Raw genomic sequence first — 57,671 nt, forward strand, 5'->3', positions numbered from 1 at the left:
GGACTTTTTCCGCTGTGAATGCCGATTCTTATGATGAGAACGGCAATCTGGTCCCGATCGAATATGCAGGAAAAACCCGCAGTGACCGCCATCAGGAACTGATTGCCTACGGCATTCGTGGTGGTATTGCACAAGCACAGATCGCACATGAAATGCGGAACGGCGAAGGCCGTCTGCACATGAACGTATTGTGGGAAATGGGCGGTGCCGAACCGATCCTTCACGGCGTTCTTGAAGGTGCCAAAGGCCTGATCCACGGGGTAACCTGTGGTGCCGGCATGCCCTACAAGATTGCTCAGATTTCTGCGCAATACGGCGTTCACTATTATCCGATTGTCTCGTCAGCCCGTGCTTTCCGCGCATTGTGGCTGCGGGCCTATAAAAAGACCCCGGAATGGCTGGGTGGCGTGGTTTACGAAGATCCGTGGCGCGCTGGTGGTCATAATGGTCTGTCGAATTCCGAAGATCCGCTTGTGCCCGAGGATCCGTTCCCGCGTGTTGCAGCCCTTCGTGAATTCATGAACTCCGTTGGTCTGAATGATGTTCCGATCATCATGGCAGGCGGTGTCTGGTTCCTGCGTGATTTCGAAGACTGGATCGACAATCCCGAAGTGGCCCCGGTGGCCTTCCAGTTCGGGACTCGTCCGCTTCTGACACAGGAAAGCGAGATTTCCGACGAATGGAAACAGCGCCTGACCAGTCTTAAGAATGGTGACGTGTCGCTGCATAAATTCAGCCCGACTGGTTTCTATAGCTCGGCTGTGCGCAATGCGTTCCTTGAAGATCTGCATCAGCGTTCTGATCGTCAGGTACGCTATTCACGTACCGCCGAGGCGGATCTGCATGTCGGTATTCCGCTGGGCCGTCGTGGTCGTCCGATCTATGTGCGTGAAGACGATGCCGACAAGGTCAAGGCTTGGCTTGAAGCTGGCTATACCGAAGGCATGCCGACCCCGGATGACACCATGGTGTTTGTCACCCCGGAAAGCGCACTGACGATCAAGAAAGACCAGATCGACTGCATGGGGTGCCTGTCACAGTGCCAGTTCTCCAACTGGGAACAGCATGAAGGCACCACTGGCAAACGTGCTGACCCGCGTTCCTTCTGTATCCAGAAGACGCTCCAGAGCATTGCCCATGGCGCCAAAGTCGAAAATGAACTGATGTTTGCCGGTCACAATGCCTACAAGTTTGGCGAAGACCCGTTCTACGCCAACGGCAATATTCCGACTGTGAAGGAACTGGTCGACCGCATCATGACGGGCGATTGATCCTGACGTCAGACCAAATAAAAAAGGGCCGGTTTTTACCGGCCCTTTTTGTTTGTTTTTCGCAGTATTTCATCCCGCGATTATAGTTGATCAAAATCAAAGAACAACGCGTCCGGGTTCTTTAGTCTGTCCCCAGCATTCATTAGGGCCATTATGATTTTGGCCCGACCACGACAAAGGGGCAAAGCTATGGGACATACATCGCGTCCATATACCAACGCGCTTAACCGGCTCAAGGATGCCAATCTGCGTCCGACGCGTCAGCGTCTGGCACTGGCACGTTTGCTGTTTGATGACGGCCATCGTCATGTCACAGCAGAACAGCTGCATTCCGAAGCCATGAGCAACAATATCAAGGTATCGCTGGCAACGGTTTACAACACCCTGCACCAGTTCACCGATGCGCGCCTTCTCAATGAAATCGTGATTGATTCGGGTCGGTCCTATTTCGATACCAACACCGAACCGCATTACCATTTCTATTGCGAAGAAGACGGCATGCTGTCCGACATTCCGGCAGGTGACGTCAAGATCGCCAACATTCCGAACATGCCCAACGGCACGGAACTGGCATCGGTTGATCTGGTATTCCGACTGCGTCGCAACCAGGCGGCGAAGGACGCAGCCTAAGACATCGCGCGGCCGTTATTTGCGCAAGCCTTGCGCAGGTGACAGGCAGATGAAATCTGACACCTGATCAGTGCAATTGCCCCTGCTCTGCTTGACGGTGGCGGATTTCACGACACATAAAGGGCGGCAAGACCACTTGGTTTTGCCGCCTTAATTTTTGCGACTTTGGCTCATACAACAACGCTGTATTGGGCGAACAATAACAAGGAACAGCGCACATGGCGCTTAAGGGAACACGTACCGAGGCAAACCTGCGCGCGGCCTTTGCCGCCGAGGCACAAACCAATCGTCGTTATCTTTACTTTGCCCAGCAGGCCGACATCGAAGGCTATACCGAGGCAGCAGAACTGTTTCGCACGGCGGCCGAGGCCGAAACCGGCCATGCATTCGGCCATCTGGAATTTCTTGAAACGGCTGGCGATCCGTTGACTGGCAAAGAACTGGGCACCACCCGCCTGAACCTTGAAGCGGCCATCGCACAGGAAAAGGACGAGGCCGAAACGGCCTATCCGGAAATGGCCCGTATTGCGCGCGAAGAGGGCTTAGAAGATATCGCTGCATGGTTTGAAAGCCTGGCCCGCGTGGAAGCCGCCCATGCAGATCGTATCGAACGTCTTCTTACCCGGATGGGGAGCAAAACGGACGGTGCATAAAGCTGCTTGATCCCCAAAATGTGATTTGTGATCAGCGTCGAAACGCCGGATTGTGCGCAACCCAAACCCTTAGACTCTAACAGGGAAAATCAGCAATGTTTGTTGTCTCGCTGAACTACAAGGTTCCGCTTGAACAGGTCAATGCGCATATTGACGACCATATCGCGTGGCTAAAGCAGGCCTATGCCAAGGGCATGTTTCTGGCATCCGGGCGCAAGATACCGCGCGATGGCGGGGTTATCCTTGCCAAGGGGGATCGTGCTGCACTGGAAGATGAACTGACCCGCGATCCGTTCCATCAACATGACCTGGCCGATTACCACATCACGGAATTTGATCCGGTGATGGTGGCAGACGGTCTTGAGGCGCTTAAGGGCTGATGGCAAACAAGGGGCCTGTCTTAGCGCCCCGCCGCCCCGCGTGCCTAGCCTTCAATCAGCTCGGGATTGGATGAGTTGTCCTTAAGCGCCACACCCGACAGACCCATCTTGCGCGATTCGACCATCAGATAAGCGATCTTTTTCGCGGCCTTTTCCGGGTTTAATCCCGCCGGGCGAATGTTGGAAACACAGTTGCGATCTGCGTTCGACCGTCCGCGCCTTGGCCCCCAGGTCAGATAGCAGCCAAGCGAATCCGCACTCGAAAGCCCCGGGCGTTCGCCGATCAGCATCACGGTCAGCTTGGTGCCCAGTGCTGCACCAATTTCATCGCCCAGTCCGACACGTGACTGGGTGGCCAGTGTGATCGGGGCGACCGACCAGCTTTCCCCCAAGTGATCAAGGATCAGCTTTAAGGTATTGGCTGCATGGTCATGGGTCGCGCGGGCAGACAAGCCATCGGCCAGAATGAACGCAACGTCATAGTCCCCGGCATGCTTGCCAAGTGCTGTAACAGAGTCTTCGTCCAGCAATCGGCCAAGATCGGGTCGCTGCAAATAGGTCGGTCGATCCGGTGCGGCCGAATGGACATCAAGGATCCTGTGATCAAGCCCATCAAGCTGGTCGCGCACGGAGTTGGGTTCAAAGGCCATATGCACCGAATCCCGGGCGCGTGCATGTGCCATCTGGAATTCAAGCAACCTTTCGGTCGGCAACCCGTCGCCGACCCGGCCAAGGCCGATACGGGCATCTGTGTGGGCACGAAGCGTGTTCCAGGGATCAAGGCCGCTCGGGATTTTCTTGTTGGTCAGATTGCTCATTTAAGCGGCCCCCGACCATGCCAGAAGGTTTTGCGCTGCCTGCCCGTCAAGTTGTGGGCGGGTGCGACCATGCTGATCAAGGATTTCCATCTTGCGCAGCCAGGCGGCAAATTCAGGGGCCGGTTGCAGACCCAGCACAGAACGCAGATACATCGCATCATGGAAGCTTGTGCTTTGGTAATTGAGCATGATGTCATCCGCGCCCGGGACGCCAATGACGAAGTTACAGCCAGCAACTCCCAGCAGGGTCAGCAGGTTGTCCATGTCATCCTGATCGGCCTCGGCATGGTTGGTATAGCAAACATCACACCCCATCGGTACGCCAAGCAACTTGCCACAGAAATGGTCCTCGAGCCCGGCACGGGTGATTTGCTTGCCATCAAACAGATATTCCGGACCGATGAAGCCGACCACCGTATTGACGAGAAGCGGCGAATATTTGCGCGCGACAGCATAGGCACGGGCCTCGACAGTTTGCTGATCAATGCCTTCGTGGGCATCTGCCGAAAGCGCAGCCCCCTGCCCGGTTTCAAAATACATGACATTGTGGCCGACTGTGCCGCGCTTAAGCCCCTTGGCGGCGTCTTCGGCCTCGGCCAGCATGGCCTGGGTGATGCCAAAGCTTTCATTGGCCTTTTGCGTGCCGGCGATGGATTGGAAGACCAGATCAACCGGGGCATTGCGCGCCATCACATCAATTGCCGTGGTGACATGGGCCAAAACGCAGGACTGGGTCGGGATGTCGATCCGTTCGCGAACTTCGTCAATCAGTTTGAGAAGCTCGATCATGGCTTCGGGGCTGTCGGTGGCCGGGTTGATGCCAATCACCGCATCGCCGCTGCCATGCATCAGACCGTCAAGGATCGAGGCCGCAACACCGGCTGGATCATCGGTCGGATGATTGGGTTGCAGACGGACTGATAGATGGCCGGGCAGGCCGATCGTATTGCGAAAGGCCGTGACCACATGGCATTTTTTGGCAACCGCGATCAGGTCCTGATTGCGCATCAGTTTTGATACCGCCGCGACCATTTCCGGCGTCAGCCCGGGGGCCAGATGTTTAAGTGCTTCGGGGGTTGCATCGTCGGTCAGAAGCCAGTTGCGAAAATCACCAACGGTCATCGAGGATACCGGTGCAAAGGCATCTGCATCATGATCATCAATAATCATGCGCGTGACGTCGTCATCCTCGTAAGGGACCAGTGCCTCGCTCAGAAACTGTTTGAGTGGCACATCGGCCAGCGCAAAGCGCGCCGCCACCCGTTCTTCATCCGAGCTTGCCGCAAGCCCCGCCAGCAAATCGCCGGACCGAAGCGGGCTTGCCTTTGCCAACAGGGTTTTCAGGTCGGGAAAGGTAAAGCGTTCAAAACTGAATGGCGCGCCGGTGTGCAAGTTCTGCCTCCTGAAGCATGAAAGACATCGCCAGAGATTTTTGCCCCTGTCCGCAAAGGAAAACAGCGCCAAACATGACGCTGTTGCGATGCATGATCATCATTTGTCCATGGAACCAGAAAATGCCTCAAATGCAAAGTTTTTAATCACAAGGAAAGGCGCGCCTTTCTATTGTGCAGCTTGTGCGACCTCCGTCAGGGTCTTGCGGGCCGTGGCCGTATTGTGCCGACTGTTGGTTTCATCACTCGGGCCGCGCAGGACGATATGCGGATGGCCAAGCGAATTGAGTTCGACATGCCCATCGACCTGATAGACATCGCGCAGAAGGTCACTGTCGATGACATCAGAACACGGACCGAACGCGACCATTTTGCCATTGCGAATGGCCATGGCCTGATCACAATATTGCAGGGCGTGGTTGAGGTCGTGAATGGCGATCAGGACGATGATGTTCTGGCCCTTGGCGACATCACGCATAAAGGACAGGACTTCCATCTGGCGATGCAGATCAAGTGCTGATGTCGGTTCATCCATCAAAAGGATTTTCGGATCACGCACCAGGGTCTGGGCAATCGCGACCAGCTGGCGTTGCCCGCCGCTGAGTTCGCCCAAGTTACGCGCCGCGAGATCGCCAATACGAAGGGCGGCCAGAATATCGTCAATCCGTGCCAGTTCATCTGCCCGCACGCGCAGGCTTGATCCCTGCTTGGCGGCCAGAATGATCGATTCATAGACCGACAGCACCGCGGTTGAGCCGGTATCCTGGGGCATATAACAAATCGTATTGCGTTCCTTGCGGTGTGATCCGAGGTCAACAATACCATCGCCCTTTGCAAGGCCGGCCACCCGGCGAAACAGGCTGGATTTGCCGGCCGCATTCGGACCGATCACGGCAGTGACAGTGCCTGGCTGAATTGTTGGGGTGGTAACGTCAGATACCACCTGCACCTTGCCATAACGGGTTCCGATATTTTCGAGACGCAGCGTTACCATGATTTCCTCCGACTTGCGAAAATCAGCGAGAAGAAGAAGGGTACACCGACAAGGGCGGTAATCACCCCGATGGGCAGGATGGCGCCCGGGATCAGCAGCTTTGACAACACGGACGTTGCCGACAGGATCAGGGCACCACACAGGATCGATGCCGGCAGGAAGAAGCGCTGATCTTCACCCACCAGCATGCGGGCAATATGTGGCCCGACAAGGCCGATGAAGCCGATGGTGCCGACAAAGGAAACCGGAATGGCGGCCAGAAGGCTGACAATCAGCATGGTGCGCAGACGAAGCCCCTGCACATTCACCCCAAAGCTTTCCGCCTTGGCATCACCCAGACGAAGGGCGGTCAGTGCCCATGCCTGACGGGCAAACAGCGGAATGGCGATAACGACCGCGATGGCGGTGACCGCCACCTTGGTCCAGGTTGCCTTGACCAGTGACCCCATCGTCCAGAACACAACGGCCGCAAGGGCCTGTTCACTTGCCAGATACTGCAAAAGGGCCAGAAGCGCATTGAAGGTAAAGACCAGTGCAATGCCAAGCAACACGATGGTTTCAACCGTCACGCCACGCATGCGGCTGAAGAAATGAATGATCAGGGCGGTGCCCATCGCCATGATGAAGGCGTTGAGCGGAATGATGAATTCGACAAAGGCCGGCAGAAGTGCGACCCCCAGCACAAGCGCCAGCGCCGCGCCAAACCCGGCGGCGGCCGAAATGCCCAACGTAAACGGGCTTGCCAGCGGGTTGGCAAGGATGGTCTGCATTTGTGCGCCAGCGGTCGACAGCGCCGCGCCCACGGTCAGCGCCATGAGGGCGACCGGCATGCGGATATCCCAGATCACCACGCGTAACTGATCAGTCGCCGACGAAGGATCAAGCAGGGTGGCGATCACGTCTGATAACGGATAGTTCGCCGGGCCCGTTGCCAGATCGATGGCAAATGAAAGAAACAATGCGCCCGCCATTGCAAGCAGGAGCATGAAACGACGCAGGGAGCGTGCCTTGTAATGCACGCTCCCGGCTTCGATACTGAGTTGGTTGGTCGTCATTAGTTTGTGGCTGTATCGCTGATCGAGATGAAGTAGCCCGGCTGGTAATCCAGCGGCAGGAAGCGTTCGTGCAGTTCCTTGAAGGTTGCTTCCGGATCGATATCGGCAAACAGGTCCGGGTGGAACCATTTTGCCATCTGTTCGATCACCACGAACTGGTACGGGCTGTTATAGAACTGGTGCCAGACAGCATGAATTTCGCCGTTCTCGACCGCCTTGATGCCGGTGAAGGCCGGGCGTTCCATCAAGCCAACCAGTTTGCGGCGTGCTTCAACCATATCGGCATCCGGGCCAAGACCGACCCATGCGCCACCCGGGGAATAGGCTTCCCAGCTGGCACCGGTGCCAACGAACTGATCGGGGTTGGAGGCCACAACCTGTTCCGGGTTGATCGTGCCAAAGGTGCCCGGAATGATGGATGCTGCGATGTTCACGCCGCCAGCCATTTCGACCATGGTGCCGAAGTTCTCGTTGCCAAACGACATGCAGCATTCATCGGAATAACCCGCAGCACGTTCAATGAAGACTTGCGGTTTTTCCGGATTTGCCTTGGCAATGCGATCGGTCACGTTCTTGATGCTGTCAGAACGGAATTTGATGAATTCGGCCGCACGATCTTCCTTGCCGGTCAGTTGGCCAAGGATCTTCATGCTGGTATCGGTGTTTTTCATCGGCGCTTCGCGGAAGTCGATATAGACCAGCGGAATGCCAACAGCAGCCAGTTTTTCGTCAAAACCGCCGTCTTCGGTCGCAGCCTTGGCTTCAAGGTTCATGATCACGACGTCCGGATTGACCGAGATGGCCTGTTCGATGTCAAACGTGCCGTCTTTAATACCGCCAAAGGTCGGAATGTCGTCAATGCGCGGGTATTTCGCAGCATAGATGTCGTAGGTCTGCGGATCAGCCTTTTTAAGGTCATCGCGCCAGCCGACAACGCGCTGGAACGGGTCTTCACTGTCGAGTGTCGCCAGACCATAGATCAGGCGACCTTCGCCCAGAATGACCTTCTGAACTGGTACTTCGACTGTAACTTCACGTCCGGTAACGTCGGTCACCGTGACCGATTCTGCTGCCTGTGCGGTGCCCGTGACCAGCATGGTCAGAGCAGCAAATACACCCAAAAATTTCATTCCCGTTCCCTCAGATTAGGATTGCCTGTCGAGCGATTTATCAGTTATTGAGAATGAAAATCAATCTTTTTCGCAATGATAATGCAAATCATTTGTTTTTATGATTGCGCAATTATCGTTGTGAGATTAACTAGCCCGCAGAAATCCGGGTATTCCGCCAAGAGAGCATCAAGACCATGAACCAGGCCAGCAACTTCAACCTGCGCGAAGAGATCAAGGAATATTGGTCAATGCGTGCAGCCACATTTGACGAGCAGCCCGGCCACGAGATTTTCTCAGAAGCCGAACGCAGTGCGTGGCATACCTTGTTTGAACGTCATTTCGGCAAGGGCGACGGGCGCAAGGCGCTTGATCTGGCAAGCGGCACCGGGGTTATCAGCCATCTGATGCATGATCTTGGATTTAACGTGACCGGCATGGACTGGTCGGAGGCGATGCTTGAAAAGGCGCGCGCCAAATCAAGGCAACGCGGATCAAAAATCACGTTCCTGCTGGGCGATGCCGAGAATACCCTTGAAGCAGACAACAGCTATGACGTGATCGTCACCCGTCATCTGGTCTGGACGCTGGTTGATCCGGCAGCATCCTTTGCCGAATGGTTCCGGGTTCTTAAACCCGGTGGGAAGCTTCTGGTGGTTGATGGTGACTTTGTCTCCCCGACCTGGGCGACGAAATTCAACAAGGCAATGGCAGGCTTTCTTGAAAGTCTGGGTCTGCGCAAACCGGTCGAGGCGATCCCGCAGATGCAGACCCATCAAGATATTCTGGCCCGCGTGCATTTTTCAAACGGGGCGCGGGCAGATGCTGTTGAGGCCATGCTGCGCCAAACCGGGTTCGATCCGATTGCGGTGGATTTCGATCTGAAACGCATTCACAGCGCGCAGAAAAAACACATCAGCTTCGCCAAGGGCCTGGAGCGCGGCGCACAGCATCGCTATGCCATCTGCGCGCAAAAACCGTTGGAAGCCTAGGCTGCTAAAAAAATTGGGTTTTACCGGACCGGCTCGGTCACGACTTCGGTTTTGACCGAATTGGCCAAAAAACAAGCTTCGTGGGCGCGGTGATGCAGCTCATCCTCAAGCGCAACATCAGGGGCAGTGCCACCATAGGTGACCTTTGGCTTTAGGGTGACCTTTGTGATCATGGTCTTGCCATAGACCGTTTCCATGATGCCGGTGGCGTCATCGACATAGGCGTCAATCAAAAGCCCCGCATCGGATGCGAAATGCAGGAAAAACAGCATGTGGCAGCTTGAAAGGGCTGCAACAAAGGCTTCTTCCGGGTCGACATTTTCTGCCAACGAATACGGCAGGGGTACCACATGCGGGGATGAGGATGCCGGGACTTCGACCCCGCCATCAAAGCGCCAGACATGACCACGCGAATATCGGCGATCGGTGAAAACTTCGCTTTCCTTGCGCTTCCAGATCACTTCTGCGCCAAAACTGCTCATGGTGGGGCTCCTTGAACTTCAGGACTGATCAATCGGGATCAGTGTTCCGGCGGTGACGCCGATATGGGTGGTCAAAACCTTGCGCGCGGTCGCAATGTCCCCGGCCTCAAGCGCGGCGAGGATCTTTTGATGTTCTTCATAGAACGCGCTTCGCGGTCGTGACCCCTTGGGCTGCAGGGCGTAGGCACGTTTGGCCTCTCCACGAAATCCATCGATCATCGACAGCAGCCTTTGATTGCCGCATGCGCCGTACAGGGTTGTATGGAATTCCTGATCAAGCGCTGCCAGCATGTCGCGATCTTCTTCTTCAAACAGATCTTCGTTCAGGCGACGCGCCTTACGCAGTGCTGATGGGCTGAGGTTAGGTGCAGACAGCTCAAGTGCGCTGACCTCAAGCGAAATGCGAATCTGACAAAGCTCCTGCACGTCTTTGCTGCGCAGTCCAGTGACGGCAAGACTTCTATCCGGGCGTTTTTCGAGCAAACCGGATTCGTGAAGCCGTTCCAGGGCGTGGCGAATCGGCTGGCGACTTACGCCAAAGCGCGCGGCGAGATTTTCCTGCTTAAGCACCGTGCCGGGGGGCAAGCTACCAGCTTCGATCTCTTCGCGAAGTGCCGTTGTGATCAAGTTTGTATCCATGGATCCAAACTATGATACGTCAGATTTTTCGTCAAGAAAAACAGAGCGCAGTATCACTCTGCGGGGATGGCTTCTGTATGAGCGTCCTGCAGGTCGCAGTGGCTTTGCACAAAGGCGATAATCCGGTCATGTGCGCCGTCGATGTCTTCGTTAACAATGCCGTGACGATCGGATTTCAGCATCTGGACGTTAATGTCGCTGGCATTGGTTGCCAGACGCCGGATCATGGTTGCGCTGGCCGGATCGACGACCTTGTCGCCATCACCCTGCAGGATCAGGGTTGGGCAATCGAGATCCGGCAGGCGCCGCTGCATCTCGGCCACGGTCTGGCGCAACTGATGCAATCCGCCGATCGGAATGTTGCGATAATTGATTTCGGGATGCTCAGATTCGTTGGGCCGGAAACTGAGCAGTTCCTGCGCGGATGGCATCCATCCCATCAGTTTGTTCGCACCATAAAGCAGTGGCACAAACATCAGATTGCGGTTACGGAATTTAAGCGGCGTTCCGGCAAGGACAAGTGCCCGCAGTTTTTCAGGATGATCAGCGGCATGAATGGCCGACAGGGCGCCTCCGGTTGAAAATCCGACAATGATCACCTGATCGCAAAACGGGGCCAGGATTTCATAGCCACGGCGCACGGATGCCAGCCAATCGGTCCATTTGCGTTTTTGCAACTCATGGGGTGATGTGCCGTGCCCGGCAAGACGAACCCCCATCACCGCATGACCCATGGCAGCAAATTTTTCGCCCAGTTCGCGAAGCTCCGCCGGGGATGCCAAAAAGCCATGCACAAGCAATACGCCACAGGCAAACTGCTTTTGTCCGTTGGGCAGCAGCAAATAGGGGCGGCTGTCAGCCGTTGCGGTTTCCTGGGCGTTGATTGCGTCATATTTCGGTTTCTGGAACTTGGTGTGGTTCCACTGCCAAGCCAGAATTTCATCATCAAAACGGCGATGGGCGATGTCGGTGGGGCTTAGGTGGTCGACCTCGATCCGCGCGCGTTCAAGGGCCTGCCAAGCGGCATGGATCGGGGCCATTTCGTTGGCATAGACCATGATCGGGTTGTCCATGCGGATCTGATCAAACGTCGCCTCGGCCTGTAATTTTGGCAGGAAGCAATATTTCTGATCGCGACGTTCAATCAGGCCAAGCTGAACCGCACTATCGATAAAGAAGCGGATTTGCGGACAATTGAGCTCAAAGATACCGACATAGTCGGCGGGATTGCGCATGCCGCGATGCAAATGGACGTTTTCGGCCTGCTGGATATTCTTGATCGCCAGATAAAGTGTTCTGTCAAAGTGGCTTATATCAACTTCGGTTACGCCATCCTCAAGCCACATCATGATCAGGCGCGATGCCAGGTGGCTGACATTGATCGTCAGATTGGAATACATCACCGACATGCAATGATCGCGCAGCGGCTTGATATGTCGGGTGATGGCAAATTGCGGGACGCGTTCGGTGATCTTTTCAAGGGTCTTGGCCGGCTTGAACAGATCATCAATGCAGGTGGCCTGCTCAACCCGCTTGGCAAGCAGCCTGCGGTCCAGCCAATTAAACTGATCGCGCGGATTGACCGGATCGCCCAACCGGATGTCCATATCGGTCTTCTTGAACATCAGGTTGCCTTCGATGATCATTTCCTCGGCCATTTTGGGGCTGAGACCGCCGGTAAACATGTCAGCTGCGCGTGCCAGAAGGTTCTGATCAACGCGCAGCGGATGGAAGGTAATGTTGGCCGGAAACATCAAGGTTGGCTTGGCAAGGCTTGTGCTCAGGTCATCTTCACTGCGTTCCAGAAGGTCGGCCCAACGGCTGAGTTCGTCGGTTTTGCCCCGATCAATCAGGGTTGATAGGCCGATCTTGAAGCCATCAATGCAAAGCCCAAGCAAGGCCGCACCGGTATGGTGGGCGCGTCTGGTATCTGCCGATCTGGAATAGACGCTGTAATCAGGGCGTTTGGGGTGTGGCCGTATGTCGGTCAGAACCCGGCGATCCTTGACCATGCCGCCCTCGGGAAAGACAACGACCTTGCCACCACGCAGGACTTCCTCGGCCAGAAACGGCAACAGGCGTTCATAGTTATTGGGAACCCCGCCAAGCGCCCGGAGATAGCGTGAAAAGGTATTGTCCTGGACAAAAAACTCGCCCGATGCGATCGACCGGCAATAGACCCCGGTTTCGAGCGCGATCAGGTATTGCGGGATAAAGGTTTCAAACCGGGCGAAGTGATTGAACATGAAAATGTCGCCCTGCGACAAATGGTCGCGCGGCCCGTGCATCTTGATGTTGATATCGATATTGGCCCGCAAAGCGGTCATCGCGCGAAGGGTCCATTCGCAGGTCTTCGGATTGATGGCGAACTTTTCACGTTCGATATCGCGGAATGTCTGAACCATGCGTGGAAATATCCCGGCCGGAGGTCTAACCCAGTATAAGGCGTTGGTTTCTTGGACGATTCTATCAGTTTTTTATAACGTGTCGGTTAAGATAGATATGTGTTGCAATCCCCGGTTTTAGAAGGCGTGCAATCTTCGATTTGTCACGAATTGGTGTCAGAACGGCACGTCTTTCGTATAATGAAACATCGGCGTGCTAGTCTGCCCGCTGGTTTCCATCAAATCCGGGCCGGTCATATCCTCTGCCACCCATATGATGACCGCAACCCCGGTTTGTGATCGCCCACCCATGATTGGAGGCCTTGTGCCCGTTCCCGACCCTGCCCCAGATCCATCCAAAGGCTCGGACCAAAACAATCCTGATTCTGTGCTCACCTCTGATCAGGATGGCGGACAAAGATCGATTTTTTCCGATCGGAATTTTGTGCTGTTTCTTGTCGGGCAATGCATCACGACACAAGGATTGTGGATTCAGAAAATCGCCATGTCGTGGCTGGCATGGTCTTTGACCGGATCGGCCTTCTGGACCGGGGTGATTGCCGCGCTTAATTTTGCCCCGGCGTTTTTCCTTGGGCCTATTTTCGGCGTGATGGCCGATCGGGTCGATTTACGGCGTACGGCCATGCTGCTTAATCTTGGGCAGGCGGCGGTATCCTTTCTTTTGATGGGATTGTCCTATGCCGACATGATGACGTTACCGTGGATGGTCGCACTTGCCGGATCGATGGGGATTCTTGGCAGTGCGATGACGCCGATCCGGTTGTCGCTGGTGCCGGTGATTGTACCGCGTGCCTTCATGAACCGCGCGGTCGCCTATGCGGCGATGAATTTCAATATCTCTCGTCTGGTCGGACCTGCGGTTGGTGGGGTGGTGATTGCCACCTGGGGCACAGGGGCGGCCTTTATGATCAACGCGATCAGTTATCTTCCGATGGTGTTTGTCATTTCGGTGGTGACCATTCACATGGAACGCGCGCCCGATGCCAAAAGCCGTCGTATCTGGACATCGCTTGTCGATGGGGCAAATTATGCGCTCAATCATCCGATGATCCGATCGGTCCTTGCGCTGTCCTGCTTTGTCTCGCTGGTCGGGACCGGCATGGTTGAACTGATGCCGGTCTTTGCCGAGGCGGTTTATGACCGCGGGGTTACGGGACTTGGCATGCTGGCATCGAGTGCGGGAATTGGGGCGGTGACATCGACCTTTATCCTGTCGCGGATTTCATCAGATGCCATTGCCTATCAAAGGGTCACGATTATTGGTGCGTTTGCCGCCGCGATTGGCATGACTGGCCTTGGTTTTGCGCCGTGGTACGAGCTTGCTGTGCCGTTGGTCGCCCTGACGGGGGGCGGTCTGACCCTTGTCGGGGTGGGATCACAAACGGCCTTGCAGCTGACGGTTGATAATCGCCTGCGGGGTCGGGTGATGAGTTTCTGGAGTGCGACCAGCTTTGGTGGCATGGCGCTGGGCGGGACGCTTCTTGGCGCGATTTCAGAGGCCGGTGACATTCAGTATACGGCGCGTGGTTCTGGCGTTTTGATCCTGTGTGCGGCCTGTGTCGGGCTTTGGCGGCTTTATCGCATCGGGGCGCTGGCGCGTTCGGGTGCATTGCGGTAAAGGATTGTTAAGGCCTGCCGACCTATGGTGGCTCATTGTGAGAGGATCGGGGATTTCCAGATGCGTTTGCTTGGTATTGTCGGACTGTGTTTGTTGCTTTCGGCGTGTTTTAGCACTGGTAATTCGGCACCACGTGCGTCCGGCCCGATGCCAAGTGACACGGTTCAGACCCTTGCCAGCGTCAATCTGCCGTCCTCACGCCTGAACAGTTTCGCCCCGACCAACAAGTTCCTGCAATGCGTGCCCTATGCCCGCGAAGTATCGGGTATCGAGATTTATGGAGATGCCTGGACATGGTGGGCGCAGGCTGGGCAGAAAAATTTCCAGCGCGGTAACCGCCCGCAAATCGGTGCCGTTCTTGCGCTTCGCAAGACATCGCGCCTGAAACTGGGCCACGTAGCGGTGGTTTCAGCCATACTTGATAGCCGCAAGATCCTTGTAAACCATGCCAATTGGGGCAGCGATTCGCGTACCCGCGGCAAGGTGCATTATCGCCAGCCGGTTGTTGATGTATCCCCCAACAATGACTGGTCCGAAGTGCGGATGATGAACACGCTTGGCACATTCGGCAGCATGTATCCAGCCCACGGCTTCATCTATCAGCCGCGCGAGACTGCAGAGGCGAACTAAGCCACTGCGCTGCTGGCGCCCCGCTGGCCAAAAACCCGCCCGACATCACGAAAGAAAAGTGGCGAAGCCCCCACGGATAGAGAGCTTCGCCAATTAAACCCGTGCGGGCGGCACGGGTTCGGGGGTTGAACCCGACAAGGCTTGCCGAAAACGCCTTTCTGGCAGAGCAGGATCACGGTGCGATGTGATTTCGAGCATCCGTTTCGATACTGATCACCCGGCACGACAGGTAATCACTGATCCCCTATGGCACGCCTTGAATTAAAATTATCTATAAAACGACGTTTTCTATGATAATTACGCCGGGATCGAGTGCTGAAATCAACTGCAAAATCGAAGGAAAGGGGTGATTCTTCGCTGAATTCACTGCATTCCACTCTAAATTATTGATTTTAAATTATAAATATTATCTATGAAATCGCACCGTAAGTACGATAGGGATGGCTGAGACGCGCATTTTCTGTGCGTGTCGTCCTGAATCGGCGCTTTTCGTGCGTCGTTCCTTCCCTTTGGGGTCGAAAACCGGGCATACATGGCGAACATATGATTTCGGGGAAGTGTCGTCAGGCAGTGGTTTGCGGGCGTGCTGCTTTGCCGGATTTATTGCCGATCCATTTCACATGCCGGGCAAGGGTGGCGGCGGCAACATCAATCTGATTGCTTCTGAGCGCGGCAAGGATCGCGCGGTGGTCCTGATCGGTCGGGGCTTCCCATTCCATGCGAAAGCCCGAAAATAAAAATCGCGCACTGGCGGCATGCAGATCATCAATCGTCGCAAGCAACCGAGGCATGCCACAAGGTTCCAGGATGACACGGTGAAACGCCCTGTTGGCCTGTTCCCAGCCTTGGACATCAGTGGCATTTTCGCCTGCGCGATTATGGGCCTCTGCCACATCAAGAATTTCAGGTGTCAAATGCGGGGCAGCTTGGCGAAGTGCCAGAACTTCGAGGGACGCCCGCATCTCAGCAACTTCGCGTACCTCGGCAACATCAAAGCTGGCAACTCGAACACCACGCCGTGGTTCGCTGACCGCAAGGCCTTGTGCCTCCAGCCGACGAAACGCCTCGCGCACCGGAACGTGACTTGCGCCGAATTCCTCGGCGAAGTGGTCCTGGCGCAGTTTCATGCCCGGTGCGAATTCGCCCGAAATAATCCGTTCGGCCAGCGCCCGGGTAATGCGGCCCGCGACCGTGGTGTCTGTGGTGCTCTTTGTCATGTTTTATAGATAATTTGTGACAACTGATTTGTCGACCTGATTGATGTGCAACAATGTTGTGCGGTGCAATATACTCTAGAAGTATTGGAGTTTCCGGTATCGCTAATTGTGGCTCGGAGGGCACCATCATGATGGAACAGACGGCCAAGCGTGATTTTCCCGAAATTGACCGCTCATTGCTTCGCACAGATCCAAACACTGGACTTGGAACAGACGAAGCAAGGCGTCGCACCGAACAGTTCGGTGAAAACCGCCTTCGCGATGATCAAACCAGCGCGCTTAAAAAGCTTCTGTCGTTCTTTTGGGGGCCGATCCCGTGGATGATCGAAGTTGCCGCCATCCTTTCGGCTGTTGTGCAGCATTGGTCGGACTTTGCGATCATCATCGTGATGCTGTTGCTCAATGCCGGGGTCGGGTTCTGGCAAGAATTCAAGGCAGACAACGCCATTGCTGCGCTCAAACAGCGCCTTGCGCCGGATGCACGCGTGTTGCGCGATGGTGCTTGGTCGGATCTTCCGGCCCGTGAACTGGTGCCGGGTGACATTATCCGCATCAAGCTTGGCGATATCATTCCCGCCGATACCAAACTGTTGGCGGGCGACTATTTGCGTGTCGATCAGTCTGCCCTGACCGGTGAGTCGCTAGCGATTGATAAGAAAATCGGGGATGAGGTCTATTCCGGCGCCATTGCCCGGCAGGGGCAGATGACCGCAATGGTCACCGCGACAGGCATGGCGACCTATCTTGGCCGGACGGCAAGTCTGGTCAAAGGTGCTGGCAAACAATCGCATTTTCAGCGCGCGGTTCTGCGCATTGGCAACTTCCTGATCCTGATCACGTTGGGCCTGATTGCGTTGATCATGACGGTTGCCTTGCATCGTGGTGATCCGTTGATGGAAACCTTGCTGTTTGCCTTGATCCTGGCGGTGGCGGCAATTCCGGTGGCCTTGCCAGCTGTTCTTTCGGTGACACTGGCGGTCGGGGCCGAAAAACTGGCGCGGATGAAGGCGATTGTATCGCGCCTTGTCTCGATCGAGGAACTGGCCGGGATGGATATCCTGTGTTCTGACAAGACCGGGACATTGACGCAAAACCATTTAACCGTCGGAACCCCGGTCCTGATTGATGCCAAGGATGAAAGCGATCTGATCCGCACCGCCGCACTGGCATCAGAGGCCGATAGCCACGACCCGATTGATAGTGCGGTTTTTGCCATCCTTGGCAATCGCGCAAAGCTTGATGGCTATGACATCACCAGTTTCCGGCAGTTTGATCCGGTACGCAAACGGGCCGAGGCGGAGGTTACGCAGCATGGCCAGACCATCATGGTTGCCAAGGGGGCGCCGCAGGCGGTTCTGGCTTTGCTGTGTGAGGATGAGATATCGGATATCGAAAGTGTCGCCGCTTATCGTGCGGTGATGGATGCGATCAAAACCATGGCAGAGCACGGTTACCGTGCGCTTGGTGTCGCGCGCACCGATAAAGACGGCAATTGGCAGTTTCTGGGGTTGCTGCCGCTGTTTGATCCACCGCGTGAGGACGCGGCATCAACCATTGCGGAACTGCGCCACAAGGGTGTTGATATCCGCATGATCACCGGCGATCACGAGGCGATTGGCCGCGAAGTCGCCGGCCAGCTTGGATTGGGGCAAAACATCCTGCCCGCAGATGCCGTGTTTGATCGCAACAATCAGGCACTTGATCAGGTAATGATCGAGCAGGCAGATGGCTTTGCCCGCGTCTTTCCTGAACATAAATACGCGATTGTCCGCCAGTTTCAGGACCGCGGCCATATTGTCGGCATGACCGGTGACGGGGTGAATGATGCCCCTGCCCTGAAACAGGCCGATATTGGTATTGCTGTTTCAAATGCCACCGATGCGGCGCGGGCGGCGGCCGACCTTGTTCTGACCGCGCCGGGCATTTCGGTGATTACCAGCGCGATTGAAGAATCGCGGCGTATTTTCGAACGTATGGGCAGTTACGCCACTTTCCGGATTTCCGAGACGATCCGGGTTTTGTTGTTCATGACGATTTCAATTCTGGTGTTTGATTTCTACCCGGTCACGGCGGTGATGATCGTGTTGCTGGCGTTGCTTAATGATTTCCCGATCATGATGATTGCCTACGACAATGCCGAGGTTGCCGAACACCCGGTGCGATGGAACATGGGTAATACGCTCACCATGGCATCCCTTTTGGGTGCTACCGGGGTGACATCATCCTTTGCCTTGCTTTGGGTGTCGGAAACGTTGCTGCACTTGCCGCCGGAAGAAGTCCAGACACTGGTGTTCCTCAAGCTTCTGGTGGCGGGGCATCTGACGATTTATCTTACCCGGCACAAAGGATTCTTCTGGCAAAAACCCTATCCTAGCATGAAGCTGTTTCTCGCAACCGAGGTCACCCAGATCATTGGCACGCTGGCGGCTGTCTATGGCTGGTTTGTGCCACCGATTGGCTGGTACCATGCGCTGGTGGTTTGGGGATATGCGCTGTGCTGGTTTGTGGTGGCGGGCTGTATCAAGGTTTGGGTCTATCGGCTTCTGACCCATCGCCATCACAGTCATCACAGCCATCTGGCCCGGGTTGAAGGATCGCTTCATCGCCACCGATAAGATCGGCACATCCACAAACAAAAAGCCGGACCATTTGTTGGGTCCGGCTTTGGGTATTCGTGGTTATCGTGCCTATTCTGCGGCGATATCGCAATGTTCGTCGGGCATGTCGGCAAAGGCATCGCGAAGCGCGTTCGACCAGGCGTCAGACAGTGCGCGGAAGCCCCTGTCCTCGGCCTCGATCCGACGGATCTCAGAAAATTTGCAAGCGTCATCAGGCAAAACAGCCAGATCAAGTGGCATACCGACCGACAGGTTGGAGCGAAGCGTCGAATCCATCGACAGCAATACCGCTTTGACCCCGTCCTGAATTGGTGTGTCGGGCGTGATCACCCGATCAAGGATCGGTTTGCCGTATTTGTGTTCGCCGATCTGAAGGTAAGGCGTATCGGATGTGGCTTCGATGAAATTACCCGCGGCATAGACCAGAAACAGGCGTTGATCACCGCCCTTACGCTGTCCGCCAATCATGATCGACGCAGCGCTGCTTTCATGATGCTGTTCAAGGGTGTCATGGTATTTCAGCTGCACTTTCTGCATGGCTTCGCCAACCAGTTCGGCGACGCGGAACATGCTTGGTGCGCTCAGGATGCAGTTACCCGGCTCGGTTTCGGGATCGTCGATGGCCTCGTGCAAGGTGCTCATCACCGCCTGGGTAATGGCAAGGTTGCCGGCTGAAAGTGCGACAATCGCGCGTTCCCCGGGGACTTCCCAGGTGAACATCTTGCGATAACGTGAAATGTTATCAAGGCCCGCATTGGTCCGCGTGTCCGAAAGGAAAACCAGCCCTTCGTTCAGCATCAACCCGACACAGTAGGTCATCTTTTTGTAGTCCGACTATTGTTGTGACTGCGCAATGACGACTGTTACATCCAAATCTTCGTTTCCGCCACCAGTATGTACGCCCCGGATCGGGGTGGCGACCTGACCATCAAGTCCTGATCCAAGCCGGATATAACTATCCGTCGGGCAGCACTTGTTGGCCGGATCAAACCCGACCCAGCCGAACTCTGGCAGATGTAACTCCGCCCATGCATGGGATGCCTCATGCGGTTTGCCTTCATGATCGGCAAACAGATATCCCGATACATAGCGGGCCGGAATGCCAAGATGGCGTGCCGCCGAGATCAGCACATGGGCATGATCCTGGCAAACACCCTTGCCATCAGCAATCGCATCGGCAGCCGTTGTGTGCACATGGGTTGTACCCGGCGCATATTCAATGGCATCGGCGACCGCCGCGGCAAGACCGTGCGCAAGTTCCAACACCGTACCGTCCTTGGTTTTCTTTGCGACCTTGTCGGCAAGCTTGCGAATGGCGGCACTGGATTTGGTCATGGGCGTCGTGCGCAGGAATACGGCCGGAAAGGCGCGTTCCTTGTGGCCGCGCAAAACGCCTGCGGTATCAGTGGTTTCGACCTCACCGGTGACGACGATTTCAATCGCCTCGACCGGGCCGTTTGATGTCAGGGTGCTGATGATATCGCCATTGCCATCGGTAAATTCTGCACCGATGTTGCAGCCTTCGGCTGTGATCGACCATCTCAGGATCTTTTGGCCTTCGAACTCAGCGGGCGTCAGTTTGAGGCTCTGCACCGCGTGATAGGCCGGATACTCATAGCGGTAATGGGTCTTGTGTTCGACGGTCAAGCGCATCTTACTGTCCCCCAAAATGATATGCGTCAGCAATGGCAAGCGACAGGATACGGTTGCGTCCCTGGAAGTCGGTCAGGAATTCGTGCAACCCGCCTGAAAAAATCTCGTCCATGTCACTTTGCGTCAGCAAGGAATACATCTCGACCGCCTGGCGATGAACGCTGTGGCGTTGACCATAATGGCGGGCAAGCCTTTCAAGATGCTGGGTAATCTGTTCGGAACAGTGGGCAAGCGATCGCGGACTGAACGGATTAAGGATCAGGAAGTGCGCGATGCGATGTGGTGAATAATCATCACGATAGACCCAGTGGAATGCGCGGAGCGAAGATGCTGCACGCAAAACCGTTGTCCATTGATAGTTATCGACACCATCGCCGACCATGCTGGTTTCCGGCAGAAGGACATAATATTTGACGTCCAGAAGTCGTGCGGTGTTGTCTGCGCGTTCGATAAAGGTGCCCAGACGGATGAAGTCATAACCGTCATTGCGCAAGATGGTGGAATCGGTGGCCCCGCGGAACAGCGCGCCCTGCTTTTTGACCCAGTCAATGAATTCCGGCAGTTCGTTCTTCGCCATATTGTGCATCGACGGGCGCCGCAGTTCCATCAGCGCATTATTGAGCGCCTCCCACATTTCTGCGGTAATGGCTGTACGCATGGCGCGTGCATTGGCGCGCGCATACTCAAAGCAATTGATGATCGATGAGTGGTTGTCGCGGTTAAAGATCAGGAAATTGGCGACCTCTTCCTGGCGCAACGGCGCATCGGGATCATATCCCGCGGCACATCCGGATGCAGAAAGGACAGACTCCCATTCCGACCGGTTGCCGCTTGCAGCAGCCGGCATCAGGGCCATGCGATAGCCCATTTCCATCAGGCGGGCCATGTTTTCGGCCCGTTCGACATATCTCGACAACCAGAAAAGGTTTTCGGCGGTACGACTAAGCATCTCTCAACCCTTTCCTTTTAATCGCTCATGATCCAGGTGTCCTTGACCCCGCCGCCCTGCGACGAGTTCACGACAAGTGAGCCTTCACGCAGCGCCACACGAGTCAACCCGCCCGGTGTCAGGCGCACGTCATCGCCAACAAGACAGAAGGGCCGGAAATCGACATGACGCGGCGCAACGCCGCTTTCAACGAAGGTCGGGCAGGCTGAAAGCGACAGGGTCGGTTGGGCGATGAAATCACCGGGATCGGCTTCGATCCGTTTGGCGTAGGCGGCCTGTTCTTCCTTGGTTGATGCCGGCCCGACCAGCATGCCATAGCCACCTGACCCGTGGACTTCCTTGACCACCAGTTCGCCCAGATGCTCGAGGACGTATTTCAGATCATCCGGCTTGCCGCATTTCCAGGTCGGAACGTTATTAAGGATCGGTTCCTGACCCAGATAGAAGCGGATCATGTCAGGCACATAGGTATAAACCGCCTTGTCATCGGCCACCCCGGCACCCGGGGCCGAGCAGATGGCAACACCGCCTGAGCGATACACATTCATTAGCCCGGGAATGCCCAGAACCGAGTCCGGTCTGAAGCACAGCGGATCGATATAGGCGTCATCAATGCGGCGATAAATCACATCCACCTGTGCTGGTCCGCGTGTGGTGCGCATAAAGACCCGGTCTTGGTGAACAAACAGGTCCTGACCTTCGACCAGTTCGACACCCATCTGATCGGCAAGGAAGGAATGTTCATAATAGGCACTGTTCATCGCACCCGGCGTCAGGACGACGATATTGGGGTCGCGGTCGCATTTGCGCGGTGCGATGCTTTTTAGCGTTTTCAGCAACATGTCCGGATAGCTTTCGACCGGCTCAATCCGAAGGCTTTTGAACAGATCGGGGAACATGCGCATCATGATTTCGCGGTTCTCAAGCATGTAGGACACGCCAGATGGCGTGCGGCAGTTGTCTTCGAGAACATAAAAATCGTCAGGACCGGTGCGCACGATATCGACACCCACAATGTGGCTATAGACATTGCGCGGCGGATCAATGCCGATTACGGCCGGTTCGAACGCATCGTTGCGAAACACCAGATCGGCCGGGACGATACCCGCCTTGATGATTTCAGCATTATGGTAAACGTCATAGAGAAACGCGTTCAGCGCCCGGGCACGCTGTTTGACGCCACGATCAAGCTTGCGCCATTCCTGCGATGTGAAGATACGGGGAATCAGATCAAAGGGAATAAGCCGCTCGGGATCTCCGCCCTCGCCGTAAACAGCAAATGTAATGCCGATCTTGCGGAACAGCGTTTCAGCTTCAAGGCGCTTTTGTTCGAGAACCTCGGGGCCGCTTGCTTCCATCCAGTCAACCAAGGCGCGATAAGGTTCGCGAATTTGGTCGTCAACACTCATCTCGTTGAACATGCATTCTCCCCTTTATTTCCCTTTGATTAAAGGGTGCCGGACAGGGGGCGGTCAAGGATGTTCACAGTTGAAATGACATATTTTTCAGCAAATTGCTGTTCTGCCGAAAAAATAAACTTGCTGATCAGAGGGTTTGTACAAAAAACGGGCGGACACGAAGTCCGCCCGATCAGATCATGCTTTTGCCGGGCGCAGAACGTGCGTGTGATCGGCGGCATAAAGTCTAGAGTCGGTAAAATCTTTCCGACCGAAAACCTCACCCACCATGATCAGCGCCGTGCGCGTGATACCACTGCCTTTGACCTTGGCCCGGATATCGCCAAGGGTGCCAAAAATGAATTGCTGGTCGGGCCAGGTCACGCGATAGGCAATCACAACCGGGCAGTCTTCGCCGTAATGCGGGGTCAGATCACGCACCACGTTGGCCAGATTGTTGATCGACAGATGCACGGCCAGCGTCGCACGCGACTTGCCAAGTTCAGCAAGGCTCTCGCCGTCCGGCATGCTGGACGACCGCATGGCGGTTCGGGTCAGGATCACGGTCTGCGAAATATCGGGCAGGGTCAATTCCGCGCCAATTTCAGCAGCCGTCGCTGCGTAGGCCGAAACGCCCGGCGTGATGTCATAGGGAATCTCAAGATCATCAAGACGGCGGATCTGTTCGGCAATCGCGCCATAAATTGACGGATCACCGGAATGCACGCGGGCAACATCCTGTCCCTTGGCGTGGGCGGCTTCGATCTCGGCCATGATTTCATCAAGGTTCATCGGGGCGGTATCTACTACATGCGCGCCTTCCGGGGCCGCAGTCACGATTTCTTCGGGCACCAGCGATCCGGCATAAAGGCAGACCGGGCATTTTTCGATCAGGCGCAGGCCGCGCACAGTGATCAGGTCCGGGGCGCCAGGACCGGCGCCAATGAAATGAACAGTCATTATTCTGCCCCGCCTTTCTTGGAAGTGTCGTTTTTGGAAGTGTCAGTGCTGCTGTGAAAAGATGTGCTTAGAACTGGGGCCTTTGCCGCATCCGGGCCCTTTTTGGCGTAGCCGCGCGGGGTATAGACCCATTCGTTCTCGCCGCGGGTGATGTGGCGGCTATTGCTTGATCCGACCAGAACCGTGGTCAGCATATCAACCATGTCGACTTCTAGTTTCGAAAGTGGAACGACTGTGATTTCCTCATCCGGGCGGCCAAGCTGACGGCCCAGAACCACCGGGGTGTTTTCATTGCGGTGTTCAAGCAGGATATCACGCGCCTTGGCCAGAAGATCGCGGCGGCGTTTGGAAACCGGGTTATAGAACGCAATCACGAAATCGCCTTCGGCTGCTGATTTCAGACGGCGCAGGATGTCTTCGCGCGGTGTCAAAAGGTCAGAAAGCGAAATCGCACAGAAATCATGACCAAGTGGCGCGCCAATGCGTGATGCCGCCGCCTGAAGCGCGGAAATACCGGGTGATACCTGAACCGCGACCCGGTTCCAGTCCGCACGATCTTCACGATCCAACAGCTCAAACACCAGCGTTGCCAGCGCATAGATGCCGGCATCCCCCGACCCGATCAGGGCAACGTCCTTACCGGTCGCGGCCAGTTCAAGCGCGTGGCGCGCACGGGCTTCTTCGGCGCCAAGATCGGAATGATGGCAATCCTTGCCGTCAATCAGCGGGCCAAGCAGATCAAGATACATCTGATAGCCGACGATATCGGTTGCGCGACCGATCAGGGCGGTTGCCTCGGGGCTGCGCCAGCCGATCTGGCCCGGACCGATGCCAACAATCGAAAGCCTGCCCTGCGCAGTGCCGACTTTCTCGGGGATGATGTCATCCTGTGAAAGGGCGACGGCACAGGTGGATTTTTTGGTTTTGTGTTTGGGAACAATCAGCTTGCCGTTCGGACCGACCGTGGCCAGTGCTGCACCCTCGGCGACACCATGGCAGCCGGTCTCGGCAAATACGACGTCTGATGGTGTTACCAGACGGTCTGCCTCGGCCTCAAGGGTTTGGGCATCAAAGAACCGGGCCGGAACGCCCAGACGTTTGGCAAGTTCGTGGACTGCGGCCTCATCGGCCTTCAGATCGATCGAGGCCACGCAGGCAATCGCCTTCGGGCTCAGGCACTGACCAGCCAGTGTTTCCATCACCAGATCATACAGATCATCGGCCGGGCAGCCGCGCTCACAGCCGACACCAAGTGCCAGGACCGGCGGGTGATAGGTGATCGCGGTTTCAGCGCCATCGCTGATCGTATCTTCATTGGCACCCTCGCGGGCGGTGGCGGTGATCAGGATGCTGCCATCTTCGGACTGGGCAATAGCACTATTGGTCAACCACGCAGCCGAGCCTGCCTCAACCTCAATCCGGGCAGAGGCACCAGCCAAAAGGGCCGCTGTGGCGGGTTTGACGGTTTCGGGCGTGCCAAGTGTCCAGCCAACTGGCGGCTCATCAAGCGCAAGGCCCAGCATCGCATCGCCCGGCGTGGTGATAGCGGCATTGCCACCAAGACGATCAGCCAGATCGCGCGCCAGTCGGTTCCCACCATGATGCCCGCCCAAAAGCGGGATGAAGTTATCACCGGCTTCGTCAACGGCAAGCACGGCGGCGTCCTGCCATTTACCCGCCAAAAGCGGTGCGAGTGCGCGGATCAGAATGCCTGACGCGCAGACACCAATGATGACATGATCGGATGAAAAGGTTTGTTGCAGATGCGCAATGGTATCATCAAAGGCGACATCAACATCCTTGACCGACACGCGTGTGCGCAGGCCATGCACCGATGCACCCTGCAGGCTGGATGCAATTTTACGTGCGGTCGGAAGGGCGCGCTGTGTCAGGCAGATGACCGCAATCGGGGCAATTGGTGCAGTCGGCAATGCGGTTTTATTCTGGGTGTTCTGGGCGGTCATCGCCATGCGTCTCCGCGACGGTGGATCAGGATCATGGAAAAATACGGTGCCTTGGCGTTGGCTGGCAAATTGCCCAGCGGGACCATTTTTTGGGTCTCAAGCGTCGCACGTTCGATATAGCGCGCCCGATCCGTCAGGCCGAGTTCGTTGATCACACCGCGAACCTTGGCGAAATGACGACCAAGCTTGATGATGGCGGCCGCATCGGTTTTGGCCAGCTGTTCGCGCAGGCGGTCGGCATCAAGCGGTCCCGGGATGACTTGCAACACGTCGTTTTTCGCGGCCAATGGTGCTCCAAGCTGGGCGGCGCAGGCCATCATTGAGCTGACACCGGGAACGGTTTTGACTGGGTGGCCTGCCTCGGCCAAACGGCCAAACAGATACATGAAGCTGCCATAAAAGAACGGGTCACCCTCGCACAGAACGGCAACGGTTTTGCCATCTGCCAGATGCTTGCCGATTTCGATGGCAGCCGCGTCATAGATCGGATCGGCCGGTTTGCCCATTTCAATGCGAATGGCGATTTCAATCCGACCTTCTGGGATGTGTGGATCAACGATCTGACGTGCCAGGCTGACGCCATCTTCAAGGGCGGGATAGGCGATCACATCGGCCTTTTGCAGGATGTTATAGGCCTTAAGCGTGATCAAGTCAGGCTCGCCCGGTCCAATGCCAAGGCCATAGGCCGTTCCGGCAACCGGAAGGCTATCGCTTGCGGGAAATTCCGCACTCATGCTTTTACTCCGAGGTAATGGGTGACCGGGGCAAGGTTGCTCCAGCCCTTGAAGCTGCCGCGCGGCACCAGTCGTGAAATCGACAGGCGCGACAAGCTGCCACCGTTTTTATTGTAAAACCGTAATAATTTTTCTTCGCCTTCAAGCGTCACCGTGTTGGCGACCAGCCGCCCGTGCGGCGGCAACAGATTCCAGCAGCTTTCAAGCAACCCATCAATCGTAATGCCCCCGCCGATGAAAATCGCATCGGGTTTAGGTAGGCGATCGGCGAAACTCAGTGCTTCTTCAATGGATTTCTGTTCAATCGCAAGGGTCGGGACGCCAAGTCGAATGGCATTCTTTTTGATCATCGCGCAGCGTTCGCCGTCGCGTTCAATCGCAACAGCCCGACCGCCCATGCGTTTCCATTCAATCGAAATCGACCCGCACCCGGCACCCAGATCCCACAAAACACCGCCGTCAAACGGCGCCAGGGATGACAGCGTCTGCGTGCGGATTTCCGATTTTGTGATCATGCCATCATGGATAAAGGCATCATCGGGCAGTCCCGGTCCCTTGGGCAGCGGTTTGGCGTTTGGCCCGGCTTCAAGATCGATCATGATCAGATTAAGCGGGTCGACCGATTTGATATCGGGCATCGAGGTGGCGGTGGATTGCCAGGTGCGCGCGGTTTGTGTGGTAATGCGCTCTTCGGGGCCGCCAAGCCGCTCGCAAACCGACATGCGGCTTTGATCAAAACCTGCCTCGCACAGCATGACGGCGACAAGGGCTGGGGTCGAGCCGTCTGCACTGAGTGCGATCAGTTTGCCATGCGGGCGCAAATGGGCGCGCAATGTTTCCGGATCACGGCCATGCAGTGTAATCACATCACACTCGGCCAGTGGCCAGCCAAGTCTCGATGCGGCCAGAGAAATGCTTGATGGCGCCGGGATTGCATATATTGGTTCGGGTCCGAAATATTTAATCAGCGTGTTGCCCACACCAAAATACATCGGATCACCGCTGGCCAGCACGACCGGGTTCTGATCAATGCAATCTTCGATCAGCGGCAGGTTGGCCTCAAACGGCGTAATCCATTTGTTCTGGGTTGCGGTGTTGGAACCGGGCAGCATGGCGATATGGCGTGTACCGCCAAAAATGATGCTGGCATTTTCAAGGATGCTGCGTGCGATTGGTGACAGGCCGTCATAACCATCTTCACCAATGCCAATGACCGTGATCCGTCCCTTGATCGGTGCCTGTTCGTTCATGATGCACCCCCGGATTTGCGGTCAAAGGTTCCATCAGGTGTCGTTTCGTCATCGCGCGCCAGACGCGCTAGGGCGTTGATCGTGGCGGCCGTTACCGCACTGCCGCCAAATCGACCGCGCAGCGTGACAAAGGGAATGCCATTGGCATGTTTAATCAGGGCATCCTTGCTTTCAGCCGCCCCGACAAAGCCGACTGGCATGCCGACAATGGCCGCTGGCTTATTCAATCGTCCGTCATGGATCGCTTCAAGCAAATGGAAAAGGGCGGTTGGCGCATTGCCGATGGCAATTATTGCGCCTTCGATATGATCGGCCCAGGCTTCAACCGCGGCGGCAGATCGTGTGGTTTCCATTCGGGCGGCAAGATCGTGGGTACTGCCATCATTGAGCGTGCAAAGAACCGGGTTCTGATTGGGCAGAAGCCGGGAAATGATGCCATGACGGACCATTTCCGCATCACACAGGATCGGTTTTCCGCGACTTAATGCCGCTGTGGCAGCATTCACCACATTACCGCCAAAGGCGATCTGATCGGCCATTTCGACCATGCCGCAGGCATGAATGATACGAATGGCAACCGGCCGCTCAGCGTCTGAAAAGCGCGCAAGGTTCGCCTCGGCCTCAATGGTGGCAAAGCTTTTGGCATAGATTTCCTGCGGGTCACGCAGATAGTCAAACATTGCCGCGCCTTTCAGAGGATGGGGGTCGACCGGTCAGGAACCGGTCGATTTCTTCGCGTCGTCGTGATCATGGGAATGGCTGTGCCCGTGATCATGGCTGTGGCCATGGCTATGACCGTGATCATGGTTGTGGTGATGCCCGTGGCCGTGACCATGGTGGTGATGGCCATGATCATGGCTGTGTCCATCGGTGCCAATGCCCATCACATGGTGATGGTGTCCGACCTGTGGGGTTCCGACATCGCCTTCATAACCGATGATCTGCTCACGATACTTGCACAGCTGGCAGTTCATGTTGTTGTCGCCGTTATCAATCTCGGTCAGACGTTCGGCAAAGCTTTCAAGAACCATCGGGTGGTCCTTGAGGTAGCCTGCCTTGATAAACTCGACATCACCAAATTCCGCCGCGACTTCGTCGGTATGGCTATAGATGCGGTCAATCAAAATGCCGGCAAACAGGAAGTACGGGAAAACGACAACGCGCTTGTATCCCAGTTTCATCGCTTCGCGCAGGCCCGCATTGACGCGCGGATGCGCAACACCGGAATAGCTGATTTCGGTACGGCCAAAGCCCATGCCTTCCTGAAGCATACGGGCAACCTTATAGACATTGGAATTGGCGTCCGGGTCATTGGTGCCGCGCCCGACTACCATCAACAGGGTGTCTTTGCGATCTACGCTGTCATCAGCCCCTGCAAGGGCTTCTTCGATACGTTCCTTTGCCGCCATCAGAAGCTTGGGATCAATGGCAAGATCGCGGCCGAAAAGCACTTCGATATCGGGATTTTCATGGGCGAAATTGTTCACTTCGCTCGGCAGGTCGTTTTTGACGTGACCGGCGGCAAACAGCATACCTGGAAGGGCGTAGATTTTCTTGTGGCCCATGGCTTTGAGCTTTTCAAAACCATCACGCAGGATCGGGTGGGCAAATTCGAGAAAGCCGCTTTCGACATCGTAGTCGGCCAGATGGGTCTGTTTCATAGCTTCAACCATGGCGTTGAACTGTGAAACCGCGCGTTCGTCGCGCGAACCATGACCGCAAATCATTACTGCGCCTTTGGGGGACATAAAAGGCTGCTCCTTTGTCTCTCTTTGATGGTGTTCTTCACATGACATTGTTGCCATGCGGTACCCGATGCCACCCCCGTTTTCACCGATTGGCTTGCGGAATGCAAGCGGCAGCTACGCCAACAGGGTGCACAAGGGGCTTGGGTGATGAAAATACTACTTATTGTGGGCCGGTTATGGTCTGGTATCGAATATGTTGTGGGCGGGCTCTGTCCTTCGGTTCTGGCGGGTGATCAGGTTGCGGTGTTTTGCGTTACGCACTGCCGGGCAAACAGGATTGACCAACATAAGTTATGATAAAATATAAATTCGTATGAAATTTCTTTATCAAAGCGAAAACCCGATGGCAAATTGTGCGGTATCAATTTGGTTCGCGCATTCACCATGTCATTCTGATTGACGGGTTGGCGATCACCGCGCACATTGCCGCGATGGAACCGACATTCACCGATTTTCTGATCCCGGAACCTGCGTTTTTCGGGCCGCTTTTTTCAATGCTGGTGCTGGCACTGCTGCTGGATGCGGTGTTTGGTGACTTCCCGTGGCTGTTTAGCCGGATCGGGCACCCGGTGGTGTGGATTGGCAATCTGATTGCGTGGTTCGAAAAGCGCCTGAACCGCACAGATCGCAGTAACCCGGACCGCCTTTTGCGCGGTGCTATGACCAGTCTGATGGTGATTGTGGTCGCCGCGGCTTTCGGTGGTGCTGTGCAGTTTGTCTCATCACTTGGCGACGTTTTCAGAGCGCCCGAAGTCCTTTTGGTGGCGGTTCTGATTGCTCAAAAAGGCCTTTATCAACACGTAAAGGCCGTTTCAAACGCGCTTAAGAAAGAGGGCATCGCTGGTGGCCGCAAGGCAGTTTCGATGATCGTCGGGCGCAACCCCGAAACGCTTGATGAAGCAGGCGTCAGCCGGGCAGCCATCGAAAGCTGTGCTGAAAACTTTTCTGACGGGGTGGTCGCCCCACTGTTCTGGTATGTAGTTGGCGGGCCGATTGGCATTTGTGCCTACAAGGCGATCAACACACTTGATTCGATGATTGGTCATCGCAACGAACGCTATCTTTATTTCGGCAGGTTCGCCGCGCGACTTGACGATGTGGCGAACTTTATCCCCGCACGGATTGCTGGCGGTGTGATTTGCCTTGCCGCCGTAATCGGTAAGAAAACAAGTGGCAAAGCTGCCTGGCAGACCATGGTGTCGGATGCGAAAAAGCACAAATCGCCCAATGCCGGTTGGCAGGAAGCAGCCTTCGCTGGCGCGCTTGAAATCGCCCTTGCCGGGCCGCGCCAGTATGGCAGTGAAATGGTTGATGATCCTTATATTGGCAACGGTCGTTCCGATCTGACCGCTGTTGATATCGACCGCGCGCTGAGACTTTTCACGACCTCATGCCTGATCAATGCGGCATGGCCGATTGTTCTTAAAGTTCTTTGGGTCGGGCTATGAGTGCCGGGCAGCGTGCCAATGATATTCCGTTGGGCCGCGAATTTCTTGAACTTGTCCTGCAAAACCGCACCAACCAAATCATTCTCAACCGGTTTTCAGCATTCGGGATTAAAGACTGGTGGCTGACCGCCGGATGCCTTGCGCAGACGATCTGGAACATCAAGGCCAATCGCGCCCCGGGTTCCGATATTGCCGACTATGATCTTTTTTATTTCGATCCCGATACGTCATGGCAGGCGGAAGATCAAGTTATTGTCCAAGGTGCTGAACTGTTTGCTGATATCCCGGTTTCCGTTGAAATCCGCAATCAGGCGCGTGTACCGATCTGGTATCTGGAAAAATTCGGTGTACCTTACGGTACTGTGACTGCTGCCAGTGATGGCATTGATCGCTTTGCCTACCAGACAACTGCCATTGGCGTGCGCAAGGATGCGGGCAAAAGCGGAATAGATGCCTATCGCATTTATGGGCCGTTTGGCCTTGCTGCTGTCATGGAAGGTCGGGTGATCCCGAACGCGGTTTTACCGGTCAAAGAGGTCTATGAGGTCAAGGTTGGGCGTTGGCAAAAGACATGGCCGGATCTGGTGATTGCGCCTTGGCCGGAAAAAGAAAGTCCGCTTTAATTCAGACGCTTAGTGGTTGCCCTTGTTCATCCGTGCGATGGTCGATGTGGTGGAAAAGCCATCTTCAAGGTTGGCCAGAACCACCTTGCCGCCATAGCCATGGACGATTTCGGCCCCGACTACCTTGTCGATGGTGTAATCCGCCCCCTTGACCAGAATGTCCGGTTTGATCGCCTTGATCAGTTCAATCGGGGTGTCTTCGCCAAAAATCACCACGCCACTAACGGTTTCAAGCGACCCTAACACGGCTGCACGTGCGGCCTCGGACTGGACCGGGCGGGCTTCGCCCTTAAGGCGTTTGACAGATGCATCGGAATTCAGTCCGACAATAAGCCGGTCACAATTTGCCCGTGCCTGTTTGAGCAGGCTGAGGTGGCCTGGATGCAACAGATCAAAACAACCATTGGTGAAACCGACCGTGTATCCCTTGCGCCGCCAGCGTTCTGCGCGATCGACCATGCGGTCAAGCGGCATCAGTTTGGCTTCACCGATCATCAAATCATGATGATGCAGGGTGGAAATCAGCTCGTCCGGATAAACAACCGCAGTCCCGATCTTGCCAACCACGATCCCGGCGGCAACATTGGCAATGCGTGCCGCGTCAGCCAAGCTGGATCCCGCTGCAACGGCGGATGCGAGGCAGGCGACAACCGTATCTCCGGCACCCGAAACGTCGAATACTTCGCGGGCTTCGGTTGGCAGATGCAAAGCCTCGCCATCCTTGGTGACAAGCGTCATGCCATCCTGACTGCGGGTAAGCAGGACATTCTCGACCCCGCATTCGGTAATGATCTTGGCCGCGGCGGCGATGGCATCTTCGTCGCTGTTTATGGCAATGCCGGTTGCCGCTTCGGCCTCTGCGCGGTTCGGCGTCACCACCGTGGCACCACGATAGATGCTGTAATCATTGCCCTTTGGATCGACGATGACGGGTTTTCCGGCTGCGCGTGCGGCCTTGATCGCGGCTGCAACGACATCGGCATGCAAGACACCCTTGCCATAGTCAGACAGAATGATCGCTGCAACATCCCCTGCCAGCTGACCTGCGAGTGTCGAAAGATTGCTAATCGATGCTGGTGCAATGGCGCTGGTGGTTTCATTGTCAGATCGCAACAATTGCTGCCCGCCCGCGATATAGCGGGTTTTGATCGTTGTCGGACGGTTGCGCTCGGTCTGGATATAGGGCTCAACACCCTTGTCAGCGGCGACATATTCCATAACTTCGCGGCCGGGCAGATCATCGCCAACAAGCGACAGGAACTGAACCGATGCGCCCAGGGCTGTTGCGTTGCGCGTGACGTTACCGGCACCCCCAAGCATGGCGCTTTCGCGCTCAACCCGGATGACGGGGATAGGCGCCTCTGGCGAGATGCGGGTGACCGAACCATAGACAAACCGGTCAAGCATGACATCGCCAATGCAAAGGACTTTGGCATCGATCAGTTGTTCAACCTGTCGGGCCAGATGGCTAAGATCGGTCATGGTCGCAATTCTTTATGCTGTCAGAGTATTCAGGCGGATTTTCTGGGCCGCCGGTTATTTCTTCGTCAGGCCGAGCGTATGTTCAAGCGCACCGACCAGCATCTGGCCAATTTGGATATGCATTTCCTGGATGCGGGCTGTGGTGTTGCTCGGCACGATCATCAGTGGATCACACAGATCAACCATGTCACCACCGGTCTTGCCAGTCCAGCCGGTCGCAATCAGGCCCATTTCCTTGGCCTTGGCCAGACCGAGATTTACGTTCTTGCTGCTGCCGGATGTTGAGATGCCAATCGCAACGTCATCCGGATTGCCAAGCGCCTCGATCTGGCGTGAAAACAGGTGATCAAACCCGAAATCGTTGCCGATCGCGGTCAAGGCCGAGCTGTCAGTGGTCAGCGCAATCGCCGGAAGCGCCCGACGATCATTGATGTAGCGAACCGTGAATTCGGTTGCGATATGCTGCGCGTCCGCGGCCGACCCGCCATTGCCGAAAAACAGCAGCTTGTTGCCGTCATTTAGGGCGTCGGTGCAAATCTCGACCAGTTCGATAAAGGCATCGCGGGTGGCCTCACGGGTCTTGTTGACCAGATCAAGATGCTCGTCAAACTCGGCATCGAAAAAGGCTTTGATATCCATCACGCGTCCAAATCCAAAAGAAGTCGTCGTATTAGCCGTGTTTCGCAATCAGATTGCGGAAATACTCAATTGTCGAACCGAGGCCATCTTCAAGGCTTACATTCGGTTCCCAGCCATCAAGTGTGTTTCGCGCAAAGGTAATGTCGGGCTTGCGCTGCAGCGGATCATCGGCCGGAAGGTCTTTGAAGATCAGCTTTGATTTGGCGCCGGTCATCTCAATGACGCGCTCTGCCAACTCACGAATGGTGATCTCATATGGGTTGCCAAGGTTCATCGGTCCGGTAACCGTTTTGTCGGTTGCCATCAGACGGACAAAGCCCTCGATAAGGTCAGTATAGAAGCAGAAGGATCGGGTTTGCTGGCCGTCGCCATAAATGGTGATGTCTTCGCCATGCAGCGCCTGAATGATGAAGTTCGATACCACGCGGCCGTCCTGCGGGTGCATGCGCGGGCCATAGGTGTTGAAGATACGGGCAACCTTGATATCCAGGCCGTGTTGGCGGTGGTAATCAAAGAACAGCGTTTCAGCACAGCGCTTGCCTTCGTCATAACAGGCGCGCGGGCCGATCGGATTGACATTGCCGCGGTAATCTTCGGTCTGCGGATGGACTTCAGGATCGCCATAAACTTCGCTGGTCGAGGCCTGGAAAATCTTGGCGCCAACGCGCTTGGCGAGACCCAGCATGTTGATCGCACCATGCACACTGGTTTTGGTCGTCTGGACCGGATCGTGCTGGTAATGGATCGGCGAAGCCGGGCACGCAAGGTTGTAAATCTCGTCGACTTCGAGATAGAGCGGGAAGGTAACATCGTGGCGCATCAGCTCGAAATGCGGTTTATCGAGAAGATGGACAATGTTGTCCTTGGTGCCGGTGAAAAAATTGTCGACGCACAGAACGTCATTGCCTTCTTCAAGCAGGCGTTCGCACAAATGAGAACCAAGAAAACCTGCGCCACCGGTTACCAAAACGCGCTTGCGTCGCCACATATCGTCTCTGACCTTGTTACTCTGATATCAAAACGGGCTGAAACTAGCAGCTTGGATGGTGGAAAGCTATGACTTATCTTTTCTTAGACATGTCTGAAATTCCCCGATATTCGGGTTTGGTTTCAACATGCATGAATGCTAAATACATAACCTGTTAATGCACCGGCGTTATCGTGGTTCGGGCAGATTAGCGGCTGTGATTCCGTCGAAACAATTCTCTGGTCATTGCATTTATGTCTGATAGTTCACTTCCATCGCCCGAAGCCTTCCTCGTTGACTATGTGCGGCGCCTTGAGCGGCGCAAGGACGGCGTTGGTGCGATTCATGTGCATTTTTCCAAATTGCTGCCATTTAACCGCCGTGACCATCACATCCGTACGGCGATTACGGCGTTTGAAGAGATCGTACCGGAAGTCACCGGGCGTATTTTCACCCTGTCCAACCAGGATCTGATTTTCATCTTTGATGCCGCAGAGATGGACGAGGTGAATGCTGTCATTTTCCGGCTGAAGTTCCTGTTCAACGACGATCCGCTGATCAGTGATGGCAAGGATGAAAGCGGCGCGCCCGCGACCTTTACCGACTATTTCGATGTCGGGCAGCAATACAAAGAATTCCTGCATCTGACACAGTTGTTGGTCCGCGCCAACGCCAATCGACCCAAAATCGTCAGCAAGGCAGCCGAGCGCCACAATGACCATCCCGAACTCAGCGATGATCGCGCGCCGCTGACCCCGAAGATATTGGGGCGCATTGATGAGTCGCTGCGGCGTGCGGATCTGTCCAACCTGATGCGTCGACAGGCCATTTGTGCCGTGGTGGGTGATGCGAACCCGACGCCGGTTTTCCATGAATTGTTCATCTCGATCAAGGATTTGCAGGATACGCTGCTGCCAGATGTCAATGTTCTCTCGAACCGTTGGCTGTTTCAGCATCTGACCGAAATTCTGGATCGGCGCATGTTGTCGCTTCTGACCCGATCAAATGACGCATCGGTGACCGGCTCTGTCAGCATCAATTTGAACGTCTCGACATTGTTGTCACCGGACTTCCTGACGTTTGATAGTAACGTCAAGGCTGGGCAGCGCGGGACAATCGTTCTTGAGCTTCAGAAGATCGATATCTTTGCAGACCTTGGGGCATTCTTCTTCGCGCGCGACTTCTGTCGTGATCGCGGTTATCGCATCTGTATCGATGGCATCAGCTATCTGTCGCTTCCCTATATCAACCGTAACAAGCTTGGCGTTGATATGATCAAGATGCTCTGGGATCCGGAAATGGAAAACATGGATGAAGAGCATCGTGAAGCCATGCGCGCCGCTGTGGCAGAGTCCGGCGATACCCGCGTTATTTTGTGCCGTTGTGATGACGAACGCGCCATCAAGTTTGGTCATTCAATCAATATCACCATGTTCCAGGGCCGCCATGTCGAGCACCTGATGAACGAACGGACGAAAAAATAGCGCCAGATTGCTGACGCTATTGGGTGGGCTCACTTGTAAGGCTGGGAATCAGGCCTCTTCCTTGCCATCAATTCCGGCTTTTTCAAAGGTCGCCATGCCAGTGTGGCATTCTGCGGCTGCGCGTAAAAGCGGGATGGCAAGTGCCGCACCCGATCCTTCTCCAAGGCGCATGCCGAAATTGATCAGTGCTTCCTTGCCCAGTTTCTCAATCAGCCGCGCATGTCCCGGTTCTGCCGATACATGCCCGACCAGACAATGATCGAGTGCATCGGCACGCATCGCAGCCAGAACAGCGGCCGCCGCACAGGATACATAACCATCAAGCAATATCGGAACCCGTGCAAAGCGCGCTGCAATGATGGCACCGGCCATAGCAGCAATTTCGCGTCCGCCAACACAGCGCAGAACATCCAATCCATCATGCATCTGGTTTTTATGCAGGATGATGGCATCACCTACGACGCGCGTCTTGCGGTCAAGGGTAGTGTCATCGATCCCTGTTCCCCGGCCGGTCCAGTCCGCAGCATTCCCGCCATAAAGTGCATGGGAAATTGCCGCCGCCGATGTGGTGTTGCCAATGCCCATTTCACCGGGAACAAAAAGATCCAGTCCCTTTTCAATCGCACTCATGCCAAAGGCCATCGCCTCGGCACAGCCTTCATCGTCCATCGCAGGTTCATGGGAAAAGTCGTTGGTCGGGATTTCAAGGGCGACCTCCATGACGCGGAGTTCGGCATCGACAGACTTGCAAATCTGGTTGATCGCAGCCCCGCCATTGATGAAGTTTTCCACCATCTGCTGGTTCACGCTGGCCGGGAAGGCCGAAACGCCCTGCGCAACGACACCGTGACTGCCGGCAAAAACTGTAACGCGCGGCCGCGACATGCGTGGGCGTGATGTTGCTTGCCATCCTGCCAGCCAAAGGCTGAAATCCTCAAGTCGTCCAAGCGATCCGGCAGGCTTGGTCAATGTTGGTTCGCGCTGGGCCACGGCGGCCTGCGCTTCCTGATCGACTTCGGGAAGTTCGGCGAGAAGCGCACGAATTTCCTCAAGATTTTGGGGCGGATGTTTCGGGTTGAACATTTTGGTCTCCGGCTGGCGACAAAGGTGCCTAACTAGTGTTCCGCTTGGCTTCCGGGGTGGTAAGGATTAGGCTCGGAAACCAATTTTGTAAGGCGGTTCAGGAAGTCGGGCCAAACTAGGCCTGTGCGCAACAGATTGCCAGTTTGAAAATCGGAAATTTATGCTATCCAAAGATCATAACCAAAACGAAACAAATATGCAAAGCTCGGATTCATCTGACAAACCCGGCCCAGACACAGCGACAGATGCCCCCGTCGAGGTTTCGCCTATTTCCGATTTCTGGCGCGCCCTGGCGTTACTTAGCCGTGTTCCGGTCAAGGGTATCGAGGATTTCCGCGCTGAGGTGATTGCAAGATCGGTCTGGTCTTGGCCGTTGGTCGGTTTGTTGCTGGCTGGTTTTGCCATGCTACCGGCGATGCTGGTCTATTCCCTGACAGCCAATATCCTGATTTTTGCGATTGTTGCCTTGGCAGGCATGGTTTTGTTGACCGGATCAATGCATGAAGATGGCATCGCAGATTGTGCCGACGGGTTTGGCGGCGGGTTTGAGCATGCGCGCAAGCTTGAAATCATGCGCGACAGCCAGATCGGTACATATGGCGTTGTTGCCCTGATCCTGTGTTTTGGCCTGCGTCTGATTTTACTTTCTGCGGCGGGCGATGCCGGGCAGGCAGCGATCCTGTTTCTGGTGATGGCAATAACATCACGGGCGGCAATGCCAGTCGTGATGCATATCCTGCCTCCGGCGCGCGCCGATGGTTTGGGCAAGGGGGCCGGAACGCCAAATTTGATGATGGTCGGTTTGGGTGTTGGCCTTGCTTTGATCCTGTCGCTTGTTTTATCGGGTCTGTTTGCGACGATGGCCATTCTAATGGGTGGACTTTTGGCGGTGGGTATTGTTGCGGCGGTCGCGAAATGGCAGATCGGTGGCCAGACAGGGGATGTCCTGGGGGCAACCCAGATCGTGACCGAACTGTTTGTTGGTATCGCCTTTATTGCCGCCCTTTGATCAACCAGCACAGCAACAAGAAGGAATGCCGTGAGCAGTTTGAAAATAACCCGCTGGTGGCTGGTGCGTCACGCGCCCGTCCAAAATCCGAAACGGCTGGTCTATGGCCAAAGTGACATGCCTGCCGACCTTTCCGATGAAAAGGCACTGGCTGCCCTTGCCGGGCAACTGCCGGGTGATGCCGTCTGGGTAACCAGCCATCTGTCACGTACGCATGATACGGCGCGCAGTCTGCAGGCGTTCATGGATAAAGACATAGCGCCGCAGGCTGAAAGCGGCTTTGCCGAACAGCATTTTGGTGATTGGGAATTGCAGAACTGGAATGATTTGCCCAAGGGGGAAACAACACGGTTCTGGACCGACTTTGCCCGCCAACACCCCCCAAAGGGTGAAAGCTTTGCCGATGTGGTTGCCCGTGTCGGACCCGTCTTTGGCCGATTGAGTGCGGATTGGGCCGGGCGCGACATTGTCGCTGTCGTTCATGGCGGCACAGTGCGTGCCATGCTTGCCAATGCACTGGGTTTATCCCTTGAAACCGCATTGGCATTTCATATCGACACGTTGGGTCTGACCACGCTTGAATATATCGACGGTGTCGACGAACCGGGCTGGCGCGTGACCGCTGTCAATCAGCGCTTTTAAGGAGCTTAAGGCATGTTCCGTCAGGCAGAGGCCAGCTCGATATCGGATGCCATGTCATCAAGCGCGTGTTCTGCCAGATAGCGGTCAACCATATCCGGATTCAGATCATGTTTTTCGCAGATGTCGAAAACATCGCGCAGATAGGCCTGATAATAGGGCACCGGGCGGCTGCGTGATTTGCTTCGCAATTTGGCGACATTCGGGAAATCACTGGCAAAGGATGCGTTTTCAATCACCTGGATGATGGTGTCATCAATGATGGCAGCCGGCATTCCGCAATAAGTCTTGCCGCAGGCAGACAACATCTTGCTGGCAGTCGGAACGGAAATGCCCGGCTGGGAAAGCAGCTCGTTCAACTCGTCCTGTCCGAAATCCGAGATCGACATCAGGGTCACTAGGGTTGGCATATCGCGCACAAGCAACGAAAGCGCATTGACGCGAATGCCACGTTCATGGGACCAGATGATGGTTGCGATTACACCCTTTGAGGCATCCTCGGCAAAGATGTCACGCACATCGCGGCGTGCCAGAGTGATCTCGCCATCGGCTGCGCGCTGTTCAAGAAAATCCTGAAATGACCGATCAGGACTGTTCAGACGGTCCAGCAATCCCAGCCACATGTCCTTGCGAGACGATGTGGTCCAGGTTGGCGCGTTCATCTGTCGGATTTTGGATAGGTGAGAACGTATTGCCATTGGTCTTGAAAAATCCAGATTACCCCAAGAGTTTCGGTTGCAGTATTTCCTGCAGCCATCCGGGTGATGAGTCTACTTCCCGGGTTTTCGCCAGATTGCGGATTGTTCCGTCTTTAGGGTCAGGACCTATTAATTTGGTTTGAATGGTTAAACAGATTTGCGCGGATACGCGGAGTAAAACTGCAGGAAGATATTTATCTTTCAAGGTTTTACGACAAAGTAGTCCGTGCAAATCCGATTAATCCGAAGGACAGACGTTATATTTGCAAACTCCAGCGTCAAATCCCTTGTGCGGGATACCAACCCGCCCGGCGGGCTTTTCCTTGGATTTCGCAAATATAACGTCTGCCATTCAAATCAAATTAATAGGTCCTGACCCTAGTTCCAGCGCAACGGCTTGATGTTGGCTGAAATGGTATGACCTCTCAAGCAGACAATTCTTACAAATACTGACCTTCCGATTAGGGTGGGGTGGTAACGAAGGGTTAAGTGCCGAGAATGACCTTTGGCATTTTTGGCAAACCTGCTAGGTTCGGCGCATCGTTCGGTGATGGGAAATCGGTGCAAGGCCGATGCTGCCCCCGCAACTGTATCGGGTTGGGAGATCCGGGTCGGTGCCAACGCGCCAGACCAGCCACCGGGAAACCGGGAAGGCGGATCGCTTTCATGCCCGCAGCCAGGAAACCTGCCGAAGGTGTCACTATTCGAAGGAAGGTGACGACGCAATCGGGCCTCGGTGGGAGGCCATGGCGAGGAAGAAACGGGATGACCCAGACTTTACCCCCTGACGGCCCCTCTGGCGGGACGCATCTGATCCTTGGCGGGGCGCGATCCGGCAAAAGCCGGTTTGCCGAAAACATCATTAATCAGGCGGGCGGTGGCACATATATCGCAACCGGGCGTGCCTGGGATGACGAAATGGCCAACCGCATAGATCTTCACAAAAAATCACGCGGCGATCTTTGGCAGACACTCGAGGAACCGGTCGAACTTTGTTCGGCGCTGCAGACCTGTAATGTCACAGGCGGCAAGCCTGTTCTTGTTGATTGTCTGACCTTGTGGCTGACCAATCTGATGCTTGAAGACCGCGACATTGATGCCGAGATCGCAGCTCTTTGTGATCTGGTGCCAACCCTTGTCGTGCCGGTGCTTTTTGTCTCAAACGAGGTTGGTTTTGGCATCGTGCCGGAAAATGCGATGGCGCGGGCCTTTCGCGATCATGCCGGACGCCTGCATCAACGCATTGCAGAGATTGCAGACAAGGTCACCCTTGTGGTGGCCGGCATTCCGATGTCGGTCAAATAACAACATAAATTATTGAATTTTAAGGATTTCAGAAATGGCACAATTGGGCAAAATCCCGGCAACCGTCATTACCGGTTTTCTGGGCGCTGGCAAGACAACCATGATCCGCAATATGCTGGAAAATGCCAATGGCAAACGCATCGCGCTGATCATCAATGAATTTGGCGATCTGGGTGTGGATCGAGGCATCATCAATGGCTGTGGCATTGAAGGCTGCGAAGAAGATGACGTTGTTGAACTGGCCAATGGTTGCATCTGCTGTACCGTGGCTGATGACTTCCTGCCTACCATCCAGGGCCTGATTGACCGTGAAACGCCGCCTGATCATATCGTGATCGAAACATCTGGTCTTGCCCTGCCAAAACCGTTGGTAAAGGCGTTTAACTGGCCCGAAGTCCGGTCGCGTGTGACCGTTGATGGCGTTGTGGCGGTTCTTGATGGCGCGGCCCTGCGTGATGGTCTGTTTGCCCATGATCATCACGCGGTACAGGCGCAACGCGAAGCAGACGAAAATCTTGATCATGAAAGCCCGCTTGAAGAACTGTTCGAAGAACAGCTTCACTGTGCCGATATGGTGGTTCTCAACAAGACGGACCTTCTGACCGATGCCGAACGCAGCAAGGTCGAAGCCGATATCCGTGCAGAGCTGAAAAAGCCGTCAGTCAAGATTATCGCGACCGAACATTCACGGGTTGAAAACGCCATCCTGCTTGGTCTGGGGGCTGCCGCCGAGGATGACCTTGATAGTCGCCCAAGCCATCATGACGATGGCCACGAACATGATCATGATGATTTCGACAGTTTTGTCGTATCGCTTGATGCGATCAGTGATCCGGCCAACCTTGAGAAGCGCCTGATTGATGTCGTGCGTCAGTTTGACGTGCTGCGCATCAAAGGATTCGTTGATGTGCCGGGCAAACCGATGCGCCATGTGGTTCAGGGGGTTGGTGAACGTTTTCAGCGCTATTTCGACCGTCCGTGGGCGGATGGCGAAACCCGCCGCTCGGAATTGGTGGTGATTGGCCTGCATGGTCTGGACCGCACTGCGATCGAGGCCGCCATCAAAGCCGCCTGATCCAAGTTAACCTGATCAAGCCACCTGAAACCGGATGCTAAAAATCATCCGGTTTCAGCCTGTTTTAAGACCAAACGCATAAGGATACGGATCCCGCGATGCATCTATTGGCAGCCCAGCCCGGAATGGTCACAGATGGCAGTGAGGCCGTCGACCTTGGACAGCAACCCGGCGATGTGGTGATCCTGTCTGCGGCCGAGTCCGAACTTGCCTGTCTTGCAGGGGCGCAAGGGCGTCTGGTCGATGCATTTGGCGACGAAACCCCGTCACTGCGTCTGGCAAGTTTGCTGCAGCTTGGCCACAACATGTCGGTCGATCTTTATATCGACGATGTACTTTGCGATGCCAAATTCATCATCGTGCGCATTCTGGGCGGGCGCGGTTATTGGGATTATGGCATCGAACAACTGGTTGCGCTTTCACGTGCCAAGGACATTCCATTGGTCCTGTTGCCCGGTGATGATCAACCCGATGCGGAGCTTCTGACGCTTTCGACCGTCAAGGGGCGCGAATATCAGAATATCTGGCGTTACCTGATCGAAGGCGGACCGCAAAATTCCGAGAATTTACTTCGTCTTATATACGAAAACTTAAATTCAAGCGTGAACTGGAACTGGTCACCAGCGGCCCCCCTGGTCAAGGCCGGGGGCTATTGGCCCGGCAAGGCGCAGGCAAGCCTTGATGAAATCCGGGTTAACTGGATTGCAAATCAACCGGTTACGCCGATTGTCTTCTATCGGTCTCTGGTGCAGGCCGCCAACCTCGATGTTATTGACGCGCTGGTTGAGGAATTGGTTGCCAATAGACTGAATCCATTGCCGATTTTTGTTGCCAGTCTCAAGGATCCGTTGGCAGCGGCATTGGTTGAGGACTGGTTGGCAGAAACCAGTGCAGATTTGATCCTGAATACCACCGGCTTTGCGATATCTGTTCCGGGATCAAAACGAAAAAATGGTCCGTTTGACGCGGTCGATGCCCCGGTCTTTCAGGTGGTGCTGTCAGGCGGTGGCGAGGACGCTTGGCGCGACGGTGTCAATGGTCTGGCCGCGCGCGATATTGCGATGAATGTGGCGCTTCCCGAGGTTGATGGCCGTATCCTATCACGTGCGGTGTCGTTCAAGGGATCGGCTGGCAAGGATGACCTGACCCAGATTGATCTGGTGAAATACATCCCCGTGCGCGATCGCGTGGCCTTTACCGCCAAACTTGCCGCCAATTGGGTGCGCTTGCGCAAATCAGATACCAGCGCGCGCAAGGTGGCGATGGTTATGGCGAACTATCCCAACAAGGATGCTCGCCTTGGCAACGGCGTTGGGCTTGATACCCCGGCCGGCATGATCGAAACACTCCGCGCCATGCAGGGCGAAGGATACCGGGTCAGTGATCTGCCAAAAGATGGCGATGCGCTGATTGCTGCGATCAAGGTCGGGCCGACCAATGATTTCAAATCCCTTGCCGGTCGCAAAATTCGCGTGACTTTACCGCGTGCAGACTATCAAAAGGCGTTTGATGCGCTGCCACCGGCCATCCGGGATCAGGTGTTTGAGGCCTGGGGCGACCCGAAGAACGATCCGTTTTATCTGGCGGGTCAGGATGCCTTTGCGCTATCGATCCTGCCGCTTGGCAATGTGGTGGTCGGGTTACAGCCCGCGCGTGGCTACAACATTGATCCGCTTGAAAGCTATCACTCGCCCGATCTGGTGCCGCCACACAACTATTTCGCCTTTTATATCTGGCTGCGCCATGTGTTTGGCGTCGATGCCATCATTCATTTTGGCAAGCACGGCAATATGGAATGGCTGCCGGGCAAGTCACTGGCGCTTTCCGAGGATTGCTTCCCGGAGGCGGTCTTTGGCCCGACCCCGCATTTCTATCCCTTTATCGTCAATGACCCGGGCGAAGGCACACAGGCCAAGCGCCGCGCCCAGGCGGTGATCCTTGATCATCTAACCCCGCCTTTGACCCGGGCGGAAAGTTATGGGCCGCTTAAGGATCTCGAAGCGCTGGTCGATGAATATTATGACGCGGCCGCGGTTGATCCCCGTCGCCTTGTGATCCTGAAACGTGACATCCTTGAACTGGCGATCCGCATCGGCCTTGACCGTGATTGCGGCATCGAGCCCGACGAGGACGAAGAAAGCGCACTGGCCAAGCTTGATAACTATTTGTGCGAGCTCAAGGAACTTCAGATCCGTGATGGTCTGCATATTTACGGCAAGGCGCCTGAGGGTGACCTTCTGACCGATCTTCTGGTCGCATTGGCACGCCTGCCGCGCGGGTCGGACAGTGGGCCCAAGGCATCCCTGCATCGCGCGATTGCCAAGGATATCCTTGATGATCCGGCGTTTGATCCGCTTGATTGTGCCTTTGCCGAATTCTGGCCGGGATCCAAGCCCGAAATTCTCGCGCATTATGACGGCGAAGATATCGGACCATGGCGCACCACCGGCGATACTGTGGAACGGATCGAGCTTTTGGCACGTGATCTGGTCAACGGAACGGTGAAGGCCGATCCGGCGTGGTCGGCCGTCTGTGAAGTTATTTCTGATATCGAAACGACTATTCGCCCGGCCGTTGTTGGTTGCGGTCTGGCCGAGATCGAGGGTCTTTTGCGTGGCCTTGCCGGGAAGTTCGTCGAACCTGGCCCGTCCGGTGCGCCGACCCGTGGCCGCCCGGATGTTTTGCCAACTGGCAGAAATTTCTATTCGGTTGATACCCGTACTGTCCCGACGCCAGCCGCCTGGCAGTTGGGGTGGAAATCGGCTGAGCTATTGCTGGAACGCCATGTGCAGGATCACGGCGAATGGCCAAGCGCGCTTGGTTTGTCTGTCTGGGGAACCAGCAACATGCGCACCGGCGGTGATGATATCGCACAGGCATTGGCCCTGATGGGGGTGCGCCCGACCTGGGATAGTGCGTCACGCCGGGTGACTGGCTTTGAGATTATGCCGGCATCGGTTCTGGGCCGACCGCGTGTTGATGTCACCCTGCGTATTTCTGGCTTCTTCCGCGATGCCTTTCCCGGTCTGATTGACCTGTTTGACAGTGCGGTAAGGGCGGTGGCCGGGCAAACCGATGAGCCGGATGATCTCAATCCGATTGCCGTGCGGATCAGGGCCGAAACCGAGAAACTTCGCGCTAAGGGAATGGATGCGGATCAGGCGGCGCGGCAGGCCGGTTTCCGGGTGTTTGGCTCCAAGCCGGGGGCCTATGGGGCCGGTTTGCAGGCGATGATTGACGAAAAACTCTGGGAAGACGAAGACGATCTTGCTGATGCCTACCTTGCCTGGGGCAGTTATGCTTATGGCAATGGCGCCGAGGGCACGGCGGCACGCGATCTGTTTGAAACCCGCCTCGCCAAGGTCGATGCGATTGTCCACAATCAGGACAACCGTGAACATGATTTGCTGGATTCCGATGACTATTATCAGTTCGAAGGCGGAATGACATCTGCTGTGCGCAGTCTGTCCGGCAAACAGCCCACAGTTTATCACAGTGATCATTCCCGCCCGGAAAGCCCGAAAATCCGCACCCTGGAGGAGGAAATTGCCCGTGTCGTTCGGGCGCGTGTCGTGAACCCCAAATGGATCAAGGGTGTGATGCGCCATGGCTACAAGGGCGCGTTCGAAATGGCGGCAACAGTCGATTATCTGTTTGCTTTCGCCGCGACCGCGCGCTGCGTTGCCGATCATCACTTCGATCTGGTCTATGATGCCTATCTCGGCGATGCCGAGGTGCGCGAATTTATCGCCGATCACAATCCCGATGCGTTGCAAGACATCAAGGACCGCCTGAATGAGGCGATCGAGCGCGGCCTTTGGCAGCCGCGTCGCAACAGTGTTTCCGTCGATCTGGGACGCTAACGCGTCAACTGTTGCTTGTTATTGGAATCACGGGAATTTTACCGTCGGAACAAACCGGGCAGTTGAAACGTTACGTTTTCGCACCATATCTCAATTAACCAACTGTTAATAAGTTGTGAGGGACGGGGCACCCCTATCGGATCGCCTGCATGGGAAGCAGGTTGATTGAACAGATCGGAGGCCGCGATGGATATCAAGACCAACGTTCGTTTGCCAGATTATCTGCAAACTCCAATGCCTGCCCATGACAGGCATGCAGATATCGTCAACTCCCTGCTTTCTGATTTCAACATGCCAGAATGGTTGCGTGCAGATTTGCACGGCAACGGGCGCTATCGCCCGGCGCGCGGTGCCATTCGCGCAGTTCTGGATGTTCGTGAACGTTTCAACGGCGTGCATCGGCCGGTAACGTTTGATGAATTCCATGCCGGCATGACAGAGCTTGCCCATCACCTTCCGGGTCCGGACCAAACCAAGTTCGAAATCAATGCCAAGGTGAAGATTTACTGGCGCTACCTGCAAGGGGTCGAACGTCAGGTTTGGCGCACGGCTATTGCGGTGGCCCATCTTCGTCTGGATCATTTCCCGGTGGTGCGTGAATTCAAAACCCTGATCGAACAGGTCGCGATCAGCCGTGACTGGCTGGAAAAGCGCCTTGAGGTGATCGAGAAAAGCTTCCAAAGCCCGGCCGGCGCGCGCAACGAGGCCGTGCGAAAGGCCTTGGACCGCCTGCGCCGCATGTCGCCCGGGGATCGCTTGCAATTGTTTAACAAGGCCCGGATGCGCCGCCCGGAATTGCGCAATATCGACATGCGCGAACCCGATAAATGGGCGGATCTGGTGACCAGTGACCTTGGCCTGACAACAGGTCAAAGCGCCAATTGGTAAGACCTGATTGATCAAGAAGAGCAAAAGGCGCGGTCATTTGGATCGCGCTTTTTGTTTGCGGGATTGTCTTGGTTTGCTTGCGCGGGCAAACTCACTGCCCAACACTTCAGGGCAGATGCATCGCGTGAAAAACTCAATTCCCAAATCATTTTGTCTGTGGGCAGGCATCCTCCTCGGCCTGCTATTGCATGGGCAAACCGCACAGGCGGATACCACAAAAGAATGGACACCCGTCCCAAACGGTCCGTTTCTCTGGCAGCTTCAAGGCACGCTTGATGTCGATGACGCCATCCGCATTGTCGGGGCCGATCTTTTTGATGTGTCCGCCGATCAGGTCGCGGCTTGGCGCGCGGCCGGGCAGTATCCGATTTGTTATATCAATGTCGGGGCTGTCGAAAATTGGCGGGATGACGCGAAGGCTTTTCCAAGTGATGTGATCGGTGCGCCCTATTGGGGGTGGGATGGGGAAAAGTGGCTTGATATCAGCCGGTTTGAGCTTTTTGCCAATGTGATCAGCGCCCGTCTTGATCTTTGCCGTGACAAGGGGTTTCTGGCGGTCGAGCCTGATAACATTGATGCCTTTGAAGCCGACCAAAGCAGTAAGCCAACCGGTTTTGACATCACGCGCGATGATCAGCTGCGATATGTGAACTGGCTGATCACAGAGGCTCATAAGCGCGGTCTTGCCATCGGGCAGAAAAATGTTGCCGATCTTGTGCCCGATCTTGTTGATCAGATGGATTTCGCCCTGTTGGAATCGGCCCATCGACTTCGCTTCATGCATGAGTTTGATATTTATGTCTCTCAAGATAAGCCGGTTTTCGCCGTCGAATATCTTGACGAAGGGGCCGATGCCAACGCCTTTTGCCCGGCGGCGAAGCAGCATGGATTTCAGGGTGTGATCGCCCACTTGGATCTTGATCAAACTCCGCAAAACTGCCCTTGATCCCGGTAGGACTTTCGCCGCATTCTGGGCCGGCATTTCAAAGGGAAGAAACAATGACCGACAAAAGCCAGCCAGACGTCGATATCAATGCGCGGCATGATGAAAAAATGAAGAAAATCAAGGCCGCACGCGACAAGATGATGGCCCAGAAGATCGATAAAAAGGGCCTGATCATTGTCCATACCGGCAAAGGCAAGGGCAAGTCTTCCTCGGCCTTTGGCATGGCGATGCGCTGTGTCGGTCATGATATGAAAGTCGGCGTTGTCCAGTTCATCAAGGGGGGCTGGGAAACTGGTGAGGCAAAGCTTCTTAAAAAATTCCCCGATCTTTGTGAGTTTCACGCCATGGGGGCGGGCTTCACTTGGGAAACCCAGAACCGGGCACAGGATGTCGCCCTGGCCCGTGAAGCCTGGAACAAGGCATTGGAAATGCTGCGTGATCCAAGCTATTCGATGGTGATCCTCGATGAGATCAATATCGTTCTGCGCTATGATTTCCTGCCGCTTGAAGATGTGCTTGAAGCACTCGCCAACAAACTGCCTGATCAGCATATCGTGCTTACCGGGCGCAATGCCCCGGATACCTTGATCGAGGCGGCCGATCTGGTCACGGAAATGACCATGGTCAAACACCCGTTCCGCGAACAGGGCATCAAGGCACAGATTGGTGTCGAGTTCTGATCCGGCCTTGATCATTTAGCGGATCACTTACAAGAAAGTTTTGAAACCGGAATGAGTGCGCAATCCGTCCCCGCCCTGATGTTGCAAGGTACCGGCTCCGACGTCGGGAAATCCTTGCTGGTCGCCGGATTGTGCCGTGCCTATGCGCGTCGTGGCCTTCGGGTGCGTCCGTTCAAACCGCAAAACATGTCCAACAATGCCGCCGTTACCGATGATGGTGGCGAAATTGGCCGCGCGCAGGCGCTTCAGGCACGTGCGGCGGGCGTTGCCACATCAGTTCATATGAACCCGGTCTTGCTCAAACCGCAAAGCGACATTGGGGCGCAGGTCGTGGTGCAGGGCAAGGTCCTGACCAGCGCCAAGGCACGTGATTATTATCGCCTCAAACGTGATCTGCTGCCCAAGGTGGTCGAAAGCTTCGAGATCATGGCAAGTGATGCCGACCTTGTCCTGATCGAAGGTGCCGGCTCACCTGCCGAGGTCAATTTGCGGGCCTCCGACATCGCCAATATGGGCTTTGCCGAGGCCATAGGCGTTCCGGTTATTCTGGTCGGCGATATTGATCGTGGCGGGGTGATTGCCTCGATCGTTGGTACGCATGCGTTGCTGTCCGACGATGATCGCTGCTGGCTTAAGGGTTATGTGATCAACAAGTTTCGTGGCGATGTGTCGCTGTTTGAACCGGCCACCGGCATCATTCATGAGCGCTGTGGTCTTAAAAGTTACGGTATCGCAACATACTGGCCGAATGCCTATAAGCTGCCTGCCGAAGATGGCGTGGCGCTTGAAAAGGCCGGGAAATATCAACGCAATGCCGGGAATGAGGGGGACGCAGTCCTGCGCATTGCGGTACCGCATCTGCCCCGTATTGCCAATTTTGATGATCTTGATCCGCTGGCCGCCGAGGATGATGTTGAATTGCTGGTGATCAAGCCGGGGCAAGTGATCCCGGCGGATTGTGATCTGGTGCTTCTGCCGGGGTCAAAATCGACCATGGCAGACCTTCGGTTCGTCAAAGATCAGGGCTGGGATATCGATATTTTGGCCCATCACAGGCGGGGTGGCCATGTGATCGGCATTTGCGGCGGGTATCAGATGCTGGGCCGTATGGTCCATGACCCGGACGGGGTCGAAGGCGCGCCGGGAAGCGAGGCTGGCCTCGGTTTACTCGATGTTGAAACCATTATGGCGGGCGACAAGACGCTGCGCAAAACAACCGGGCTGACGGTTGGCGATCATGCTGTTCTTGCCGCCGGAACACCCGTCGATGGCTATGAAATCCATATGGGCCGGACCGATGGCCCGGATCGGGCGCGAAGCTGGCTTGACCTGAATGGTGTGGTGGATGGCGCGATCAGTGGTGATGGGCGGGTTTTGGGGTGCTATCTGCACGGGCTGTTTGGCAGTGATGATTTCCGGCATGCCTTTCTGGCGGCATTGCGATCGGACGAGGCACATAAAATGACGCATTTTGAGGCCAGTATTGACGCGGCCCTTGATGAACTGGCCGATCATCTTGAAGCCTGCCTTGATCTCGATGGTATGCTGGAACTGGCAAAAAGCCGGGCCTGACAGGGCGTGTTTAAGCTTTCTGTCAGGCATGAGCGTTACGTATAGCAAAATTGCACTTTCGCGCACTTGAAGGTCTTTACTTCGTGCGCGTTGCATGGTTTGAGATATCTTGCAGTTCCGGGTTGGAAACGAACCGGCTTCGTTGCGGTTTATGGAATGTTTGCGCCCCCATGCCGGGTCTTTGCGAAACGTTCATCTTGGTCGGGTATCTTCACGCTCATGCGTCAGTTATATCATTTTTGGCTTTCACCTTTTTCGCGCAAGGTCCGTCTGGTCCTGGCCGAGAAAAAGCTCGATTTCGAACTCACGGCTGAACCGGTATGGGAACGGCGTGACGATTTCCTGCTGCTTAATCCGGCCGGTGAAGTGCCTGTGCTTAAGGAAGAAGACGGGACGGTGCTGTGTGATTCCAGCGTCATCTGCGAGTATCTCGACGAGGTGTACGAGGACGAGCCGAAACTGTTTGGATCCGACCCCAAGGAACGCGCCGAAATCCGCCGTCTTGTCGCGTGGTTTGATGGCAAATTCAATCGCGAGGTCACTGACCATCTGCTCGGTGAGAAGCTCCTGAAACGCTTCTTCTCGACCGGCACCCCCGATACCAAGGTCCTGCGTGCCGGGCGCACCAATGGCGCCTATCACATGGATTATATCGGCTGGTTGTTTGAACGCCGGAACTGGCTTGCCGGTGATCATCTGACCATGGCCGATCTGGCAGCTGCCGCACAGGTGTCCGTGATCGACTATATGGGCGATATCAACTGGTCAAAACATCCACGTGCCAAGGACTGGTACATGCGGATCAAAAGCCGCCCTGCCATGCGCGATATTCTGGCGGATCGGCAGGCAAGTTTCCCACCATCAAGCCATTACGCGGAACTGGATTTTGAATGAAGGATTCATCCATATCTGATGAATTCTACCCTGAAGGCGGTTTAAATACTGCCAGTTACGATCTTCGCGCTGATCTTGATCGCAAGATTTTTGAAGACCCCATTCCCTTTTATACCCGTCTGGCAACCAGCCTTGCGCATCAAAACGGCGTGCTTGAACTGGGCTGCGGCACGGGCCGGATCAGTGCCGCGATTGCCAAACTTGGTGTCGCGGTCGAAGGCCTTGATCTGTCACCCGCCATGCTGGGTCAGGCACGCGCCAATTACCCTGATCTGATATGGCATCTTGGCAATATGTGCGACTTTGATCTGGGGCGGCAGTTTGATCTGGTGATCATCCCGTTTCGCGGCCTTCAGGAAGTCACCAATGCCAAGGGTCAGCGTCGCGCCCTTGAACGGGCCTTTGCCCATCTGAAACCCGGTGGGGCGATCGCCCTTGATCTGATGGATCCGGATTTGCGTTATTGTCTTCCAGAAGGTGACCCGGAGCACGTCGAACTGCCGATCTTTCCGATGCCTGATGGTGTTGGGCAGCCGGGCAGTCGGCTTCGCATCACGGCGATGGAACGCACCAATGATCCCCTGACCCAGAAGTTCAGCGAACATTGGCGGTTTGAAGAAATCAACGATCAGGGCGATGTGATTACGCGCGAGGATTGCTGGCATCATCTGCGCTGGGTTCATCGCAGTGAAATGCGGCTGATGTTGGAGCTATCCGGTTTCATTTCGATATCGGAATTTTCGGATTTCCAGGGCAATCCCCCGAAATATGCCAGCAACCAGGTCTGGATGGCAAAACGGCCGGACTGATGCCCGGCCGCTCAATTGCGTCTAGTGGTGTTGATCCGTCAGCTGTTCAGTTACCGGCGAATTTCGCGGCACTGGTCATGGTTTCAGCGCGTTCCTCATTGGTCAGCGGCACCAGACCGTTATCAGCCAGAAGACCTTCTTCGCCAATCACCGCTTCCGAAACATAGGTCGAGATAAAGTCACCCAGGCTCTGGACCAGCTGTTGATGGTCATCCTTGACGTACAGATAAAGCGCACGCGATGCCGGATAGCTGCCATCAAGGATGGTTTCATAATCCGGCTCAATGCCGTTGATTGGAACACCTTGAAGACGTTCGCGGTTGCGCTCCAGATTGTTAAAGCCCATCACGCCATAAGACGTCGGGTCTTTTTCAAGCTTGCTGATCACCAGACGATCATTTTCTCCGGCTTCAATATAGACCCCGTCTTCACGAAGGGTCCGGCACAACAGGCGGAAGCTGTCAGGATCGGTTGCCTCAAGGCTTGCGATGTCAGAAAATGTCGCACAACCCTGATCAAGCAACAGTTGCCCCATCAGATCGCGCGTACCCGAAGTCGGCGGCGGGCCATAAACGCGGATTTTAAGGTCGGGCAGGCTGGGATCGATATCAGACCATTTTTCATGCGGGTTTGGCACACTGGCACCATTGACCGGAACGGTCCGCGCCAGGGCGAGATAAAGCTGACGGGCGGTAAGCTCCATGCCCGGTGCTTCGCGCGAGCCTAGCATGACAATGCCATCATAGCCGATCTTGATTTCACTGATGTCGCGGACAGAATTTGCCGCGCAAATTGCGGTTTCCGACCCGGTGATCGGGCGCGATGCGTCAACGATATCGGGGAACTCTGCGCCAATGCCGCCACAAAACAGCTTGAAGCCGCCGCCTGAACCGGTGCTTTCAACCACCGGGGCCGGTGCGCCGGTGGTTTTGGCGAAATGTTCGGCGACCTTGGTGGTCAGCGGAAAGATCGTCGAAGAACCGACAATCCTGATCTGATCGCGGGCCATTGCGGCATGTGATGTCAGAAGTGCCATCGATGCGGCAAGGGTAGCCAAGGCAAGCGTGCGACGCATTTCGTCCCCCAAAACGTATCCGGTGATGATCCGGCAAATGGTTCTACCGGTCATATACAAGGAAATCGGTCACCGTGAACCTGTTTTCTGAACTGACGGTCCCCGTCAGTTCGATCCGGTGCGAACATCCATCTTCTCTATATTCGCTTTTGCCGCGTCAGCAACAGGGGTTCCATTTGAAAGTTCTATGACAGTTAACCAGTCCTGCCGTGCAAGATCGTTATCACCGGCAATCTGATGCAGCTTGCCGCGTTCGAAAAGTGCCTGAACATTCCGGGGTTCCCGGTTCAGAACTTGTTCGATATCAGTCATTGCCAAATCGTAACTTTCAAGCAGTCGCCAGGCCGATGCCCGGTAAATCAGCGCCTCGGTATGGCCAGGCTGAAGATCAAGTGCGGCATTGAGGTCATCAATCGCCTCCCAATACTGCCCGGCAAGGCCAAGTGCCATGGCACGATCGACCCAAAGCTGCGGATTGTTGGGCACCAGTTCAAGCGCGCGGCTTTGATCGCGCCAGGCGAATTCAAGGTTATCGGCCATCATCCAGGCCTGACCGGCCTGGGCCAGCATCCCGGCAACGACACCCGGTCCGGCCGTACTGTCCTTGGCAAGCGCGTCAAGACGTGTGGCGGCTTCTTCATATTTGCCAAGCGATATCAGTGCGACGGCAACACAATGGCGCGCTGGTTCCCCACCACCCAGATCGCGCCAAGCAATCGCGCTTTCAAATCCGTCTTCGGGTTTGAGTTGGGCCAGCTTGATGCAGTCACGATATTGCTGGCTTTCTTCCTGTGTCATGCCACCGTTGCTTTCGGTCTGGGCCATGGCGGAAGGCACGCCTGCGCCATAGATGCCGACAAACCCCGCCAGACACAGCAAGCCTGTGGCGCGCGCTAGGAACGAGGTCGCGAAAAGTCGTGACATGAAAAAGCTCCGTCTTTGGCAAAGTTTCTGGCAGTCACCATAGAAGATCACATGATCAATCCACCATGGCTGAATGCGCATATCTGTAAACGCACATTCGTGAAGTCTCACACCATGAAAACGGCAACAAGATGATTGTTGTTCCCGAAAGCCACAGTTTGCGGGAACAAATCATGGTCCAAAAGGTTTTGCCAAAAGACTTTGTTTGTCTGTGGCAAGGCCGTTACTGTGCCCTTCACACGAATTTGCCGTCACAAAAGGTGCCTTGATGACCAATAAGCTGTTCTGTTTCGGATTGGGATTTTCCGCCCGCCTTGTTGCACACGAGCTTAAGGCAGAGGGTTGGAAAATCGCCGGAACCACGCGAAGCGCGGACAAGGCCGAACAGCTGAAGTCTGAAGGCATCGAACCCTTTATCTTTTCCGATGATCAACCGATCGCCGATATCGCCAGCGCGCTTGAAGGCGTGACGCATGTCCTTTCATCGGCCCCGCCCGGCGGGATGGGTGATCCGGTCATCCATCATCATGGCAGCGATCTTGCGGCACTGCCTTCGGGCACATGGATTGGCTATTTGTCGACCACCGGGGTTTACGGTGATCGGGATGGCGCCGAAGTCACCGAGGATGATGACCTTTTGCCAAGTGGCAAGCGCGGGCGCAGGCGCGTGGCTGCGGAAAAGGCATGGTTTGATCTTGGCCGTCGTCATGATCTGTGTGTGCAAAGCTTCCGACTGGCGGGCATCTATGGCCCCGGTCGCAACGCGCTTGAAACCGTCCGATCCGGCCGTGCACGCCGGATCGTCAAACCCGGTCAGGTCTTTTCGCGCATTCATGTTGATGACATCGCCCAGACGGTTCTGGCATCCATCAAACAGCCTAATTGCGGGGCGGCCTATAATGTCTGTGATGATGATGCGGCCCCGCCGCAGGATGTGATCGCCCATGCCTGTGGATTGCTTGGTGTTGATCCGCCACCCGAACAGGATTTTGCCACCGCCAAGCTAAGCCCGATGGCCGCCAGTTTTTATGAAGACAACAAACGGGTTTCAAATGCGCGGATCAAACAGGAATTGGGTGTTAAGCTGCGCTATCCGGATTATCGGGCCGGTTTGCTGGCACTGCATGATGAAATACTGGCCAAATTGCAGGGCAGAGACGAAAACGTTTCATAAAACCGCATTGTTGACCACAATTGCGGGTCGTATATAACCCAAGAGCCTGCGGAAAATCATATTGTCGTCTGTTTGGACACCGTGTGTTCAGGCACCATATGATTTTCCACAGGATCAGTTTCGGACCGGATCGTTTTGGCGTTCCGGACCCCAAGGCCACCGAGCACGGGCATCTGATGTGGGCATCGTCCGCATCGTCCCGACCGGCAAGGAGAGAGCAAGCATGGAACGTCGTATCGTAACCGTTTTTGGCGGCACCGGATTTGTCGGACGTCATATCGTCAAGCGTCTGCTGGAGCGTGATTTTATCGTTCGCGTCCCGACCAGAAGCTTTGAGCGCGTCAAAAAACTCAAACCGATGGGCAATCTGGGGCAGGTTGTTCCGGTCCATTGCGATGTGCGCGACGAAGACAGCATCAAGGGCGCGCTTGAGGGTTCCGAAGCGGTGATCAACCTGCTTGGCATTCTTTATGAACGCGGCAGCAAGAATTTCCTCAATATCCACGTCAAGGCGGCCAAACGCATTGCCGAGGAAGCAAAGGCAGCCGGTGTAAAGACGCTTTTGCACATGTCGGCACTGGGTGTGGATAAAAACACCTCTGCCAACTATGCGACGTCAAAGCTGGCCGGTGAAAAGGCCGTGCGCGAAGCGTTCCCGGATGCGGTGATCTTCCGCCCGTCGGTGATCTTTGGCCCGAATGATAACTTCCTGAACAAGTTTGCCACCATGGCGCGTTTCTCGCCGATGCTGCCGGTTGTTGGCGCACCGGGCCTTCCGAAAGTTGATCTGGGTGAAGGCAAGGTCGATCTGCACGGCGAAGGCGGTCCGAAATTCCAGCCGGTCTATGTTGGCGATGTTGCCGACGCCTTTGTCACGGCCCTCACCGAAGGTAAATCTGCTGGCAAGACCTATGAGCTTGGTGGACCGGAAACCTATTCCTTCATGGCGCTTTTGCAGGACATGCTGCGCATCACCCGTCAGCGCGCCATTTTGATGCCGGTTCCGTTCTGGTTGGCCTCTATCAAGGCATTCTTCCTGCAGTTCCTACCGGTTCCGCCGCTGACCCCGGATCAGGTACGTTTGCTCAAGACCGATAACGTCGTTTCCGAGGGTGCGGACGGTTTTGCCGAACTTGGCATTACGCCCAATAGCCTAGAAGCAATTGCGCCGTCATACCTCAAACGGTTCTGCCCGCCGCGCAAATCGGGCGAGTTCCGCCGTTTCGTCTAAGGCGCACGGCTGATCAGATGATCAAAAAGAAAACCCCGCCAAACCGTTGGCGGGGTTTTTTGATTGCGTGCAAGTTGGCGAGCAAACATGCCGCCTTGCACAGGACCATCAAACCTTCTTGAGGGTCTCACGAACGGTATCGATGATTTCAGAACGCGACGAGGCCTGAATGACCGGCTCCCCACCGGGGCGTTCAATCATGATCACCGGAATGCCAAGGTTCCGCGCGGCTTCGATCTTGGCAAAGGTCGCCTCACCGCCGCTATTTTTGCTGACGATCACATCGATTTCGTTGCGTTCAAGAAGCTCCGTCTCGCTTTCAACACTGAACGGGCCGCGCGCAAACAGCCATTCGCCAAATTCCAAATCAAACGGATCACGCGGGGCATCAACGGTACGAACAAGTAGCCACGTTTTTTCAAGCCCTTCAAAGGCATGCAGGTTCTTGGCACCGCTGGCAATTAGTGCGCGATTGCCAACCTCGGGCAGGATTCTGGCCGCTTCTTCAATCGATTTTACCATGATCCAGTTGTCATCTTCGGTCTGTTCCCAGGCCGGGCGGTGATACTGAATGCAAGGCATCGCAACCGCATGGCAGGCCTTGGCGATATTGTGTGAAATCTCTGTGGCATAGGGGTGGGTAGCGTCAATCACCAGATCAATCTGTTCATTTTTGAGATGGGTGATGATGCCCTCCGGCCCACCAAAACCGCCGATACGTACGGGAACGCCATCTGGAAGGCTCGGTGCGCTGGTGCGCCCGGCGAGCGAGAGTTGCAAACGAACATCCCGGCCAAATTCATGCATCAGGTCCTCTGCAATGCGATTTGCGTCTCCGGTCCCGCCAAAAATAAGGATGCGTTTTGGACGTTCGGCAGGGCGGGAGAGGGACATGGGCAAAGAACCTTGTTGTTGCTTTATGACCTTGGATGGCCTGTTTGTTGCGCAGACACGGGAACAGATTAACGAACTGCTGCTTACGATGCCACCGGTCGGAATTGATCAAATTCGCCAATCCCGTGGCGGGCAATGATGGTGCCGTTGCGGTCGGTAATGACGACTTCAACGGCCGATGCGCCGTCCAATGTGGCGCGCGCGGATTCGCAGGCCTGACGGGCAATCGCATCTTCAATCTTAACGTCAGCCGCCTGACAAAGTTCCAGAACCTGTTTGGCGGTATTGGCCGTGCGGCACTGGTCTTGCAGCGTTTCATCCCCGCCACACGCTGCAATCGTTCCTGCCAGTCGATCAAAATCGACCTGTGATCGGCTTGAATGCAAATCGAGATGCCCCTGGGCAAGTTTGACCAGTTTGGCAAACCCACCGGCGATGCTGACAAAGGCAATCGGATTTTTGCGAAGATACTTCAGCATCCCGCCAACAAAGTCGCCCATATCAAGAATGGCTTCTTCGGGCAGGCCATAGAATGCACGAATGGCAGCCTCGGATGTTTTGCCGGTTGCGCTGGCAACATGTTCGCGCCCGGTCGCCCGCGCGACGTCAATCCCGCGATGGATCGAATGGATCCAGGCCGAACAGCTAAACGGGATGACAATCCCCGTGGTGCCCAGAACCGACAACCCGCCAACAATGCCCAATCGCCCAT

52 protein-coding genes and 1 riboswitch (2 of these 53 only partly in view) are annotated in these 57,671 nt (G+C 55.5%); of the genes, 24 read left to right on the forward strand and 28 right to left on the reverse strand.

The features are described from left to right. The 4 genes from IT893_RS19695 to IT893_RS19710 all read left to right on the forward strand — a co-directional run. On the forward strand, positions 1 to 1,271 hold the 3' portion of the coding sequence (locus tag IT893_RS19695) for a nitronate monooxygenase family protein (protein WP_008888877.1). The gene continues 124 nt to the left of window position 1, outside the view; only the last 1,271 of its 1,395 coding nucleotides appear in the window; the start codon falls outside the window, past its left edge; its stop codon occupies positions 1,269 to 1,271. A 189-nt stretch (positions 1,272 to 1,460) separates the two neighbouring features. Beyond that, positions 1,461 to 1,901 (forward strand): iron response transcriptional regulator IrrA, encoded by a 441-nt coding sequence (gene irrA / locus IT893_RS19700; protein WP_063086087.1) that lies wholly within the window; start codon positions 1,461 to 1,463, stop codon positions 1,899 to 1,901. Positions 1,902 to 2,119: 218 nt separating this feature from the next. Then, positions 2,120 to 2,554, forward strand: a complete 435-nt coding sequence (locus tag IT893_RS19705; protein WP_064787992.1) for a rubrerythrin family protein — start codon at positions 2,120 to 2,122, stop codon at positions 2,552 to 2,554. A gap of 95 nt (positions 2,555 to 2,649) precedes the next feature. Beyond that, positions 2,650 to 2,934, forward strand: a complete 285-nt coding sequence (locus tag IT893_RS19710; protein ID WP_197146380.1) for a YciI family protein — start codon at positions 2,650 to 2,652, stop codon at positions 2,932 to 2,934. Positions 2,935 to 2,978: 44 nt separating this feature from the next. On the opposite strand, the gene eutC is transcribed toward IT893_RS19710, so the two are convergent. The 5 genes from eutC to IT893_RS19735 all read right to left on the reverse strand — a co-directional run bounded on the left by eutC (position 2,979) and on the right by IT893_RS19735 (position 8,322). Further along, positions 2,979 to 3,752 carry an ethanolamine ammonia-lyase subunit EutC gene (eutC, locus tag IT893_RS19715; RefSeq protein ID WP_197146381.1) on the reverse strand — a complete coding sequence of 258 codons (774 nt, stop codon included), beginning with the start codon at positions 3,750 to 3,752 and terminating at the stop codon, positions 2,979 to 2,981. Then, the gene (locus tag IT893_RS19720; protein WP_197146382.1) at positions 3,753 to 5,144 is read right to left on the reverse strand and encodes an ethanolamine ammonia-lyase subunit EutB; all 1,392 of its coding nucleotides are present in this window, start codon (positions 5,142 to 5,144) and stop codon (positions 3,753 to 3,755) included. A gap of 168 nt (positions 5,145 to 5,312) precedes the next feature. Beyond that, on the reverse strand, positions 5,313 to 6,137 hold the full coding sequence (locus IT893_RS19725; protein WP_008888883.1) for an ABC transporter ATP-binding protein: 825 nt from the start codon (positions 6,135 to 6,137) through the stop codon (positions 5,313 to 5,315). Continuing rightward, positions 6,131 to 7,192, reverse strand: a complete 1,062-nt coding sequence (locus tag IT893_RS19730) for an iron ABC transporter permease (RefSeq protein WP_008888884.1) — start codon at positions 7,190 to 7,192, stop codon at positions 6,131 to 6,133. The genes IT893_RS19725 and IT893_RS19730 overlap by 7 nt, the downstream gene beginning before the upstream one ends. Beyond that, positions 7,192 to 8,322 carry an ABC transporter substrate-binding protein gene (locus IT893_RS19735; protein WP_008888885.1) on the reverse strand — a complete coding sequence of 377 codons (1,131 nt, stop codon included), beginning with the start codon at positions 8,320 to 8,322 and terminating at the stop codon, positions 7,192 to 7,194. Before IT893_RS19735 ends, IT893_RS19730 begins: the two co-directional genes overlap by 1 nt. Positions 8,323 to 8,498: 176 nt before the next feature. On the opposite strand from IT893_RS19735, the gene IT893_RS19740 reads away from it, so the two are divergent. Then, positions 8,499 to 9,293, forward strand: a complete 795-nt coding sequence (locus tag IT893_RS19740; protein WP_197146383.1) for a class I SAM-dependent methyltransferase — start codon at positions 8,499 to 8,501, stop codon at positions 9,291 to 9,293. Between the two features lie 20 nt (positions 9,294 to 9,313). Here IT893_RS19740 and IT893_RS19745 read toward each other — a convergent pair whose 3' ends face one another. The 3 genes from IT893_RS19745 to IT893_RS19755 all read right to left on the reverse strand — a co-directional run bounded on the left by IT893_RS19745 (position 9,314) and on the right by IT893_RS19755 (position 12,819). Continuing rightward, entirely contained in the window at positions 9,314 to 9,775 is a 462-nt protein-coding gene (locus IT893_RS19745) for an OsmC family protein (RefSeq protein WP_197146384.1), read from the reverse strand. Between the two features lie 18 nt (positions 9,776 to 9,793). Further along, complete coding sequence (locus IT893_RS19750) at positions 9,794 to 10,402, reverse strand: GntR family transcriptional regulator (RefSeq protein ID WP_252724014.1); 609 nt, start codon at positions 10,400 to 10,402, stop codon at positions 9,794 to 9,796. A 65-nt stretch (positions 10,403 to 10,467) separates the two neighbouring features. Beyond that, positions 10,468 to 12,819 carry an alpha/beta fold hydrolase gene (locus IT893_RS19755; protein ID WP_197146386.1) on the reverse strand — a complete coding sequence of 784 codons (2,352 nt, stop codon included), beginning with the start codon at positions 12,817 to 12,819 and terminating at the stop codon, positions 10,468 to 10,470. 367 nt (positions 12,820 to 13,186) lie between these two features. Between IT893_RS19755 and IT893_RS19760 the strand changes: the two genes are divergently transcribed. Continuing rightward, entirely contained in the window at positions 13,187 to 14,437 is a 1,251-nt protein-coding gene (locus IT893_RS19760) for an MFS transporter (RefSeq protein ID WP_252724015.1), read from the forward strand. A 60-nt stretch (positions 14,438 to 14,497) separates the two neighbouring features. Next, positions 14,498 to 15,067, forward strand: a complete 570-nt coding sequence (locus IT893_RS19765; protein ID WP_063086066.1) for a CHAP domain-containing protein — start codon at positions 14,498 to 14,500, stop codon at positions 15,065 to 15,067. A 563-nt stretch (positions 15,068 to 15,630) separates the two neighbouring features. On the opposite strand, the gene IT893_RS19770 is transcribed toward IT893_RS19765, so the two are convergent. Then, a complete protein-coding gene (locus IT893_RS19770) occupies positions 15,631 to 16,284 on the reverse strand; it encodes a GntR family transcriptional regulator (RefSeq protein WP_197146388.1) in 654 nt (217 codons plus the stop codon). 128 nt (positions 16,285 to 16,412) lie between these two features. On the opposite strand from IT893_RS19770, the gene IT893_RS19775 reads away from it, so the two are divergent. Beyond that, the gene (locus tag IT893_RS19775) at positions 16,413 to 18,899 is read left to right on the forward strand and encodes a plasma-membrane proton-efflux P-type ATPase (RefSeq protein ID WP_252724016.1); all 2,487 of its coding nucleotides are present in this window, start codon (positions 16,413 to 16,415) and stop codon (positions 18,897 to 18,899) included. A gap of 72 nt (positions 18,900 to 18,971) precedes the next feature. Here the strand turns inward: IT893_RS19775 and IT893_RS19780 are convergent, their stop codons facing one another. The 10 genes from IT893_RS19780 to IT893_RS19825 all read right to left on the reverse strand — a co-directional run bounded on the left by IT893_RS19780 (position 18,972) and on the right by IT893_RS19825 (position 29,557). Further along, positions 18,972 to 19,721 (reverse strand): proteasome-type protease, encoded by a 750-nt coding sequence (locus IT893_RS19780; protein WP_008888894.1) that lies wholly within the window; start codon positions 19,719 to 19,721, stop codon positions 18,972 to 18,974. 15 nt (positions 19,722 to 19,736) lie between these two features. Further along, a complete protein-coding gene (locus IT893_RS19785) occupies positions 19,737 to 20,555 on the reverse strand; it encodes a transglutaminase family protein (protein WP_063086062.1) in 819 nt (272 codons plus the stop codon). A gap of 1 nt (position 20,556) precedes the next feature. After that, on the reverse strand, positions 20,557 to 21,504 hold the full coding sequence (locus tag IT893_RS19790; protein ID WP_197146389.1) for an alpha-E domain-containing protein: 948 nt from the start codon (positions 21,502 to 21,504) through the stop codon (positions 20,557 to 20,559). A gap of 17 nt (positions 21,505 to 21,521) precedes the next feature. Next, positions 21,522 to 22,925, reverse strand: coding sequence for a circularly permuted type 2 ATP-grasp protein (locus IT893_RS19795; protein ID WP_197146390.1), 1,404 nt, complete (start codon positions 22,923 to 22,925; stop codon positions 21,522 to 21,524). Between the two features lie 174 nt (positions 22,926 to 23,099). Beyond that, the gene (cobM, locus tag IT893_RS19800; protein ID WP_197146391.1) at positions 23,100 to 23,861 is read right to left on the reverse strand and encodes a precorrin-4 C(11)-methyltransferase; all 762 of its coding nucleotides are present in this window, start codon (positions 23,859 to 23,861) and stop codon (positions 23,100 to 23,102) included. Further along, entirely contained in the window at positions 23,861 to 25,825 is a 1,965-nt protein-coding gene (gene cobJ / locus IT893_RS19805; RefSeq protein ID WP_336231821.1) for a precorrin-3B C(17)-methyltransferase, read from the reverse strand. The genes cobM and cobJ overlap by 1 nt, the downstream gene beginning before the upstream one ends. Further along, entirely contained in the window at positions 25,822 to 26,559 is a 738-nt protein-coding gene (gene cobI / locus IT893_RS19810) for a precorrin-2 C(20)-methyltransferase (protein WP_197146393.1), read from the reverse strand. Before cobI ends, cobJ begins: the two co-directional genes overlap by 4 nt. Beyond that, entirely contained in the window at positions 26,556 to 27,809 is a 1,254-nt protein-coding gene (gene cbiE, locus IT893_RS19815) for a precorrin-6y C5,15-methyltransferase (decarboxylating) subunit CbiE (RefSeq protein WP_197146394.1), read from the reverse strand. The genes cobI and cbiE overlap by 4 nt, the downstream gene beginning before the upstream one ends. Next, positions 27,806 to 28,489: a precorrin-8X methylmutase gene (locus tag IT893_RS19820; RefSeq protein WP_197146395.1), complete on the reverse strand. Its 684-nt coding sequence runs from the start codon at positions 28,487 to 28,489 to the stop codon at positions 27,806 to 27,808. Before IT893_RS19820 ends, cbiE begins: the two co-directional genes overlap by 4 nt. 33 nt (positions 28,490 to 28,522) lie before the next feature. Continuing rightward, positions 28,523 to 29,557: a sirohydrochlorin chelatase gene (locus IT893_RS19825; RefSeq protein WP_197146396.1), complete on the reverse strand. Its 1,035-nt coding sequence runs from the start codon at positions 29,555 to 29,557 to the stop codon at positions 28,523 to 28,525. Between the two features lie 353 nt (positions 29,558 to 29,910). On the opposite strand from IT893_RS19825, the gene cbiB reads away from it, so the two are divergent. Both cbiB and IT893_RS19835 read left to right on the forward strand, forming a co-directional pair. Then, positions 29,911 to 31,005 carry an adenosylcobinamide-phosphate synthase CbiB gene (cbiB, locus tag IT893_RS19830; RefSeq protein ID WP_245227759.1) on the forward strand — a complete coding sequence of 365 codons (1,095 nt, stop codon included), beginning with the start codon at positions 29,911 to 29,913 and terminating at the stop codon, positions 31,003 to 31,005. After that, a complete protein-coding gene (locus tag IT893_RS19835) occupies positions 31,002 to 31,628 on the forward strand; it encodes a nucleotidyltransferase family protein (RefSeq protein ID WP_197146397.1) in 627 nt (208 codons plus the stop codon). The genes cbiB and IT893_RS19835 overlap by 4 nt, the downstream gene beginning before the upstream one ends. Positions 31,629 to 31,637: 9 nt before the next feature. On the opposite strand, the gene rfaE1 is transcribed toward IT893_RS19835, so the two are convergent. Genes rfaE1 through IT893_RS19850 form a run of 3 tightly spaced genes read right to left on the reverse strand, consistent with a single transcriptional unit; the run spans position 31,638 to position 34,737 of the window. Beyond that, positions 31,638 to 33,110 (reverse strand): D-glycero-beta-D-manno-heptose-7-phosphate kinase, encoded by a 1,473-nt coding sequence (rfaE1, locus tag IT893_RS19840; protein ID WP_197146398.1) that lies wholly within the window; start codon positions 33,108 to 33,110, stop codon positions 31,638 to 31,640. A 54-nt stretch (positions 33,111 to 33,164) separates the two neighbouring features. Next, positions 33,165 to 33,749 carry a D-sedoheptulose 7-phosphate isomerase gene (locus tag IT893_RS19845; protein WP_197147761.1) on the reverse strand — a complete coding sequence of 195 codons (585 nt, stop codon included), beginning with the start codon at positions 33,747 to 33,749 and terminating at the stop codon, positions 33,165 to 33,167. A gap of 31 nt (positions 33,750 to 33,780) precedes the next feature. Further along, on the reverse strand, positions 33,781 to 34,737 hold the full coding sequence (locus tag IT893_RS19850) for a UDP-glucuronic acid decarboxylase family protein (protein WP_197146399.1): 957 nt from the start codon (positions 34,735 to 34,737) through the stop codon (positions 33,781 to 33,783). A 233-nt stretch (positions 34,738 to 34,970) separates the two neighbouring features. Between IT893_RS19850 and IT893_RS19855 the strand changes: the two genes are divergently transcribed. Next, positions 34,971 to 36,200, forward strand: a complete 1,230-nt coding sequence (locus IT893_RS19855) for a hypothetical protein (protein WP_008888909.1) — start codon at positions 34,971 to 34,973, stop codon at positions 36,198 to 36,200. 48 nt (positions 36,201 to 36,248) lie between these two features. Here the strand turns inward: IT893_RS19855 and cobT are convergent, their stop codons facing one another. Beyond that, on the reverse strand, positions 36,249 to 37,283 hold the full coding sequence (gene cobT, locus IT893_RS19860; protein WP_197146400.1) for a nicotinate-nucleotide--dimethylbenzimidazole phosphoribosyltransferase: 1,035 nt from the start codon (positions 37,281 to 37,283) through the stop codon (positions 36,249 to 36,251). A gap of 196 nt (positions 37,284 to 37,479) precedes the next feature. Here cobT and cobS point away from each other — a divergent pair, with 196 nt between their 5' ends. Next, positions 37,480 to 38,292, forward strand: a complete 813-nt coding sequence (gene cobS / locus IT893_RS19865) for an adenosylcobinamide-GDP ribazoletransferase (RefSeq protein ID WP_252724017.1) — start codon at positions 37,480 to 37,482, stop codon at positions 38,290 to 38,292. Positions 38,293 to 38,322: 30 nt separating this feature from the next. After that, positions 38,323 to 38,934 (forward strand): histidine phosphatase family protein, encoded by a 612-nt coding sequence (locus IT893_RS19870; protein ID WP_252724018.1) that lies wholly within the window; start codon positions 38,323 to 38,325, stop codon positions 38,932 to 38,934. A 20-nt stretch (positions 38,935 to 38,954) separates the two neighbouring features. Here IT893_RS19870 and IT893_RS19875 read toward each other — a convergent pair whose 3' ends face one another. Further along, entirely contained in the window at positions 38,955 to 39,593 is a 639-nt protein-coding gene (locus IT893_RS19875) for a hypothetical protein (RefSeq protein WP_197146402.1), read from the reverse strand. A 552-nt stretch (positions 39,594 to 40,145) separates the two neighbouring features. Continuing rightward, a riboswitch (cobalamin riboswitch) is annotated at positions 40,146 to 40,337 on the forward strand. A 57-nt stretch (positions 40,338 to 40,394) separates the two neighbouring features. Between IT893_RS19875 and cobU the strand changes: the two genes are divergently transcribed. The 9 genes from cobU to IT893_RS19920 all read left to right on the forward strand — a co-directional run bounded on the left by cobU (position 40,395) and on the right by IT893_RS19920 (position 51,661). Next, the gene (cobU, locus tag IT893_RS19880) at positions 40,395 to 40,934 is read left to right on the forward strand and encodes a bifunctional adenosylcobinamide kinase/adenosylcobinamide-phosphate guanylyltransferase (protein WP_197146403.1); all 540 of its coding nucleotides are present in this window, start codon (positions 40,395 to 40,397) and stop codon (positions 40,932 to 40,934) included. A gap of 34 nt (positions 40,935 to 40,968) precedes the next feature. Beyond that, entirely contained in the window at positions 40,969 to 42,009 is a 1,041-nt protein-coding gene (gene cobW / locus IT893_RS19885; RefSeq protein WP_197146404.1) for a cobalamin biosynthesis protein CobW, read from the forward strand. Positions 42,010 to 42,107: 98 nt separating this feature from the next. Next, a complete protein-coding gene (gene cobN, locus IT893_RS19890) occupies positions 42,108 to 45,872 on the forward strand; it encodes a cobaltochelatase subunit CobN (RefSeq protein ID WP_197146405.1) in 3,765 nt (1,254 codons plus the stop codon). Between the two features lie 186 nt (positions 45,873 to 46,058). Continuing rightward, positions 46,059 to 46,760, forward strand: coding sequence for a hypothetical protein (locus IT893_RS19895; protein WP_197146406.1), 702 nt, complete (start codon positions 46,059 to 46,061; stop codon positions 46,758 to 46,760). Positions 46,761 to 46,884: 124 nt separating this feature from the next. Next, positions 46,885 to 47,706 (forward strand): endo alpha-1,4 polygalactosaminidase, encoded by an 822-nt coding sequence (locus IT893_RS19900; protein WP_252724019.1) that lies wholly within the window; start codon positions 46,885 to 46,887, stop codon positions 47,704 to 47,706. A gap of 53 nt (positions 47,707 to 47,759) precedes the next feature. After that, positions 47,760 to 48,386 (forward strand): cob(I)yrinic acid a,c-diamide adenosyltransferase, encoded by a 627-nt coding sequence (gene cobO / locus IT893_RS19905; RefSeq protein ID WP_008888919.1) that lies wholly within the window; start codon positions 47,760 to 47,762, stop codon positions 48,384 to 48,386. Between the two features lie 51 nt (positions 48,387 to 48,437). After that, positions 48,438 to 49,958 (forward strand): cobyric acid synthase, encoded by a 1,521-nt coding sequence (locus tag IT893_RS19910; protein WP_197146407.1) that lies wholly within the window; start codon positions 48,438 to 48,440, stop codon positions 49,956 to 49,958. Between the two features lie 219 nt (positions 49,959 to 50,177). Beyond that, positions 50,178 to 50,852 carry a glutathione S-transferase family protein gene (locus tag IT893_RS19915; protein WP_063086819.1) on the forward strand — a complete coding sequence of 225 codons (675 nt, stop codon included), beginning with the start codon at positions 50,178 to 50,180 and terminating at the stop codon, positions 50,850 to 50,852. Further along, entirely contained in the window at positions 50,849 to 51,661 is an 813-nt protein-coding gene (locus tag IT893_RS19920) for a trans-aconitate 2-methyltransferase (protein ID WP_197146408.1), read from the forward strand. Before IT893_RS19915 ends, IT893_RS19920 begins: the two co-directional genes overlap by 4 nt. 46 nt (positions 51,662 to 51,707) lie before the next feature. On the opposite strand, the gene IT893_RS19925 is transcribed toward IT893_RS19920, so the two are convergent. Then, positions 51,708 to 52,736 carry a substrate-binding domain-containing protein gene (locus IT893_RS19925; RefSeq protein WP_252724020.1) on the reverse strand — a complete coding sequence of 343 codons (1,029 nt, stop codon included), beginning with the start codon at positions 52,734 to 52,736 and terminating at the stop codon, positions 51,708 to 51,710. A gap of 105 nt (positions 52,737 to 52,841) precedes the next feature. After that, positions 52,842 to 53,660, reverse strand: coding sequence for a tetratricopeptide repeat protein (locus IT893_RS19930; RefSeq protein WP_197146410.1), 819 nt, complete (start codon positions 53,658 to 53,660; stop codon positions 52,842 to 52,844). A 268-nt stretch (positions 53,661 to 53,928) separates the two neighbouring features. Here IT893_RS19930 and IT893_RS19935 point away from each other — a divergent pair, with 268 nt between their 5' ends. Further along, positions 53,929 to 54,834, forward strand: a complete 906-nt coding sequence (locus IT893_RS19935) for an SDR family oxidoreductase (protein ID WP_197146411.1) — start codon at positions 53,929 to 53,931, stop codon at positions 54,832 to 54,834. A gap of 223 nt (positions 54,835 to 55,057) precedes the next feature. Beyond that, on the forward strand, positions 55,058 to 56,065 hold the full coding sequence (locus IT893_RS19940; protein ID WP_197146412.1) for a complex I NDUFA9 subunit family protein: 1,008 nt from the start codon (positions 55,058 to 55,060) through the stop codon (positions 56,063 to 56,065). 108 nt (positions 56,066 to 56,173) lie between these two features. Here IT893_RS19940 and IT893_RS19945 read toward each other — a convergent pair whose 3' ends face one another. Continuing rightward, positions 56,174 to 56,959, reverse strand: coding sequence for a cobalt-precorrin-6A reductase (locus tag IT893_RS19945; protein ID WP_197146413.1), 786 nt, complete (start codon positions 56,957 to 56,959; stop codon positions 56,174 to 56,176). 83 nt (positions 56,960 to 57,042) lie between these two features. Beyond that, positions 57,043 to 57,671: the 3' portion of a cobalt-precorrin-5B (C(1))-methyltransferase gene (locus IT893_RS19950; RefSeq protein ID WP_197146414.1), read on the reverse strand. Its footprint extends 490 nt past the window's final position; 629 of the gene's 1,119 nt are visible here — the last part of the coding sequence; its start codon lies beyond the right edge, outside the window; the stop codon is at positions 57,043 to 57,045.

It is taken from the genome of Thalassospira sp. A40-3, from assembly GCF_015871485.1.
GTDB lineage: Bacteria > Pseudomonadota > Alphaproteobacteria > Rhodospirillales > Thalassospiraceae > Thalassospira > Thalassospira tepidiphila.

What these genes read in the sequence shown, in the direction of transcription:
- IT893_RS19780 (WP_008888894.1), bottom strand. Translation starts at nt 19,721, where the DNA reads ATGACCTACTGTGTCGGGTTGATGCTGAACGAAGGGCTGGTTTTCCTT.
- IT893_RS19825 (WP_197146396.1), bottom strand. Translation starts at nt 29,557, where the DNA reads ATGTCCCCCAAAGGCGCAGTAATGATTTGCGGTCATGGTTCGCGCGAC.
- IT893_RS19920 (WP_197146408.1), top strand. Translation starts at nt 50,849, where the DNA reads ATGAAGGATTCATCCATATCTGATGAATTCTACCCTGAAGGCGGTTTA.
- IT893_RS19850 (WP_197146399.1), bottom strand. Translation starts at nt 34,737, where the DNA reads ATGTGGCGACGCAAGCGCGTTTTGGTAACCGGTGGCGCAGGTTTTCTT.
- IT893_RS19845 (WP_197147761.1), bottom strand. Translation starts at nt 33,749, where the DNA reads ATGGATATCAAAGCCTTTTTCGATGCCGAGTTTGACGAGCATCTTGAT.
- IT893_RS19740 (WP_197146383.1), top strand. Translation starts at nt 8,499, where the DNA reads ATGAACCAGGCCAGCAACTTCAACCTGCGCGAAGAGATCAAGGAATAT.
- cobU (WP_197146403.1), top strand. Translation starts at nt 40,395, where the DNA reads ATGACCCAGACTTTACCCCCTGACGGCCCCTCTGGCGGGACGCATCTG.
- IT893_RS19710 (WP_197146380.1), top strand. Translation starts at nt 2,650, where the DNA reads ATGTTTGTTGTCTCGCTGAACTACAAGGTTCCGCTTGAACAGGTCAAT.
- cobN (WP_197146405.1), top strand. Translation starts at nt 42,108, where the DNA reads ATGCATCTATTGGCAGCCCAGCCCGGAATGGTCACAGATGGCAGTGAG.
- IT893_RS19835 (WP_197146397.1), top strand. Translation starts at nt 31,002, where the DNA reads ATGAGTGCCGGGCAGCGTGCCAATGATATTCCGTTGGGCCGCGAATTT.
- IT893_RS19745 (WP_197146384.1), bottom strand. Translation starts at nt 9,775, where the DNA reads ATGAGCAGTTTTGGCGCAGAAGTGATCTGGAAGCGCAAGGAAAGCGAA.
- IT893_RS19910 (WP_197146407.1), top strand. Translation starts at nt 48,438, where the DNA reads ATGAGTGCGCAATCCGTCCCCGCCCTGATGTTGCAAGGTACCGGCTCC.
- IT893_RS19730 (WP_008888884.1), bottom strand. Translation starts at nt 7,192, where the DNA reads ATGACGACCAACCAACTCAGTATCGAAGCCGGGAGCGTGCATTACAAG.
- cbiE (WP_197146394.1), bottom strand. Translation starts at nt 27,809, where the DNA reads ATGAACGAACAGGCACCGATCAAGGGACGGATCACGGTCATTGGCATT.
- IT893_RS19875 (WP_197146402.1), bottom strand. Translation starts at nt 39,593, where the DNA reads ATGAACGCGCCAACCTGGACCACATCGTCTCGCAAGGACATGTGGCTG.
- IT893_RS19930 (WP_197146410.1), bottom strand. Translation starts at nt 53,660, where the DNA reads ATGTCACGACTTTTCGCGACCTCGTTCCTAGCGCGCGCCACAGGCTTG.
- IT893_RS19855 (WP_008888909.1), top strand. Translation starts at nt 34,971, where the DNA reads ATGTCTGATAGTTCACTTCCATCGCCCGAAGCCTTCCTCGTTGACTAT.
- IT893_RS19735 (WP_008888885.1), bottom strand. Translation starts at nt 8,322, where the DNA reads ATGAAATTTTTGGGTGTATTTGCTGCTCTGACCATGCTGGTCACGGGC.
- IT893_RS19795 (WP_197146390.1), bottom strand. Translation starts at nt 22,925, where the DNA reads ATGTTCAACGAGATGAGTGTTGACGACCAAATTCGCGAACCTTATCGC.
- IT893_RS19895 (WP_197146406.1), top strand. Translation starts at nt 46,059, where the DNA reads ATGGATATCAAGACCAACGTTCGTTTGCCAGATTATCTGCAAACTCCA.
- IT893_RS19775 (WP_252724016.1), top strand. Translation starts at nt 16,413, where the DNA reads ATGATGGAACAGACGGCCAAGCGTGATTTTCCCGAAATTGACCGCTCA.
- IT893_RS19915 (WP_063086819.1), top strand. Translation starts at nt 50,178, where the DNA reads ATGCGTCAGTTATATCATTTTTGGCTTTCACCTTTTTCGCGCAAGGTC.
- cobJ (WP_336231821.1), bottom strand. Translation starts at nt 25,825, where the DNA reads ATGACCGCCCAGAACACCCAGAATAAAACCGCATTGCCGACTGCACCA.
- IT893_RS19765 (WP_063086066.1), top strand. Translation starts at nt 14,498, where the DNA reads ATGCGTTTGCTTGGTATTGTCGGACTGTGTTTGTTGCTTTCGGCGTGT.
- cobS (WP_252724017.1), top strand. Translation starts at nt 37,480, where the DNA reads ATGCAAAGCTCGGATTCATCTGACAAACCCGGCCCAGACACAGCGACA.
- cobO (WP_008888919.1), top strand. Translation starts at nt 47,760, where the DNA reads ATGACCGACAAAAGCCAGCCAGACGTCGATATCAATGCGCGGCATGAT.
- cobM (WP_197146391.1), bottom strand. Translation starts at nt 23,861, where the DNA reads ATGACTGTTCATTTCATTGGCGCCGGTCCTGGCGCCCCGGACCTGATC.
- IT893_RS19940 (WP_197146412.1), top strand. Translation starts at nt 55,058, where the DNA reads ATGGAACGTCGTATCGTAACCGTTTTTGGCGGCACCGGATTTGTCGGA.
- IT893_RS19935 (WP_197146411.1), top strand. Translation starts at nt 53,929, where the DNA reads ATGACCAATAAGCTGTTCTGTTTCGGATTGGGATTTTCCGCCCGCCTT.
- IT893_RS19820 (WP_197146395.1), bottom strand. Translation starts at nt 28,489, where the DNA reads ATGTTTGACTATCTGCGTGACCCGCAGGAAATCTATGCCAAAAGCTTT.
- irrA (WP_063086087.1), top strand. Translation starts at nt 1,461, where the DNA reads ATGGGACATACATCGCGTCCATATACCAACGCGCTTAACCGGCTCAAG.
- rfaE1 (WP_197146398.1), bottom strand. Translation starts at nt 33,110, where the DNA reads ATGACCGATCTTAGCCATCTGGCCCGACAGGTTGAACAACTGATCGAT.
- cobW (WP_197146404.1), top strand. Translation starts at nt 40,969, where the DNA reads ATGGCACAATTGGGCAAAATCCCGGCAACCGTCATTACCGGTTTTCTG.
- IT893_RS19925 (WP_252724020.1), bottom strand. Translation starts at nt 52,736, where the DNA reads ATGCGTCGCACGCTTGCCTTGGCTACCCTTGCCGCATCGATGGCACTT.
- IT893_RS19705 (WP_064787992.1), top strand. Translation starts at nt 2,120, where the DNA reads ATGGCGCTTAAGGGAACACGTACCGAGGCAAACCTGCGCGCGGCCTTT.
- IT893_RS19785 (WP_063086062.1), bottom strand. Translation starts at nt 20,555, where the DNA reads ATGCGCTTGACCGTCGAACACAAGACCCATTACCGCTATGAGTATCCG.
- IT893_RS19945 (WP_197146413.1), bottom strand. Translation starts at nt 56,959, where the DNA reads ATGTCCCTCTCCCGCCCTGCCGAACGTCCAAAACGCATCCTTATTTTT.
- eutC (WP_197146381.1), bottom strand. Translation starts at nt 3,752, where the DNA reads ATGAGCAATCTGACCAACAAGAAAATCCCGAGCGGCCTTGATCCCTGG.
- IT893_RS19755 (WP_197146386.1), bottom strand. Translation starts at nt 12,819, where the DNA reads ATGGTTCAGACATTCCGCGATATCGAACGTGAAAAGTTCGCCATCAAT.
- IT893_RS19725 (WP_008888883.1), bottom strand. Translation starts at nt 6,137, where the DNA reads ATGGTAACGCTGCGTCTCGAAAATATCGGAACCCGTTATGGCAAGGTG.
- IT893_RS19770 (WP_197146388.1), bottom strand. Translation starts at nt 16,284, where the DNA reads ATGACAAAGAGCACCACAGACACCACGGTCGCGGGCCGCATTACCCGG.
- IT893_RS19790 (WP_197146389.1), bottom strand. Translation starts at nt 21,504, where the DNA reads ATGCTTAGTCGTACCGCCGAAAACCTTTTCTGGTTGTCGAGATATGTC.
- cobI (WP_197146393.1), bottom strand. Translation starts at nt 26,559, where the DNA reads ATGAGTGCGGAATTTCCCGCAAGCGATAGCCTTCCGGTTGCCGGAACG.
- cobT (WP_197146400.1), bottom strand. Translation starts at nt 37,283, where the DNA reads ATGTTCAACCCGAAACATCCGCCCCAAAATCTTGAGGAAATTCGTGCG.